At 66.6% G+C, this 52,024-nt stretch carries 58 protein-coding genes and 1 tRNA gene; 43 read left to right on the top strand and 16 right to left on the bottom strand.

Features of this window, described 5'->3' with window-relative positions; all coding sequences use genetic code 11:
* Positions 1 to 121: 121 nt before the first annotated feature.
* From EDC36_RS11865 to EDC36_RS11840, 6 genes are all read left to right on the top strand, one after another.
* Positions 122 to 598, top strand: a complete 477-nt coding sequence (locus tag EDC36_RS11865; RefSeq protein WP_132963475.1) for an ImmA/IrrE family metallo-endopeptidase — start codon at positions 122 to 124, stop codon at positions 596 to 598.
* Positions 595 to 789, top strand: a complete 195-nt coding sequence (locus tag EDC36_RS11860) for a hypothetical protein (RefSeq protein WP_132963474.1) — start codon at positions 595 to 597, stop codon at positions 787 to 789. Before EDC36_RS11865 ends, EDC36_RS11860 begins: the two co-directional genes overlap by 4 nt.
* A 284-nt stretch (positions 790 to 1,073) precedes the next feature.
* Positions 1,074 to 1,352, top strand: a complete 279-nt coding sequence (locus EDC36_RS11855; protein WP_132963473.1) for a hypothetical protein — start codon at positions 1,074 to 1,076, stop codon at positions 1,350 to 1,352.
* Entirely contained in the window at positions 1,349 to 1,684 is a 336-nt protein-coding gene (locus EDC36_RS11850) for a hypothetical protein (RefSeq protein ID WP_132963472.1), read from the top strand. The genes EDC36_RS11855 and EDC36_RS11850 overlap by 4 nt, the downstream gene beginning before the upstream one ends.
* 35 nt (positions 1,685 to 1,719) lie before the next feature.
* The gene (locus tag EDC36_RS11845) at positions 1,720 to 2,061 is read left to right on the top strand and encodes a hypothetical protein (RefSeq protein ID WP_132963471.1); all 342 of its coding nucleotides are present in this window, start codon (positions 1,720 to 1,722) and stop codon (positions 2,059 to 2,061) included.
* Positions 2,058 to 2,780 (top strand): hypothetical protein, encoded by a 723-nt coding sequence (locus tag EDC36_RS11840; protein ID WP_132963470.1) that lies wholly within the window; start codon positions 2,058 to 2,060, stop codon positions 2,778 to 2,780. The genes EDC36_RS11845 and EDC36_RS11840 overlap by 4 nt, the downstream gene beginning before the upstream one ends.
* Here EDC36_RS11840 and EDC36_RS11835 read toward each other — a convergent pair whose 3' ends face one another.
* Positions 2,781 to 3,821, bottom strand: coding sequence for a site-specific integrase (locus tag EDC36_RS11835; RefSeq protein WP_132963469.1), 1,041 nt, complete (start codon positions 3,819 to 3,821; stop codon positions 2,781 to 2,783). It lies immediately after the preceding gene.
* A 99-nt stretch (positions 3,822 to 3,920) separates the two neighbouring features.
* On the opposite strand from EDC36_RS11835, the gene EDC36_RS11830 reads away from it, so the two are divergent.
* Positions 3,921 to 3,996 (top strand) — tRNA-Arg (locus tag EDC36_RS11830).
* A gap of 39 nt (positions 3,997 to 4,035) precedes the next feature.
* On the opposite strand, the gene EDC36_RS11825 is transcribed toward EDC36_RS11830, so the two are convergent.
* Positions 4,036 to 5,709, bottom strand: coding sequence for an ABC transporter permease (locus EDC36_RS11825; RefSeq protein WP_132963468.1), 1,674 nt, complete (start codon positions 5,707 to 5,709; stop codon positions 4,036 to 4,038).
* Between the two features lie 47 nt (positions 5,710 to 5,756).
* Here EDC36_RS11825 and EDC36_RS11820 point away from each other — a divergent pair, with 47 nt between their 5' ends.
* Positions 5,757 to 6,872: an ABC transporter ATP-binding protein gene (locus tag EDC36_RS11820; RefSeq protein ID WP_132963467.1), complete on the top strand. Its 1,116-nt coding sequence runs from the start codon at positions 5,757 to 5,759 to the stop codon at positions 6,870 to 6,872.
* Between the two features lie 20 nt (positions 6,873 to 6,892).
* Here EDC36_RS11820 and EDC36_RS11815 read toward each other — a convergent pair whose 3' ends face one another.
* The 3 genes from EDC36_RS11815 to EDC36_RS11805 form a co-directional block, all read right to left on the bottom strand.
* A complete protein-coding gene (locus tag EDC36_RS11815; RefSeq protein ID WP_132963466.1) occupies positions 6,893 to 7,081 on the bottom strand; it encodes a hypothetical protein in 189 nt (62 codons plus the stop codon).
* Between the two features lie 127 nt (positions 7,082 to 7,208).
* Entirely contained in the window at positions 7,209 to 7,712 is a 504-nt protein-coding gene (locus tag EDC36_RS11810) for a copper chaperone PCu(A)C (RefSeq protein ID WP_132963465.1), read from the bottom strand.
* A gap of 155 nt (positions 7,713 to 7,867) precedes the next feature.
* Positions 7,868 to 8,251 (bottom strand): DUF2946 family protein, encoded by a 384-nt coding sequence (locus EDC36_RS11805; protein WP_165902866.1) that lies wholly within the window; start codon positions 8,249 to 8,251, stop codon positions 7,868 to 7,870.
* Positions 8,252 to 8,377: 126 nt separating this feature from the next.
* Between EDC36_RS11805 and EDC36_RS11800 the strand changes: the two genes are divergently transcribed.
* The gene (locus tag EDC36_RS11800; protein ID WP_132963463.1) at positions 8,378 to 10,675 is read left to right on the top strand and encodes an NADP-dependent malic enzyme; all 2,298 of its coding nucleotides are present in this window, start codon (positions 8,378 to 8,380) and stop codon (positions 10,673 to 10,675) included.
* A 6-nt stretch (positions 10,676 to 10,681) separates the two neighbouring features.
* A complete protein-coding gene (locus EDC36_RS11795; protein ID WP_132963462.1) occupies positions 10,682 to 11,512 on the top strand; it encodes an urease accessory protein UreD in 831 nt (276 codons plus the stop codon).
* Positions 11,513 to 11,521: 9 nt separating this feature from the next.
* On the opposite strand, the gene urtE is transcribed toward EDC36_RS11795, so the two are convergent.
* The 7 genes from urtE to EDC36_RS11760 all read right to left on the bottom strand — a co-directional run bounded on the left by urtE (position 11,522) and on the right by EDC36_RS11760 (position 21,337).
* On the bottom strand, positions 11,522 to 12,226 hold the full coding sequence (urtE, locus tag EDC36_RS11790; protein ID WP_132963461.1) for an urea ABC transporter ATP-binding subunit UrtE: 705 nt from the start codon (positions 12,224 to 12,226) through the stop codon (positions 11,522 to 11,524).
* A gap of 6 nt (positions 12,227 to 12,232) precedes the next feature.
* Complete coding sequence (gene urtD / locus EDC36_RS11785; protein WP_132963460.1) at positions 12,233 to 13,105, bottom strand: urea ABC transporter ATP-binding protein UrtD; 873 nt, start codon at positions 13,103 to 13,105, stop codon at positions 12,233 to 12,235.
* On the bottom strand, positions 13,102 to 14,250 hold the full coding sequence (gene urtC / locus EDC36_RS11780) for an urea ABC transporter permease subunit UrtC (protein ID WP_165902865.1): 1,149 nt from the start codon (positions 14,248 to 14,250) through the stop codon (positions 13,102 to 13,104). Before urtC ends, urtD begins: the two co-directional genes overlap by 4 nt.
* On the bottom strand, positions 14,247 to 15,848 hold the full coding sequence (urtB, locus tag EDC36_RS11775; protein ID WP_132963459.1) for an urea ABC transporter permease subunit UrtB: 1,602 nt from the start codon (positions 15,846 to 15,848) through the stop codon (positions 14,247 to 14,249). Before urtB ends, urtC begins: the two co-directional genes overlap by 4 nt.
* Positions 15,849 to 15,877: 29 nt before the next feature.
* Entirely contained in the window at positions 15,878 to 17,146 is a 1,269-nt protein-coding gene (gene urtA, locus EDC36_RS11770) for an urea ABC transporter substrate-binding protein (protein WP_132963479.1), read from the bottom strand.
* Positions 17,147 to 17,295: 149 nt separating this feature from the next.
* Positions 17,296 to 18,306, bottom strand: a complete 1,011-nt coding sequence (locus EDC36_RS11765; protein ID WP_132963458.1) for a response regulator transcription factor — start codon at positions 18,304 to 18,306, stop codon at positions 17,296 to 17,298.
* Positions 18,281 to 21,337, bottom strand: coding sequence for an ATP-binding protein (locus EDC36_RS11760; protein ID WP_243646581.1), 3,057 nt, complete (start codon positions 21,335 to 21,337; stop codon positions 18,281 to 18,283). The genes EDC36_RS11765 and EDC36_RS11760 overlap by 26 nt, the downstream gene beginning before the upstream one ends.
* A gap of 68 nt (positions 21,338 to 21,405) precedes the next feature.
* Here EDC36_RS11760 and EDC36_RS11755 point away from each other — a divergent pair, with 68 nt between their 5' ends.
* The 10 genes from EDC36_RS11755 to EDC36_RS11715 all read left to right on the top strand — a co-directional run bounded on the left by EDC36_RS11755 (position 21,406) and on the right by EDC36_RS11715 (position 28,100).
* Complete coding sequence (locus tag EDC36_RS11755) at positions 21,406 to 21,708, top strand: urease subunit gamma (protein WP_132963456.1); 303 nt, start codon at positions 21,406 to 21,408, stop codon at positions 21,706 to 21,708.
* Positions 21,709 to 21,778: 70 nt separating this feature from the next.
* On the top strand, positions 21,779 to 22,369 hold the full coding sequence (locus EDC36_RS11750) for a HupE/UreJ family protein (RefSeq protein ID WP_132963455.1): 591 nt from the start codon (positions 21,779 to 21,781) through the stop codon (positions 22,367 to 22,369).
* Positions 22,370 to 22,452: 83 nt separating this feature from the next.
* Positions 22,453 to 22,773 carry an urease subunit beta gene (locus EDC36_RS11745; RefSeq protein ID WP_132963454.1) on the top strand — a complete coding sequence of 107 codons (321 nt, stop codon included), beginning with the start codon at positions 22,453 to 22,455 and terminating at the stop codon, positions 22,771 to 22,773.
* Between the two features lie 7 nt (positions 22,774 to 22,780).
* Positions 22,781 to 24,526, top strand: a complete 1,746-nt coding sequence (gene ureC, locus EDC36_RS11740; RefSeq protein WP_132963453.1) for an urease subunit alpha — start codon at positions 22,781 to 22,783, stop codon at positions 24,524 to 24,526.
* Complete coding sequence (gene ureE / locus EDC36_RS11735; RefSeq protein ID WP_424565385.1) at positions 24,475 to 25,092, top strand: urease accessory protein UreE; 618 nt, start codon at positions 24,475 to 24,477, stop codon at positions 25,090 to 25,092. The genes ureC and ureE overlap by 52 nt, the downstream gene beginning before the upstream one ends.
* Positions 25,079 to 25,798: an urease accessory protein UreF gene (locus tag EDC36_RS11730; RefSeq protein WP_132963451.1), complete on the top strand. Its 720-nt coding sequence runs from the start codon at positions 25,079 to 25,081 to the stop codon at positions 25,796 to 25,798. Before ureE ends, EDC36_RS11730 begins: the two co-directional genes overlap by 14 nt.
* Entirely contained in the window at positions 25,795 to 26,463 is a 669-nt protein-coding gene (gene ureG, locus EDC36_RS11725; RefSeq protein WP_132963450.1) for an urease accessory protein UreG, read from the top strand. The genes EDC36_RS11730 and ureG overlap by 4 nt, the downstream gene beginning before the upstream one ends.
* 289 nt (positions 26,464 to 26,752) lie before the next feature.
* Positions 26,753 to 27,016, top strand: coding sequence for a hypothetical protein (locus EDC36_RS13195; protein ID WP_143946054.1), 264 nt, complete (start codon positions 26,753 to 26,755; stop codon positions 27,014 to 27,016).
* The gene (gene fliS, locus EDC36_RS11720; protein ID WP_132963449.1) at positions 26,956 to 27,759 is read left to right on the top strand and encodes a flagellar export chaperone FliS; all 804 of its coding nucleotides are present in this window, start codon (positions 26,956 to 26,958) and stop codon (positions 27,757 to 27,759) included. Before EDC36_RS13195 ends, fliS begins: the two co-directional genes overlap by 61 nt.
* A gap of 29 nt (positions 27,760 to 27,788) precedes the next feature.
* Positions 27,789 to 28,100 carry a flagellar protein FliT gene (locus EDC36_RS11715; RefSeq protein WP_132963478.1) on the top strand — a complete coding sequence of 104 codons (312 nt, stop codon included), beginning with the start codon at positions 27,789 to 27,791 and terminating at the stop codon, positions 28,098 to 28,100.
* Positions 28,101 to 28,148: 48 nt separating this feature from the next.
* On the opposite strand, the gene fliE is transcribed toward EDC36_RS11715, so the two are convergent.
* Positions 28,149 to 28,535, bottom strand: coding sequence for a flagellar hook-basal body complex protein FliE (gene fliE, locus EDC36_RS11710; RefSeq protein WP_132963448.1), 387 nt, complete (start codon positions 28,533 to 28,535; stop codon positions 28,149 to 28,151).
* 142 nt (positions 28,536 to 28,677) lie between these two features.
* Between fliE and fliF the strand changes: the two genes are divergently transcribed.
* The 13 genes from fliF to fliR all read left to right on the top strand — a co-directional run bounded on the left by fliF (position 28,678) and on the right by fliR (position 39,851).
* Positions 28,678 to 30,423, top strand: coding sequence for a flagellar basal-body MS-ring/collar protein FliF (gene fliF / locus EDC36_RS11705; protein WP_132963447.1), 1,746 nt, complete (start codon positions 28,678 to 28,680; stop codon positions 30,421 to 30,423).
* A gap of 29 nt (positions 30,424 to 30,452) precedes the next feature.
* On the top strand, positions 30,453 to 31,454 hold the full coding sequence (gene fliG, locus EDC36_RS11700; RefSeq protein ID WP_132963446.1) for a flagellar motor switch protein FliG: 1,002 nt from the start codon (positions 30,453 to 30,455) through the stop codon (positions 31,452 to 31,454).
* A complete protein-coding gene (locus EDC36_RS11695; RefSeq protein ID WP_132963445.1) occupies positions 31,441 to 32,181 on the top strand; it encodes a FliH/SctL family protein in 741 nt (246 codons plus the stop codon). The genes fliG and EDC36_RS11695 overlap by 14 nt, the downstream gene beginning before the upstream one ends.
* Positions 32,162 to 33,619 (top strand): flagellar protein export ATPase FliI, encoded by a 1,458-nt coding sequence (gene fliI, locus EDC36_RS11690; RefSeq protein ID WP_132963444.1) that lies wholly within the window; start codon positions 32,162 to 32,164, stop codon positions 33,617 to 33,619. Before EDC36_RS11695 ends, fliI begins: the two co-directional genes overlap by 20 nt.
* The gene (gene fliJ, locus EDC36_RS11685; protein ID WP_132963443.1) at positions 33,616 to 34,068 is read left to right on the top strand and encodes a flagellar export protein FliJ; all 453 of its coding nucleotides are present in this window, start codon (positions 33,616 to 33,618) and stop codon (positions 34,066 to 34,068) included. Before fliI ends, fliJ begins: the two co-directional genes overlap by 4 nt.
* 16 nt (positions 34,069 to 34,084) lie before the next feature.
* Entirely contained in the window at positions 34,085 to 35,398 is a 1,314-nt protein-coding gene (locus EDC36_RS11680; RefSeq protein WP_132963442.1) for a flagellar hook-length control protein FliK, read from the top strand.
* Positions 35,399 to 35,592: 194 nt separating this feature from the next.
* Entirely contained in the window at positions 35,593 to 36,135 is a 543-nt protein-coding gene (locus tag EDC36_RS11675) for a flagellar basal body-associated FliL family protein (RefSeq protein ID WP_132963441.1), read from the top strand.
* Positions 36,136 to 36,179: 44 nt separating this feature from the next.
* Positions 36,180 to 37,187, top strand: coding sequence for a flagellar motor switch protein FliM (gene fliM, locus EDC36_RS11670; RefSeq protein ID WP_132963440.1), 1,008 nt, complete (start codon positions 36,180 to 36,182; stop codon positions 37,185 to 37,187).
* Positions 37,184 to 37,627 (top strand): flagellar motor switch protein FliN, encoded by a 444-nt coding sequence (gene fliN / locus EDC36_RS11665; protein ID WP_132963439.1) that lies wholly within the window; start codon positions 37,184 to 37,186, stop codon positions 37,625 to 37,627. Before fliM ends, fliN begins: the two co-directional genes overlap by 4 nt.
* A gap of 20 nt (positions 37,628 to 37,647) precedes the next feature.
* Positions 37,648 to 37,992, top strand: a complete 345-nt coding sequence (locus EDC36_RS11660; protein WP_132963438.1) for a FliO/MopB family protein — start codon at positions 37,648 to 37,650, stop codon at positions 37,990 to 37,992.
* The gene (fliP, locus tag EDC36_RS11655; protein WP_132963437.1) at positions 37,989 to 38,756 is read left to right on the top strand and encodes a flagellar type III secretion system pore protein FliP; all 768 of its coding nucleotides are present in this window, start codon (positions 37,989 to 37,991) and stop codon (positions 38,754 to 38,756) included. The genes EDC36_RS11660 and fliP overlap by 4 nt, the downstream gene beginning before the upstream one ends.
* A gap of 16 nt (positions 38,757 to 38,772) precedes the next feature.
* Positions 38,773 to 39,042 carry a flagellar biosynthesis protein FliQ gene (fliQ, locus tag EDC36_RS11650; RefSeq protein ID WP_132963436.1) on the top strand — a complete coding sequence of 90 codons (270 nt, stop codon included), beginning with the start codon at positions 38,773 to 38,775 and terminating at the stop codon, positions 39,040 to 39,042.
* A gap of 35 nt (positions 39,043 to 39,077) precedes the next feature.
* Positions 39,078 to 39,851 carry a flagellar biosynthetic protein FliR gene (gene fliR / locus EDC36_RS11645; RefSeq protein WP_243646579.1) on the top strand — a complete coding sequence of 258 codons (774 nt, stop codon included), beginning with the start codon at positions 39,078 to 39,080 and terminating at the stop codon, positions 39,849 to 39,851.
* A 32-nt stretch (positions 39,852 to 39,883) separates the two neighbouring features.
* Here fliR and EDC36_RS11640 read toward each other — a convergent pair whose 3' ends face one another.
* Positions 39,884 to 40,513, bottom strand: a complete 630-nt coding sequence (locus EDC36_RS11640) for a response regulator (protein WP_132963435.1) — start codon at positions 40,511 to 40,513, stop codon at positions 39,884 to 39,886.
* Entirely contained in the window at positions 40,510 to 41,613 is a 1,104-nt protein-coding gene (locus EDC36_RS11635) for an ATP-binding response regulator (RefSeq protein ID WP_132963434.1), read from the bottom strand. The genes EDC36_RS11640 and EDC36_RS11635 overlap by 4 nt, the downstream gene beginning before the upstream one ends.
* 116 nt (positions 41,614 to 41,729) lie before the next feature.
* Between EDC36_RS11635 and EDC36_RS11630 the strand changes: the two genes are divergently transcribed.
* Genes EDC36_RS11630 through EDC36_RS11605 form a run of 6 tightly spaced genes read left to right on the top strand, consistent with a single transcriptional unit; the run spans position 41,730 to position 47,539 of the window.
* Complete coding sequence (locus EDC36_RS11630) at positions 41,730 to 42,248, top strand: hypothetical protein (protein WP_313905141.1); 519 nt, start codon at positions 41,730 to 41,732, stop codon at positions 42,246 to 42,248.
* A 30-nt stretch (positions 42,249 to 42,278) separates the two neighbouring features.
* The gene (locus tag EDC36_RS11625; RefSeq protein WP_132963433.1) at positions 42,279 to 42,641 is read left to right on the top strand and encodes a response regulator; all 363 of its coding nucleotides are present in this window, start codon (positions 42,279 to 42,281) and stop codon (positions 42,639 to 42,641) included.
* Between the two features lie 34 nt (positions 42,642 to 42,675).
* Entirely contained in the window at positions 42,676 to 44,937 is a 2,262-nt protein-coding gene (locus EDC36_RS11620) for a chemotaxis protein CheA (protein ID WP_132963432.1), read from the top strand.
* Positions 44,934 to 45,770, top strand: coding sequence for a CheR family methyltransferase (locus EDC36_RS11615; protein WP_132963431.1), 837 nt, complete (start codon positions 44,934 to 44,936; stop codon positions 45,768 to 45,770). Before EDC36_RS11620 ends, EDC36_RS11615 begins: the two co-directional genes overlap by 4 nt.
* The gene (cheD, locus tag EDC36_RS11610) at positions 45,767 to 46,402 is read left to right on the top strand and encodes a chemoreceptor glutamine deamidase CheD (RefSeq protein WP_132963430.1); all 636 of its coding nucleotides are present in this window, start codon (positions 45,767 to 45,769) and stop codon (positions 46,400 to 46,402) included. Before EDC36_RS11615 ends, cheD begins: the two co-directional genes overlap by 4 nt.
* 15 nt (positions 46,403 to 46,417) lie before the next feature.
* The gene (locus tag EDC36_RS11605; RefSeq protein ID WP_132963429.1) at positions 46,418 to 47,539 is read left to right on the top strand and encodes a protein-glutamate methylesterase/protein-glutamine glutaminase; all 1,122 of its coding nucleotides are present in this window, start codon (positions 46,418 to 46,420) and stop codon (positions 47,537 to 47,539) included.
* Between the two features lie 66 nt (positions 47,540 to 47,605).
* On the opposite strand, the gene EDC36_RS11600 is transcribed toward EDC36_RS11605, so the two are convergent.
* Positions 47,606 to 48,334, bottom strand: a complete 729-nt coding sequence (locus tag EDC36_RS11600) for a hypothetical protein (protein WP_132963428.1) — start codon at positions 48,332 to 48,334, stop codon at positions 47,606 to 47,608.
* Positions 48,335 to 48,523: 189 nt separating this feature from the next.
* On the opposite strand from EDC36_RS11600, the gene EDC36_RS11595 reads away from it, so the two are divergent.
* From EDC36_RS11595 to EDC36_RS11580, 4 genes are all read left to right on the top strand, one after another.
* The gene (locus EDC36_RS11595; protein ID WP_132963427.1) at positions 48,524 to 49,459 is read left to right on the top strand and encodes a branched-chain amino acid transaminase; all 936 of its coding nucleotides are present in this window, start codon (positions 48,524 to 48,526) and stop codon (positions 49,457 to 49,459) included.
* Between the two features lie 30 nt (positions 49,460 to 49,489).
* Positions 49,490 to 49,711 carry a zinc-finger domain-containing protein gene (locus EDC36_RS11590; protein WP_132963426.1) on the top strand — a complete coding sequence of 74 codons (222 nt, stop codon included), beginning with the start codon at positions 49,490 to 49,492 and terminating at the stop codon, positions 49,709 to 49,711.
* Between the two features lie 64 nt (positions 49,712 to 49,775).
* A complete protein-coding gene (locus tag EDC36_RS11585; protein ID WP_243646578.1) occupies positions 49,776 to 50,612 on the top strand; it encodes a glycosyltransferase family 2 protein in 837 nt (278 codons plus the stop codon).
* 17 nt (positions 50,613 to 50,629) lie between these two features.
* Positions 50,630 to 51,631, top strand: a complete 1,002-nt coding sequence (locus tag EDC36_RS11580; RefSeq protein WP_132963424.1) for a glycosyltransferase family protein — start codon at positions 50,630 to 50,632, stop codon at positions 51,629 to 51,631.
* Positions 51,632 to 52,024 lie beyond the last annotated feature (393 nt).

Genomic DNA, 52,024 nt, shown 5'->3' with positions numbered 1-52,024 from the left:
CGGCGCATCAGACATCAGATCTGGGGGAAATTGTACTCGCAAACAGACAATAACACAAGAAAAATCATGATGTTATGAATATTTCAGGGGCGACTGTTTAGGACCTACAGCGAGCATACGCATGATCGAGCGCATGGCGGCGCATGTGCTGGCAAGCCACTGGGATGGCAGATTGCCGGTTGATGTCCATGCCATCGCCTCGCGCATGGGGCTAGAGGCATGCTGCGGCCCCATCGAGGAATCTGGCCGCATCGAGCTCGTCGGAAAGCGGCCGCGCATCACCGTCAACTGCGCTGAGGCGCGTGTGCGGCAGCGCTTCACCGTGGCCCATGAGCTGGGGCACTGGGCGCTGGGGCACCTGGGGCATGGCCAGCGCCTGTTCCGCGACGCGCCGCAAGCCTTCACGCTGGCTGCCGCAGGCCCGGAGCGCGAGGCCAATGCTTTTGCCACTGCGATCCTGATGCCAGCGGATGCGCTGCGCTTCGTGATGCAAGAGGGCTTTGCCGATTCGCTCGAATCGCTCGCCAGGATGTTTGACGTCTCGCAAGCGGCCATGCGCTGGCGCGTGCACAACCTGGGTCTTTTCTCTGGGCTATGACCGACCCCCAGCACATCGACCTGTCGCAAGACGTGGTTGACCTGTCGTGCGAGCGTCCCATCTTCGATGTGCAGGAGCGCCTTTATCGCCGGCGCTATGAGCAGCGACGCTGGCTCTTCTGGGCGGCCATTGCCGCAGTGGATGCAGGTCGCCCAGCGGTCGTGGCGAACACGTTCACCCGCCGCTGGTAGATGGAGCCGTATCTGAAAGCGGCAAAGAAGCGCGGAATTCGCGTCCGCATTGTGGAAGCCACTGGAAAGTGGCAGAACGTTCACGGAGTACCGGAGGATGTCATTGATTACACATGCCAACGGCTGTTGGAACTGGGGTCCACGGCATTATGAATGCGCAGTCGGGCGGATCGAGCGCGACGAAGCCCTGCTGCGGCAGGCGCTGGAGGCTTTAGAACTTCGCTGCGGCACCAATGCGGATGAGCGCAAGGAACTCATTCCTGCCCTACTCAAGAGGCTGGAGAGTGACGATGTGCGATGAGGTGATCTTCCGTGGGCGCTACCTTCACACGATCGAGGACTTGCAGTCCGCCCTGGGTGGCGGCGAGATCGTGCCGAACCGTCAGTGCGGCTACGCCGACGACGACCTGCTGCCGCACTGCTGCCTGTGCCCGGTCGATCTGGCGCAGACGGCGGCGAAGAATGGCATGCGCTTGTGGCCTTCGTCGGAGGGCGAAGGCGTGTGGATCATGTCGGACGATGACAGCCACCCGGAGCGGGGGCTTTTCGGAGACGAGTCATGAAAATCGATGAAGCAGTGAGCATTCTGCGCGCGCACAACGAATGGCGCCGTGCCCCGGCGCATCTGCCTGAAGATGCCATGCCCGCGATGGGCGACCCGCGAAAGATCGGCGTCGCCATCGACACGGTGTGCGATGCGCTGTCGAAGTCCGGTGACTTGGCTCGCGCCCTGCGCCTGGCCGACGACGCGGCCGAGAGCGTCATCTGCACCGAGGGCCACTCCCCTCGCGAGCGTCAATGGGTGCTGTACCCGGAGCAGATCGCAGCCGACCCATACCTGGAGGACTGCATCGCGCATTTGGAGTGGCGGGGGATGGCAAAGGCGGTCAGGTAAGACGGCCGCGTGACCGTGATCTTTGAGGAGCGGCCATGACATTCGACGAGTTTCTCGCAGATGACGAAACGCTTCGTGACGAATGGGTCAATGCGGCCCGCAAGGGGTGGGATGCCGGCAGGCGCAGTGCTTTTGCTGAAGCAGCGTGGATACTGAAGAGGGAGGCTCTGCGGCTTGAGGAAGCAGCGGCTAGGTACGAAAAAAAAGAGCCTGACGAGGCTTCTTCAATCAGGGCGCGAGCGTGGGCGCTGACAGTCTGCGCGCATGATCTTTTGGAAAGGTCCAAACCACAGCCCGAGTTGAAGCCCAATCGCACCGTCACCTACGTCTGCCCGGTGTGTGCGGCATCGCTTGAGGAAAAAGAGCAGCAGCAATGACGCCGCTGATCAGAGAAACCATCGCCTGGACCACCAGGTCCGGCATGGACCCGACCGAGCTGCAGTGGTTCGACATTTCCGGCCTGATGGCTACCCAGACGGCCGTCAGCACCGACGCCCTGATGACCTGCAGGCCGCCGTTCAGACGATGCCTTGTGGTATCGCGTGGCCCAAGCAAGTCGCACGCCTCCTACGACGTCCTGGCCGTGGTGGTCGGCGACGATCCGCACGAAGGCATCCTCATCGACATGTGGAAAGGGCCGACCGGCAAGATGCCGCGCAAAATCCCGACGATGGTCTACACCATCGAAGGCGACCAGATCATGTACGGTCCGACAGAGGAAGATGACCCGGTGTCGGAGGAGGAAGCGCACCTTGTGCTTGGCGTGCTGGCCAGGTGGTATCACTCGATGATGGCCACCAAGACGGCCTACCAGCCGTTTGTGCGGCCGACGTTCACCAACCAGCGCAAGATTGCAGCAGGCAAGAAGCCGTCCTACGACTGGCGCACGGTGGTGATCGATGGCAAGGCCATCAAGTGCGAGCGCAAGGGTGATGGCACGCGCGCCAGCCCCAGGCTGCACGACCGCCGAGGCCACTCGCGCAGGCTGCCAGACGGCAGGATCGTGTGGGTCAAGCCTTGCAAGGTTGGCGACGCCAGCCGGGGCATCGTTTTCAAAGACTACAAGATCAAGGAACCGACATGGCTCGCGCGGTGATCAAGCCGGACCTCGATGCAAATCCTCCGGCCGCAGGTTCGTGTAGCGCTTCAGGTGCTGCCACGACTTGTGGCCGGACACCAGCGCCACCTGCTCGATGCGAAAGCCGCGCTCGAACAGCATGCTGATCGCATGGTGGCGCAGGTCGTGGAAGTGCAGATCCGGAATGCTCAGAGCCCGGCATGTCCACGTGAAGTACTTTGAGAGCGTCGAGTCGCCGATGGGGAAGATGCGCGGATCGACGCGCGGCTGGCGCTGCACCAAAGCCCACATGTCGCCCATCGCCGTGTCGGCCAGCAGCGGCACCCACTGATCGTTGCCGGCCTTCTGGCGCGGGTCTTTGCGATCCCGCACCAGCACCAGCCGCCTGGCGGCGTCCAGGTCGTCCCAGCGGATGCGCACGATCTCGCCACGGCGCATCGCCGTGCCCACCGCAAAGCGCACCGCATCGGCCCACACCTGGCCGTAGGTATCGTGCATGTGCGCGATGATGCGGTCGAGCTCATCATCGGTGGGCCTGCGCTCGCGCCTGCCGCCGCCGCCGATCAGCCCCAGGTGCGCCAGCAGCGGCCGCGCCTGCTGCACCACGTCCGGCAGCGTCATGTGCTTGATGCTGGCCACCATGCGCATGACGGTGCCGAGCTTGGACACCTCCATGTTGACCGTGTACGGTCCAGCGCCCTGGTCTGCTCTCATCTGCGCGTAAGCCACCAGCTCATCAGGCCGTAGCCTGGTGGCGTCAAGATCGCCAAGACACTCGGCCAGGCGGCGCAGGTTGTAGTGCTCTGTGGACGTATCCAGCACTGGCCGCGACTGCTCCCGCAGCTTGCGGTAGTCGTCGATCAGGTCGGCGACCGTGTAGCAGCGCTTTGCTGCTACCGCAGCGGCCCCTGGTAGCACGCCGCGGTCGATGTCTGCCTCGATCTGCCGCGCCCACTTCTCGGCCTGCGCTTTGGTGTCAAAGCTCTTCGTGTAAACTGGAAAGCCCTTGCGCCGCACCTGCGCACGCCAGCGGCCCCTGTGCTGGATGATCGATGCCATCTTGAGTGCTACCGGTAGCAGTTGGTAGCAACAGCATAGCAAAAGATCGCCAAGCATCAGAGGGAAACACGAAGGGAGACAAGCAGCCCTTGCTAGGTGCCCCGCCGTAGTTCAATGGATAGAACGGCCGCCTCCTAAGCGGCAAATCCAGGTTCGATTCCTGGCGGGGGGACCAACCGCGCACGTGGAGCGCCCTGCGCGCAAGGCGGCGCGGCTAGCAGGCGTTGGCTTCGCCCCGGCGCAGCGCGCGGCTGAGCAGCATCACCGGCACCAAGCCCACCGCCACCAACGTCAGCGCCGGCAGGGCCGCTTCGCCCAGGCGCTCGTCGCGCGCCATTTGGTGCGCCATGACAGCCAGCGTGTCCATGTTGAACGGGCGCAGCACCAAGGTGGCGGGCAGCTCTTTCATCACGTCGACGAACACGAGCAGCGCGGCAGCCAGCACCGCCCGGCGCAACAACGGCCAGTGCACGCGCCGCCACAGGGCCAGCCCGTGCACGCCCAGCATGCGCGCAGCGTCGTCGAAGTGGGCGGGCACGCGCGCGTAGCCGCTTTGCACCGACTGCAACGCCACCGCGGTGAAGCGCACCAGGTACGCCCACAGCACCCCCAGCACCGTCGTCGTCACCCATGCGGCCAGCGTCGCTTCGGGCCAGCGCGCCTGCACCCAGCCCAGTGGCAGCAGCAAACCGACAACGATGACCGCACCCGGCACCGCGTAGCCCAAGGCAACGACGCGCACCGCTGCTTGCACCAGCGGCGTGGCCAGCCGCCGCGCGGCGTACCCCAGGGCCAGCGCAGCCGCGGTGGTCAGCATGGCCGCCGCGCCGGCCAGCATGACGCTGTTGCGCGCCCAGCCCAGAAAGGCTTGCCACGGCAGCACGTCCCACCCCTGCACCAACGGGCGCAGCATGAACAGCACGGGCAAACCAAACCCCAGCAGCACGGGCACGCCGCACACCAGCCACGCCACCACCGCGCCACGGCCGCGCAGCCGTACCGGTTGCGCCTCAACCCCGCCGCGCCCGGGCCGCGTCGCGGCGAAGCGCAGGCGGCGCTGCGCCCGCTGCTCGACCCACAGCAACGCGCCGACCGTGGCCAGCAGCATCCAGGCCAATTGCGCGGCGGCCACACGGTCGTCCATCACCAGCCAAGCTTTGTAAATGCCAGCCGTGAACGTCTGCACACCAAAGTAGCTGACCACACCAAAGTCGGCCAGCGTTTCCATCAGCGCCAGCGCCACACCCGCGGCGATGGCCGGGCGCGCCATCGGCAGCGCCACCGCGCGCAGGCGCCGCCCCAACGGCGCCCCCAGCAAGCGCGCGGCTTCCAACAGGTGGGCCGCGCGCTCGGCCAGCGCCGTGCGCGCCAGCAGGTACACGTACGGGTACAGCGTGAACGTGAACACCACCACCGCCCCCCAGGTGGAGCGGATGTCGGGCAGCACGCGGCCCTGCAGCCCCAAGGTGTCGCGCAACCACGTTTGCGCGGGACCGGCGTACTGCAAAAAGTCGGTGTAGGCGTAGGCGGTGACGTACGCCGGCATGGCCAGCGGCAGCAGCAGCACCCACTCGGCCACGCGGCGGCCTGGGAAATCGAACACCGTCACCGCCACCGCGGTGGCGGCCCCCACCACCGCCACCGACACCGCCACCGACACGCACACCACCACGCTGGTGAGCGCGTAGCCCGGCAGCGTGGTGTCGGCCATCGCGCGCAGCACCGCCCACGACTCGGCATTCCAGCCCAGCGCCGCGACCAGCAGCGCCAGCACCGGCGCCGCCAACACCAGCGCCAGCAGCACCACGGCCGCCTGCGCAGCAGCGCCGCGCCCGTGCCGCCACGGCGGGCGCCAGCCAGTGACCAGGGTGGGGTTGAGGTGAGGCATCGTGACGTGCGTGCAAATGCGAATGCACATTATCTACAATGCGGGGCATGTTTCTGGGCCTGCACGATGTCACCTTGCGCTACCCCGGGGCGGCGCACCCGGCGCTGGACGGTGTGACGCTGGCGCTGGGTGTCGGCGATATCGGCGTGTTGATCGGCCCCTCGGGCTGCGGCAAGACGACGCTGCTGCGTGCGGTCGCGGGGCTGGAGCGCATCGACCGCGGCCGCATCACGCTGCAAGGTGACGTGGTGGCGGCGCCGGACGTGCATGTGCCGCCCGAGGTGCGGCGCATTGGCATGGTGTTTCAGGACTATGCCTTGTTTCCGCACCTGACGGTGCAGGGCAACGTGGCGTTTGGCCTGCACGGCCTGGCCGCCGACGCGCAGCGCCACCGCGTGGCCGAGGTGCTGGCCCTGGTGGGCCTGCAAGGTTACGAGGCACGCTACCCGCACGAGCTTTCGGGCGGGCAGCAGCAGCGCGTGGCGCTGGCACGCGCCCTGGCGCCGCGCCCACGGCTGCTGCTGCTGGACGAGCCGTTTTCCAACCTGGACGTGGACCTGCGCGAGCGGCTGGCGCACGAGCTGCGCACGATCCTCAAGGCCGCTGGCACCACCGCGTTGTTCGTCACGCACGACCAGTTGGAAGCGTTTGCGGTGGGTGACGTCATCGGCGTGATGCACGAAGGCCGGCTGCACCAGTGGGACGACGCCTACGCGCTGTACCACCGGCCAGCGACGCGGTTTGTGGCCGAATTCATCGGCCACGGGGTGTTCGCGCCGGCGCGCATCGTGGCCCGGGACGAGCGGCTGGTGGTGCAGACCCCGCTGGGTGAGCTGGAGGACGTGGCGGAGTGCCCGCTGCCCAGCGCCTTCCCGGACGGGTTAGGCGAGGTGCTGCTGCGCGCCGACGATGTGGTGCACGACGACGCCTCGCCGTTCAAAGCCGAGATCGTGCGCAAAGCGTTTCGCGGCGCCGAATTTCTGTACACCCTGCGGCTGCCCGACGGGCAGTTGTTGCAGGCGCATGTGCCTTCGCACCACGACCACGCGATCGGCGAATGGATCGGGATTCGCGCCGCCGTCGATCATGTGGTGATGTTCGAGCGCGGCGCCGGCGCGGCGGCCCCACCGGCGCCTGTGGCGCCCCAGGCGCCGGTGGGTTAAACATCCCGCGGCCGGCGCGCTCAGGCCGCCCAAGCCCACCGGGCCGCCCCATCGCTGGGCGCGCTGCCTCGGGGCAGCAACTGCCCCAGCACCCGGCACACGGTCTCGGGCTTGGCGTCCACCAGTTCGGCCATCACGCGCAGCGCCGGCAGGCGGGCACGCAACGCCTCGGCCTCGCTGCACGTCAGCACATCGGGCTTGGCCAGCATCACGAGCAATGGTCCATCCCTGCCCACGCGATCCAGCCGCACCAAACCTCTGCGCAGCCGCCACGGGCCGCTCGTTTCCCCGACGTCAAACAGTCGAGCCTGGGCAGGCAGCTGGCAACACAGGGCGTCAGTGCTTGTGCCCGCCATGGTCATGCGCTCCGGCGTGCGGCATCGCTGCGCCGCCACCGCCCAGGGCTTGAACCTTGGCTTGGACGTCCTGCGTCAGGCGCTGGCCGGCGGCGTTTTCCAGCACCAGGGTCAGGGGCACGGTCTCCCCGGCACCCAACGGGCGCTTGAGGTCCATCAACATCACGTGGTAGCCGCCCGGCTTGAGCTCGACCGGCTTGCCCGCCGGCAGCGGCAACGACGGGATGGCCCGCATGCGCATGACGTCCTTGTCCATGGCCATTTCGTGGATTTCCACGACACCGGCCACGGGGGATTGCGCGCCCACCAAGCGCATCGGCTCAGGCGCAGTCAGGCGCATGAAAGCGCCGGTGGCGTTTTGCTTGGCCACGGTGCCACGCACCCAGGGGTTGTCCACTTGGACGGTCTGCGCCCAAGCGGCGCTGGTCAGGGCCACCAGGGCGGCGGCGACGGAAGCACGGATACGGCCATGACGGGGGTTCATCGTTCGAAGCTCCTCATGAGTGGGATGACGGGGGCGCACGTGCGCCCAACATTGGCAGCCTGCACCGGAGCCAGCGCGGAGCTGGCCGCCCGTGCAGCACGGTGGCGGTCGGCTTGAAAACGGCACGCAGCCGCTGGAAAAGGCGCGGCTGGACGTCAGGCCCGCGCGACAGGCGGGGCGTGTGGTTGCGGACGCCACCAGAAGCCTGACGACCGCATCGGCGCGGCGTCCTGCACCGCATGGGCGTGGCCGGGCGACGCGGTCACCCAACGCGGCAAGCCGGCCGCCGTGGGCGGCAACCAAGCCCCCCCATGCAGCACACACCAGTCGCAGGCGGCGGCCATCGACGCCGCGCTGACCGGACCCGGCTCAGGGTCCACCACCACCCACGCCATGCCGGTGCTGGTGCAAATCTGCACCGCCTGCCCCGGCGCCGGCGGCACCCACGCGCGCGCCAACGTCGGCGCCAGCGTCGCCCACAGCAGGGCGAGCAGGGCCAGCACCAACGGTGCGCGAGGGTGGCGTCGCAAAGCGTTCACGCCGTGCATTCTAGTGTGCACCGGCTCGGCGTGCAGTCGTTACACTCGAAACTGTGGTACCGGCCGTGCGCCAGCAACATTCGCGCGTGCCGCTGTGCCGTTGGCCAACCCGAATCACCGCTGAGCATGACCCCCACCGAACAAGCCCTGCGCGACGCCGCGCTCGAATACCACCGCACCCCTACCCGAGGCAAGATCAGCGTCACCCCGACCAAGGCGCTGTCCAACCAGCGTGACCTGAGCTTGGCGTACTCGCCGGGTGTGGCCTACCCCTGCCTGGAAATCGCCGCCGACCCGCGCAAGGCCGCCGACTACACCAGCCGCGCCAACCTGGTGGGCGTGATCACCAACGGCACGGCCGTGTTGGGCCTGGGTGACATCGGCCCGCTGGCCGGCAAGCCGGTGATGGAGGGCAAGGGCTGCCTGTTCAAAAAGTTCGCCGGCATCGACGTGTTCGACATCGAGCTGGCCGAAAAGGACCCTGACAAGCTGGTCGAGATCATCGCCGCGCTGGAGCCGACGCTGGGCGGCATCAACCTGGAGGACATCAAAGCGCCGGAGTGCTTCGCGATCGAGCGCAAGCTGCGCGAACGCCTCAACATCCCCGTGTTCCACGACGACCAGCACGGCACCGCCATCATCGCCTCGGCGGCGCTGATCAACGCGCTGGAGCTGGTGGGCAAGCCCATCGATCAGGTGCGCATCGCCGTCAGCGGCGCGGGCGCTGCGGCCATCGCGGTGCTGGACCTGTTCGTGGCGCTGGGGGCCAACCCGGACAACATGCTGGTGTGCGATTCCAAAGGCGTCATCCACACCGAGCGCGAAGACGCGCGTGCCGGCCGGCTGGACGCATCCAAACAGCGCTACTGCCGCCGCACCGACGCGCGCACGCTGGCCGACGCGGTGTGCGGGGCGGACGTGTTTCTGGGCTGCTCCGCCCCCGGCGTGCTCACCGCCGAGATGGTGCAAACCATGGCCGCGCGCCCCATCATCCTGGCGCTGGCCAACCCCGAGCCGGAAATCCGCCCCGAAGTGGCCAAAGCCGCGCGGCCTGACTGCATCATCGCCACCGGCCGCAGCGACTACCCCAACCAGGTCAACAACGTTTTGTGCTTCCCCTACATCTTCCGCGGCGCGCTGGACTGCGGCGCCACCCGCATCACCGAAGCGATGAAGCTGGCCTGCGTGCACGAAATCGCGGCGCTGGCCAAGGCCGAAATCAGCGACGAGGTGGCCGCCGCCTACGCCGGACAGGAGCTGCGCTTTGGCCCCGACTACCTGATCCCCAAGCCGTTTGACACGCGGCTGATCCTGCGCATCGCGCCGGCGGTGGCGCAGGCCGCGGCGGCCTCGGGCGTGGCCACGCGCCCCATCGAAGACCTGGCCGCTTACCGCGACAGCCTGCAGCGCTTCGTGTACCAAACCGGCTTGCTGATGCGGCCAATCTTTCACGTCGCCAAGGGCATGCAGCCGCGCGCGCGTGTGGCCTACGCCGACGGCGAGGACGAGCGCGCGTTGCGTGCGGCCCAGCTGGCGCTGGAAGAAGGCATCGCGCAACCGATCCTGATCGGTCGCCCCGCGGTCATCGAAGCGCGCCTGCGCAAGGCGGGTTTGCACCTGCGGCTGGGCGTGGACGTGGAAAACGTCAACCCCGAAGACGACCCGCGGTTTCGCCAGTACTGGGAGGCCTACCACCAGCGCATGAAGCGCGACGGCGCCACGCCCGAAGTGGCCAAAGCCGCGGTGCGGCGCTCCAACACCATCATCGGCTCGCTGATGGTGCACCTGGGCGATGCCGACGCGCTCATCTGCGGGCTGGTCGGCACCTACACCACGCACCTGGAGCGCATCGACGCGGTGCTGGGGCGGCGCGCCGACGCGTCGCTGTACGCCGCGCTCAACGCCGTCAACACCGACCGTGGCCCCATCTTCATCACCGACACCTACGTCAACGAAGACCCGTCGGCCGAACAACTGGCCGAGATCGCGTGGATGGCCGCGCAGGAAGTGCAGCGCTTTGGCATCGTGCCCAAGGTGGCGTTTTTGTCGCACTCCACCTACGGTTCGTCCAAACGCGCCAGCGCCCGCAAGATGCGCGCCGCGCGTGACCTGTTCGTGGCCGCCCACCCCGAGGTGGAGTGCGACGGCGAGCTGCATGGCGACGCCGCGCTGGACCCCGAGATCCGCGGCCGCTTCCTGGCCGACGCCACGCTCAGCGGCAGCGCCAACCTGCTGGTGTGCCCCAACCTCGACGCGGCCAACATCCTGTACAACGTCATGAAAACCACCACCAGCGGCGGCGTCACCGTGGGGCCTATTCTGATGGGCGTGCGCGCTCCCGCCTACATCCTGACGCCGGCAGCCACCGTGCGCCGCGTGCTCAACATGACGGCGGTCGCTGCGGCGGCGGTGCGGCGGGGGTGAGTGTGCATGGGTTGGCGAGGAACCTTGCAGTTACGCTACGACCAGCTTGAACACGGCACCACGCTGGCGTTTGAACACGACGGCCCGCTGCGCGTGCTGCGCACGTTGTACCCCGAGGGCACTTCGGTGTGCCACACGGTGCTGATCCACCCACCGGGCGGCATTGTGGGCGGCGATACGTTGGAGGTGGCCATCACGGTGGGCCGCGGCGCCCACGCCTTGCTGACCACCCCGGGAGCCACGCGTTTTTACCGCTGCGACGGCCAAGCCGCGGCCCAAACGGTGCGTGCGCGCTTGGCCCCAGGTGCGCGGCTGGAATGGCTGCCGCAAGAAACCATCGCCTACCCCGGTTGCGTGGCCAGCAATTGCTGGCACGCGGATCTCGCGGCTGACGCCGAAGTGTTGGCGTGGGAGGTGTGCGCGCTGGGCCTGCCGCAGGCGAAACAGCCTTTCAGCAGCGGCGTGTTGCACCAGAGCATGGCGGTGGATGACATCTGGTTGGACGAGGGTCGGCTGCACGCAGGTGACGACTGGCTGCTGAACGGAGGGCCGGGTCTTGCTGGGCACCGCGCCCTTGCCACGCTGGTGCTGGCCAGTGGCAGCCCCTGGACCGTGGAGCGGCGCGAGCACCTGCTGGCCACCGTGCGGGCGTTGCTGCCCACCGCGTTGGAGCCGGTGGCAGCCGGCGCCACCTGCCCCCACGAGCGCGTGCTGGTGGTGCGCGGCCTGGCGCCGATGGTCGAGCCGCTGATGGCGCTGTGGCAGCGTTTGTGGGCAGCCCTGCGCACGGCCGCTTGGGGCTTGCCTGCCCCTGCGCTGCGCTTGTGGCGCGTTTGAACGCCCACGCTACAGCGCCACCATGGTGCGCACGCCGTGCACCTCCATCTCCTCACCACTGCCGCTGGCCACCACGGTGCCCCGATCGAGCACCACGTAGCGGTCGGCCAGCTCACGGGCAAAATCGTAATACTGCTCCACCAGCAAAATCGCCATCGGCTGACCGTCCAACCCCTCACGGGCGAGCTGACGCAACACACGCCCAATGGCTTGGATGATGTTGGGCTGGATGCCCTCGGTCGGTTCATCCAGCACCAGCAAGCGTGGACGGGCCGCCAACGCGCGCGCAATGGCCAACTGCTGCTGCTGGCCACCAGACAAATCCCCTCCGCGGCGCTGCTGCATTTCGGCCAGCACCGGGAACAACTCGTACAGCTTGGGCGGCACGGCCACGTTGGCCGGTTGGCTGGCCAACCCCATCAGTAGGTTTTCGCGCACCGTCAAGCGCGCAAAAATTTCGCGCCCCTGGGGCACATACCCGATGCCGCGGCGGGAGCGCTCGTGAACCGGGCGGTGCGTCAAGTCCACCCCTTCCCACACCACCCGCCCACTGCGCACCGGCACCAAGCCCATCAGCGCCTTCAACAGGGTCGTCTTGCCCACCCCGTTGCGCCCCAGGATGACCGTGATCTCACCGGGCCGCGCCTCCAGTGATATGCCGCGCAGGATGTGTGAGCCACCGTAAGCTTGGTGGAGAGCATCGATCTGCAGCATGCTTGTTCAACGCCCCAAATAGACCTCGATGACACGTGGATCACGAGCCACCTGCTCAAATCCACCCTCGGTCAACACGGCGCCGTCACAAAGCACAGTGACTTGGTCGGCGATCGCGCGTACAAACGCCATGTCGTGCTCCACCACCACCAGCGTGTGCTGACCTTTGAGGGTCCGCAGCAATTGCGCGGTGCGCTCGGTTTCATCGTCCGTCATGCCGGCCACCGGCTCGTCCAGCAACAACAACCTTGGCTGCTGGGCCAACAGCATGCCAATTTCCAACCATTGTTTTTGGCCGTGGCTCAACGCCCCGGCCGGACGCTGCGCGTGGGCCTCCAGATGGATCAGTTCCAGCAGTTCGACCAAACGCGCACGCTGCGGCGCCGACAGTCGAAACGTGATGCTCGAGCGCACCCTCTTGTCGGCCGCCAAGGCCAGCTCCAGGTTCTCCCACACGGTCAGGCGCTCAAACACCGTGGGCTTTTGAAATTTGCGCCCCACCCCCATCGCTGCAATTTGCGGCTCTCGCCAGCGCAACAGGTCGATTGTGGTGCCGAGGTACACACTGCCGCGGTCGGGTTTGGTGCGGCCCGTGATGACGTCGAGCATGGTCGTTTTGCCCGCTCCGTTGGGACCGATGACCGCGCGCAGCTCGCCCAGCGCGATGTTCAGACACAGGCCGTTGAGCGCCTTGTAGCCGTCGAAGCTGACATGCACATCGTCCACGTAGAGGATGCACCCATGGCTGGTATCGATGGCACCGGGCGCCACCGGATGGGCCAACGGCGCCGCCCGCCCGCCGCTACCACCATGGACCGCAGCGCGCTGCCGAGCCCGTGCCCAACGCTCGGCTCCGCTTTGCATCAAGTCGGGTGTCATGGCTGCCGCCCCCCCAGCAGCCGCTGAGCCCAGCGACGCGCCAACCCAACCAAACCGTCCGGCATCCACAGCGTGACGGCGACGAAAAGCGCCCCAAGCACATACAGCCACACTTCGGGCGCCAGTACCGTCAGCCAGCTTTTGGCCCCGTTGACGGCAAACGCACCCACAAGCGGCCCGACAAGCGTACCGCGCCCCCCCACCGCCACCCACACCGCGATTTCAATGCTGGCCGCGGGGCTCATTTCCCGGGGATTGATGATGCCGACCTGAGGCACGTACAAAGCCCCGGCCACCGCGCACATGATGGCCGACAGTGTCCACACGGCCAGTTTGTACGACAGTGGATCGTAGCCGCAAAACATCACACGGCTCTCGGCATCGCGAATCGCCTGCAACACGCGCCCGAATTTGCTGCCGACCAACCAACGCGACACAGCATAGCAGCCCACCAGCGCCAGTCCAGTGAGCGCCAACAACGCCACGCGTGTTTCCGACGCGGTGATCGGAAAGCCAACAATGCGCTTAAAATCGGTGAAACCGTTGTTACCACCAAAACCAGTTTCATTACGGTAGAACAACAGCATCGCAGCAAACGTCAACGCCTGCGTGATAATCGAAAAATACACCCCTTGGATGCGTGATCGAAATGCAAAGTAGCCAAACACCCACGCCAACAACCCAGGCACCAAAACGATCAACAGCAGCGTCGCCGCAAAGCTATCCGACAGCGCCCAGTGCCACGGAAGCTCCTTCCAGTCCAAGAAGACCATGAAATCGGGCAGCTCACTGCCGTAGTTACCATCGGTGCCGATCTGGCGCATGAGGTACATCCCCATCACATAGCCACCGAGCGCGAAAAACAACCCGTGGCCCAGACTGAGAATGCCGCTGTAGCCCCAGATCATGTCCAGCGCCAATGCACAGATGGCGTAGCACATGATCTTGCCCAACAGGGTGATCCAGTGGTCGCTGACATGCCACACGCTGTCGGGCGGCACCAGCAGGTTGAGTGCAGCGGCCACCACGGTGGCCACAAGGACAACCCATCCGACCAGCACCGCGTCGCGCCCCCAACGGCGGCCGCCCGGAACACCCAGCGCCGGTCCCGCCATGGTTGCATGGCCGCACGACTCCGCACTCATGCTTGCCGCCCCTTCAAAGCAAACAACCCTTGTGGACGCTTCTGAATAAAGATCACAATGAGCACCAACACAGCGATTTTGGCCAACACGGCGCCCACCCAACCCTCAAGCCATTTATTGAGCAAACCCAACCCGAACGCGGCGGCCACGGTGCCCGTCAACTGTCCTACACCGCCCACCACCACAACCATGAACGAATCGATGATGTACGCTTGGCCGAGATCGGGGCCGACGTTGCCGATTTGGCTCAGCGCTACGCCGGCCAAGCCTGCCACGCCCGAGCCGAAGGCGAACGCATAGGCGTCGACGCGCCCGGTGGGAACGCCCATGCACGCTGCCATGGGCCGGTTCTGCGTGACCGCGCGTACGAACAGCCCCAGCCGCGTGCGCTGCAGCACCCAACCTACGCCGAGCAGCACCGCCACCGCAAACCCGACAATGACCAGACGGTTCCACGGCAGCGCCATGCCCCCCCACAGTTCCACCGCGCCGCTAAGCCATGCGGGGTTTTCCACCGTCACGTTTTGCGCCCCAAACAGACTGCGTACCGCTTGCATCAGAATCAGACTCAGGCCCCAGGTTGCCAGCAGCGTTTCCAGCGGGCGTCCGTACAGGTGACGAATCACCCCCCGCTCAATGGCCGCCCCCACCAAGGCCGCCACCCCAAAGGCAGCGGGAAGGGCTGCTACCAGGTACCAGTCAAACCATTGCGGCGCCCATTGGGCAAACAGCCGCTGCACCACGTAGGTGGTGTACGCACCGACCATGATCAACTCGCCGTGCGCCATGTTGATCACGCCCATCAACCCGTACGTGACCGCCAGCCCAAGGGCGGCGAGGAGCAGGACCGACCCTAAACTGACACCGGCGAACAGGTTGGCACTGACTTCAGCCAACGCCAGCGTCCTTTGCAGACGTTGTTGGGCGGTTTGCAACGCATGGCGCACGCTCGCGTCGGCATCGTCCGCGTGTTGCTGCAGCAACGCCAGCGCCCGCCGCTGTCCACTGGCCCCCAGCACCTCGGCGGCCCAGCGCCGCTGGGCAGGATCAGCGGCACCCAACTGCACAGCCGCCAGCGCTTGTTGAAGCATCGTGGCGGCGCGGCTGTTCAGCGCCGGGTCGCGCTGTGGCGCCAGCGCCGCTTGCAACAGTGGCACCAACTGGGCGTCGGGGTCGTCCAGCATGGCGTCGCGCAAGGTCGCCGCCGCGTTGCGTTGCCGATCCGGATCGTTGGACTGCAACGCCAAACCGGCCTGGGCCAGCGATAGCGCGGCCCGCAACCGGTTGTTCAACAGCGGTGCCTCTGCCTCGGGCGGAGGGGTGTCGGGCTGGCCCGTCTCGGCACGTACGATGGCCCCGTCGGGTTGTTCAATCCATACCTTGCCATCGTGCACCCGCACGCGCTCCTCTTGGAGCGCGCGCAACAGCGCAGCAGCCTGCGCGTCGGGCTGCGCGGCCAGCCGTGTGATGGCCTGCACACGCTCGTCGACCTCGCCTTCCACCACCGCCAGCGCGTCTGCGCCGCTCAGCGCGCGGGCCAGCGCCGGCACGCACAGCAACACACACAACGCCCACCAACGTTTACAGAGGCCTTGCATCGCCAGTTCACCGCGAAGGGTCGACAGCCTCAAGCCTTTTCCGGGACGTCTTTTTTCTTCTCATTGCCCGGGATGAAGGGGCTCCACGGTTGTGCACGGATCGGACCCTTGGTCTTCCAGACCACGTTGAACTGGCCATCCGCACGCACCTCGCCAATAAAGACCGGTTTGTGCAAATGGTGGTTGCGCTCGTCCATTTTGACCTTGAAGCCGCTGGGCGCATCGAAGGTTTGACCAGCCATGGCTTCGATCACGCGGTCCGTGTCGATGCTCTTGGCTTTTTCGACGGCCTGTTTCCACATGTGAATACCGATGTACGTCGCCTCCATCGGGTCGTTGGTCAACGGCTTGTCCTTGTGGCCAGGAATGTTTTTAGCCTTGGCGTACGCCGCCCATTTTTTAATGAAAGCGTCGTTGGTCGGGTTTTTGATCGACATGAAGTAGTTCCACGCCGCCAGATGCCCCACCAGTGGCTTGGTGTCCACGCCGCGCAGCTCTTCCTCGCCGACACTGAACGCGACCACAGGCACATCCGTAGCCTTGAGCCCCTGGTTGCCAAGCTCTTTATAAAACGGCACGTTAGAGTCGCCGTTGATGGTCGAAATCACACAGGTCTTTTTACCGGCGGCGGCAAACTGCTTGATCTTACCGATGATGGTCTGGTAGTCGCTGTGTCCGAACGGTGTGTATTCCTCCATGATGTCGGACTCGGGGATTCCCTTGGACTTGAGGAAGGCGCGCAGGATCTTGTTGGTGGTGCGCGGATACACGTAGTCAGTCCCCAGCAGCACGAAACGCTTGGCCGAGCCGCCGTCTTTACTCATCAGATATTCCACTGCCGGTATGGCCTGTTGGTTGGGCGCGGCACCGGTGTAGAAGACGTTTTTGGACAACTCTTCGCCTTCGTACTGCACCGGGTAAAACAGCAGGCCGTTGAGCTCCTCAAACACCGGCAGCACCGATTTACGACTCACCGATGTCCAGCAGCCAAACACCGCCGCCACTTTATCCTGGGTGAGCAGCTGACGGGCTTTCTCGGCAAACAGGGGCCAGTTCGACGCCGGATCGACCACCACCGGCTCGACCTTGCGGCCCAGCACGCCGCCCGCGGCATTGATTTCATCGATGGTCATCAGGGCGATATCTTTGAGCACCGTTTCCGAAATCGCCATCGTGCCCGACAGCGAGTGGAGAATGCCCACTTTGATCGGACCCGATTGGGCACGCGACGGTAGTGGACCGAAGGTGGCCATAGCGGCCGCCGCCGACAAAATCTTCAGGGTGGAGCGACGTTGCATCATGGTGGTTCTCCGCAGTGGACGACTTTGTGGAACGAACCTAGGCATGGGGTGGCCCGGCTCAGCGGCCACCCACCCCTAGACCACGCGAGTCATGGTAGGTGCAACGTTTCTCCACGTCTGTACGCCAGATGGCGTACGAGGCCTGCTCAGGCCGCCGCGTTGGGACGCAGTTGTGGCACACGTTGCAGCGCCAACGCGGCCGCCGCCGTGCGTGTCTCGACACCCAGCTTGGCGTGAATACGCTCCAAGTGCTTTTTGACGGTGGCGGGGCTGGCGCCGACGATGTCGGCAATGTCGCGGTTGATCTTGCCTTGCACCACCCAATACAACACCTCGGCCTCCCGGGCGGTCAGACCGAATGTCTGCATCAGCGCCTCCAGCACACTGGTGTCCGACGTTTCCTGCATGACAATCAACCAATGCCCTCCCTCGCTGTCGGCGCTGGTGTCGGCTGGATCATCCACCGAGCGATACAACCGCAAGGTCAACCGACGCGTGCCTTGCGTCAACGTCAAACGCGGCGGCTCGACCGGGGACTCTTGGCGGCACAGCTCCGGGCCGTGGCGGCGCAGCCACTGCAGCACCGGCTCTGGCGTCACGGGCGCTTCGGTGCCGCAATAGCGCCACAGCAGCTCGCGTGCCAGTGGCGTCTGCCACAGCAGCCGCCCGTCGCGCATCCGCACGGTGATGGTGGCGAACCCGAAAGCATCGAGCGCGTTGCGCGCCTGCTGCTGCACGATCGAGCCCTGGCGAATTTGCCGCGAGGTGCGCAGGTGCACCCCGATGCGCGCGATCACCTCCTGCGGCTTGACCGGCTTGGTCACGTAATCGACGGCGCCGGCCGCCAGTCCCTCGATCAGGTGCTCCGTCTCCGTCAAGCCGGTCATGAACAAAATCGGGATGGATGCGGTGCGCTCGTCAGCTTTGAGCCGGCGCGCCACCTCGAAGCCGTCCATGCCTGGCATGAGTGCGTCCAGCAAAATCACATCGGGCCGGGCTTGACGGGCGCGCACCAAGGCGGTGGGGCCATCGCTGGCCACCAACACGGTGTAGCCCGTCTCATCCAACATGTCGTGCAGGGCCGCAAGGCTCTCGGGCACATCATCGACGATCAAAACCAAAGGACTGCTCTCAGGTTGCAGCACATGGGGTCGCATCGCACGCCTCCGTCAGCCATCGCTCCAGGGTCTTGAGATCCAGCGCCTGCGCGGCCTGGCGCAATTGCTCGGCCGCAGGCAAACCGGTTGCGTCGTCCAGCACCCGTTGCACCCCGCGCGGATACCCAAGCCGTACGCATTGCAGCAACCGCTCCCGCACCTCGGGCGGCCATAGACGCAACGCAGCCACCGGCGCTGGTGGCGCGCCGGCGCTGACCGGGGCGGGCAGCGCGGCCGGAGGCTGGTCCGACGCCAACGCCGCCACTTCGGGTAAGTACAAACGCAGAACAAACGTCGTGCCCTGCCCCAGCTCGCTGTGCACGCGTAGCTCGCCACCCATGAGCTGAGTCAACATGCGGGCTATCGTCAACCCTAGGCCCGCCCCCGCATGTTGGCTGCCCGCGGCGCCGCGCGCAAAGGGCTCGAACACCCGCTCCAGCTCGGCCGCACTGATGCCTGGACCGGTGTCGATGACCTCCACGGTGGCCACATCACAAACGTAAGCCATCCGCAGCGTGATGTGTCCCGTCTCGGTGTAGCGCACGGCGTTGCCCAGCAAGTTGAGCAACACCTGCCGCAGTCGAGGCCCGTCGCAACGCACGGCGCTTGGCCAGCGGCTGGGGCCTTCCAGGGCCACGCGCAACCCTTTGGCCTGCGCCTGGGGGGTCAGCCACGCCACCACGTCTTGCACCAAGGCCCGCAAGTCGGTTGGACGCACGTCCAACGTGACTCGCCCAGCTTCGATGCGCGCCAAATCCAGCGTGCCTTCGATGAGCGACAGCACGTGCTGACCGCCGCGCTGAATCATGGCCAGCGCATGGGCCTGGCGGGCGCTGAGGCTGGCGTCCCGCTGCAAGGCCTGCACGTACAGCATGATCGCCCCCAACGGTGTGCGCAATTCGTGGCTGATGGCGTACAGGTAGCGTGTCTTGGCATCGTTGGCACGCTCGGCACTGCGACGGGCGGCTTCGGCCGCCTCACGGGCACGCTGCAGCTGCGCATCGGTGCGGCGATGTGCCTCAATCTCACGCAACAGCAGCCGCGTGTAGCGATGGGTTTCTTGTTGCGCCACTTGGCGTGCCCGCTGCGTCAGCACCAGCCACCAGATCAACACCGCCCCGAGTGTGAGCAGCACGACGTAAACCTTGCGGTAGACCTCGGTGACCCACGCCAACGCGACAGGGTCGGACACGGCACGCTGCGCATCCTGACGCGCCAGCAAACCAAGCAGGGCAGCCAGCACCAACGCTGCGACCGACAACGCCACCAGGTAGTGGATCAACCCGGCATCGACGTACGGCTGCAGCCGCCGCGGCAACCATCGCCGCAACCAGGCGCGCAGCTGGGTGCTCAAGCGGGCGTGCGGTTTGCAGGCGTCCCCACAACGCGCGTCGAGTGTGCAGCACAGCGAGCAGATCCAGCCGCCGTAAGCCGGGCAACGGGCCATGTCGGGCCGCTCGTAGCTGCCCTGGCACACCACACAGCGCAACTGCAAGGGCGCACCTTCGGCATCGGCTTTATCCGTGGCCACCACAGCGGCGTCAGCGCGACGCGCCAAGTGATACCGTCCCCGCGTGACGGCCCCCAGCAACAGCGTCAACCCGAATGCCGCCGACATCGCCACCAGCGCCGAAAACGCCTGCGCCCAAGAGCCCAGCCATCCGAAGTGCGCCGCGACCCCCAACAGCGACGCCCCCAGCATCGCCCCCACCCCCACCGGGTTGATGTCCATCAGATGGGCACGACGGAACTCGATCGCCCGGGGCGACCACCCCAGAGGCTTGAGCACCACCAGGTCAGCCACCACCGCCACCAGCCATGCCAACGCCACATGCGCGTACAGCCCGAGCACCGCCCCCAGGGCATGAAAGACGTTAAGCTCCATCAGCAGCCACGCCAGCGCTGTGTTGAACACCACCCACACCACCCGGCCAGGGTGGTGGTGCGTCAAGCGCGAGAAAAAATTGCTCCATGCCAACGAGCCCGCGTAGGCATTGGTGACGTTGATCTTGAGCTGGGACACCACAACAAACAGCGCAGTCGCCGCCACCGCCCAGCCCGCCGGCAACATGTGCCCGTACGCCACGAGGTACATTTGGTTCGGGTCAACTGCCTGCGCCGCCGACACACCGTGCTCCAGCGCCAGGTGCGCCAGCCAAGCCCCCGCCAGCATCTTGAGCACGCCCGGCACCACCCAACCCGGACCGCCCACGGCCACAGCCAGCCACCACCGTGCGCGACGGCCGGGCTGCGGCTGGGGCATGAAGCGCAAATAGTCGGCTTGCTCGCCCATTTGGGTCACCAACGCCAGTGCAACCGTCAGCGCGGCACCAAACAGGTGCCAATCGAACGTCTTGGGTGCCTGGGGCGCACCCTCCTGGTGCAACCAACGGGCCATCGAGCCGGGGTCGTTCAGCCACACCGCAAGCCAGGGAAGAACCATCAACATCAACCAAAGCGGCTGCGTCCAGCGCTGAAATCGGCCAATCAAAGTCACCCCGTGCGTGACCAGCGGAATGACCAGCAGCGCGCTGATCAGGTAGCCCCAAGAGGAAGGTATGCCAAGGGCGAGCTGCAGCGCGTAAGCCATCACTGCCGCTTCCAACGCAAAAAAGATGAACGTAAAGGTGGCGTAGATCAGCGAGGTCAGTGTCGAGCCAAGGTACCCAAAGCCCGCACCACGGGTCAACAAATCCATGTCCACCCCGTGGCGTGCCGCGGCCACGCTGATGGGCCACCCCACCAGCGCAATCAAGACACCCGCCGCCACGATGGCCGCCGCCGCATTGAGCACGCCAAACTGGAGCATCAACGTCGCGCCCAGCGCCTCCAGCACCAGGAACGATGACACCCCAAGCGCCATGTTGGCGACACGACCGGCTGACCAACGCCGAAAGCGCTGCGGCGTGTAACGCAGCGCGTAGTCTTCCAGCGTCTCACTGGCCACCCAGCGGTGGTATGCACGCCGCACCGGTGTGATTGGCGCTTTCGGTGCAGGTCCCGGGTCGGCCTGGTCGGCAGTGTGGTTCATGCCTGTGCAGGCTTGCAGCTTTCGTGCCATCGATGCGCGTTGGCACAACGCTTGCTTTAAGCAACAGCATGGACCTGTCACCACGCGAGAAAGACAAGCTGTTGCTGTTCACCGCGGCCTTGCTGGCCGAGCGTCGGCGCGCACGCGGATTGAAGCTGAATTACCCAGAGGCCGTCGCCCTCATCAGTGCCTATGTGCTGGAAGGAGCCCGTGAAGGCAAAACGGTGGCGCAACTGATGAGTGAGGGCCGCCACGTCCTGACCCGCGACGATGTGATGGACGGTGTGGCCGACATGATTCACGACATTCAGGTCGAGGCCACTTTCCCTGATGGCACCAAATTGGTGACCGTGCACCAACCGATTACGTAGAGAGCCTCGTGCTGATGGCACCAACACGGGGCACGTTGTTTCGCGACCGTTCGACAACCAGGAGTTGACCATGCCTGACCGCCAGCGCCGATTGCTTCGCCTCATCGTTTGTGGACTGACCGCAGCCGTGTGGACACTCCCAGCCATGTCCCACACCGGCACGGACGGGGGTGTACACCACGGATGGCTGGCCGGCCTGCTCCACCCCTTGACGGGCATGGACCACTTGGCCGCCATGCTCGCGGTCGGCATCTGGAGTGCGCTGGTCAGCACGCAGCGTTGGGTGGCGCCGTTGGCGTTCGCCAGCGTGTTGTTGGTGGGCGCGCTGGCGGCCCAAGCGGGGCTGCCGACAGTGGCGGTGGAGCCCATGATCGCGGTCTCGCTGCTGACGCTGGGGCTGCTGATCGCGGCGCGCGTGGCCGTGCCGCAGGCCGTGGCCGCGGGGCTGGTGGCGGCGTTCGCGTGGTTCCACGGCGCCGCACATGGCCATGAACTGGCGGGTCACACGGCGCTGTTGGGCATGGTGCTCAGCACCGCGGTGCTGCACGGGGTGGGGATCGGCCTCGGTGTCGTGCTGCCACGCAGCCATGCGTGGGCACCCCGCATCGCCGGCGCGATGGTTGGCGCCGTGGGCGTGTCCAGCGTCGTGGCGTTGGTTTGACGCTCCGCGCCGTGCCCTTGTAGCGCCGAGCCGCGGTGCCGGATCAATCCGGTGCGCCCTGCCCGAACACAAAGGAGTCGATCGTGATCCCTGGCGAATACCTGTTGGTCAACGATGAGTTGCCGCTCAACCCCGGGCGCGTCACGCGCACGCTGGTGGTGCACAACACCGCGCAACGCCCTATTCAGGTAGGGTCGCACTACCACTTTGCCGAAACCAACGCTGCGCTGCAATTCGATCGCGCCGCAGCGCACGGTATGCGGCTCAATATTGCCAGCGGCACAGCCATACGCTTTGAACCCGGGCAGCAACGCACCGTGGAGCTGGTGGCGCTGGCCGGCAGGCGGCACGTCTGGGGATTTCGTGGCTTGACCAATGGGCCACTGGATCAGCTGGAGGGTTGAACAGGCTATGGTCACGATCTCACGGCGTGCATACGCCGAAATGTTTGGCCCCACGATCGGGGATCGCGTCCGTCTGGCCGACACATCCCTGTGGGCCGAGGTTGAGGACGACTACACGCTGCGTGCTGGCGGCTACGGCGAGGAGGTCAAATTCGGAGGCGGCAAGACCATTCGCGATGGCATGGGCCAAAGCCAGCACCCACGTGCTGCGGGCGCCGTCGATTTGGTCATCACCAACGCTCTGGTCATCGACCACTGGGGTATCGTCAAAGCCGATATCGGCGTGCGCGATGGCCGTATCGTCGCCCTTGGCAAAGCCGGCAATCCCGACACGCAGCCCGGCGTCGATATCGTCATTGGCCCTGGCACCGAAGTGCTGGCGGGCGAGGGCATGATCGTGACCGCGGGCGGCTACGACAGCCACATTCACTTCATCTGCCCACAACAGATCGAAGAAGCGCTGATGTCGGGCATCACCACGATGACCGGCGGCGGCACCGGCCCGGCGACCGGCACCAACGCCACCACGTGCACACCGGGCCCGTGGAACATCGAACGCATGCTGCAGGCGGCTGAAGCCTTCCCGATGAATCTTGGTTTTCTGGGCAAAGGCAACTGCAGCCGCCCCGAAGCCCTGCGTGAACAGATTGAGGCTGGCGCCATCGGACTCAAACTGCATGAAGACTGGGGCTCCACGCCCGCCGCCATTGACGCTTGTCTGTCGGTGGCCGAGGCTACCGACACGCAAGTCGCCATCCACACCGACACCCTGAACGAGAGCGGCTTCGTCGAGGACTCGCTGGCGGCCATGCGCGGCCGCACCATCCACGCTTTCCACTGCGAGGGTGCGGGAGGTGGGCACGCGCCCGACATCTTGCGTATCGTCGGTGCCTCTCACGTGCTGCCCTCGTCCACCAACCCCACGCGCCCTTACACGGTCAACACCCTGGACGAGCATGTGGACATGTTGATGGTGTGCCACCACCTCGATCCCTCGATCGCCGAGGATTTGGCCTTTGCCGAAAGCCGTATCCGCAGGGAAACGATTGCCGCTGAGGATATCCTGCACGACCTGGGCGCCATCAGCATCATGAGCAGCGACAGCCAGGCCATGGGGCGGGTGGGTGAAGTCATCACCCGCACCTGGCAAACGGCCCACAAGATGAAGGTACAACGCGGCTGGCTGGCCCCGCCACCGGACCGTCCACCTGGCGTCGAGCACCATGACCGCAACGATAACTTTCGTATCAAGCGCTACATCGCCAAATACACCATCAACCCTGCCATCGCGCACGGTGTGGCGCACGTGGTCGGCTCGGTCGAAGTGGGCAAATGGGCTGATCTGGTGCTGTGGAAACCCGCCTTTTTCGGCGTCAAGCCTTCGGTCATCGTCAAGGGCGGCATGATCGTTGCGGCCGCGATGGGCGACCCCAACGCATCCATCCCCACGCCGCAGCCCGTCCATGCACGGCCCATGTTCGGCGCCTTCGGAGCGGCGCTGCAACGCAGCGCGCTCACGTTCGTGTCCCAAGCAGCGCTGCAAAGCGGGGTTGGGCAGCGCTACGGCTTGCAAAAACCGCTGGTCGCCGTGCAGGGCTGCCGCCGTATTGGCAAGCGCGACATGGTGCTCAACGACCACACGCCCCACATGGAGATCGATCCACAAACCTATGCGGTGCGCGCCGACGGCGAGTTGTTGGTGTGCGAAGCGGCCAGCGTGCTGCCCATGGCGCAGCGCTATTTTTTATTTTGACGGATGCACTCACCATGCACCATGCAGCCGCCCCCGCTGACCCGCCGTTGCTGGCAAGCCGCCTGATACCGGGTGGCGCGGGGCTCGCCCGGACGCTGTTGGCCCGTGCACCCGTACTGGAACTCGAATGGACGTGGCGCCAGCGCAGCCGCTTCGAAGCGCGTGACAGCCAAGGACGCCGCATTGCGGTGTTGCTGCCCCGCGGCAGCGTCATGCGCGACGGCGATGTGTTGGTGTTGACCGATGGCGGCCTGCTGTGTGTACGCGCCGCGGTCGAACCGCTGCTCAAGGTCACGACTTGCGCGGAGCACGGCACACCCTTGGACCTGCTGCGCGCCGCGTACCACCTAGGCAACCGCCATGTCGCGCTGCAATTGCACGCCGACCATCTCAAGCTGGAGCGCGACCATGTGCTGGCCGACCTGTTACGCCAGATGCACCTGACGGTTACGGAAGTCGAAGAACCCTTTGAGCCCGAGTTCGGTGCTTACGGCGGACCTGCGCATCACCGCCACGATGGACACGTTCACCCCACCGACGATCACCCACACCATGGCCAACCCTGATGGTGAGCGTGATCCACAGGCCCTGCTCGGGTTGTTGTGGCTCGCTTCGCCTGCTGTGCCGCTGGGTGGTTTTTCATACTCCGAAGGGCTGGAAAGTGCCGTCGAGGCCGGGCGGGTGCACGACGAGGCCAGCGCGGCCCAGTGGCTACTGGCTCAGCTCCACCTGACCCAGGCCCGGGCTGATCTGTCCGTGGTGGCGCAGGCACTGCCCGCGTGGCGCGCGCGTGACTGGACAACATTGCTGACGTTGAACGCGTGGACACGCCGCACCCGGGAAAGCGCTGAGCTGCGTTTGCAAAGCGAACAAATGGGGCATGCGGTGCTGCACTGGTTGCAAGGCTTAAGGCCGCACACGTTGCCCAATCCGGGGTTGGACGAGGTGCCGGCCGCACTGCAACCGCCCACCTACCCCGTGGCGTACGCGTGGGCGCTGGCGACCCTGACACCCAACACCCTCCCCACAGCCCATGCCCTGTTGGCTGCGGGCTTCGCCTGGTGTGAGGCGGCCTGCCAGGCCGCGGTCAAAGCCGTACCCCTGGGACAAAACGCCGGCCAGCGGCTGCTGGCCCAGTTGCGTGCGGCGCTGCCCGCGGCCGTGCACGTGGCCCTTTCGCAGCCACCGGGGCAACGCCAATGCTTCGCCCCAATGCTGGCCATCCTGTCAGCACGCCATGAAACCCAATACAGCCGCTTGTTTCGCTCATGAACACCGCACCCTCGGTTCTTCACGCCATTCCTGGACGCACCAAGCCTCTGCCACCGCTGAGGGTAGGCATCGGCGGACCGGTTGGTTCGGGCAAAACGACGCTGCTGGAGATGCTGTGCAAAACCATGCGCCAGCGCTACGACTTGGTGGCCATCACCAACGACATTTACACGAAAGAGGACCAGCGCTTGCTCACCATCAGCGGCGCATTGCCTCCCGAGCGCATCCTTGGGGTGGAAACAGGCGGCTGTCCCCACACGGCCATCCGGGAAGACTGCTCCATCAACCTCGAGGCCATCGACCGCATGTTGCGGCAGTTTCCAGACGCGGACATTGTCTTTGTCGAAAGCGGCGGTGATAACCTGGCCGCCACGTTCAGCCCCGAGCTGTCCGACCTGACCATCTACGTCATTGATGTCGCGGCCGGTGAAAAAATCCCCCGCAAAGGCGGGCCAGGCATCACCAAAAGCGATCTGTTGGTCATCAACAAGATCGACCTCGCTCCCCATGTCGGCGCCAGCCTCGAAGTGATGGCCGCAGACACCGCGCGCATGAGGCCCGACCCCGATCGTCGCCCTTGGGTCATGACCAACCTCAAAACCCAACAGGGATTGGCTGACGTCGTATCGTTTATTGAGCGTCACGGGCTGTTGATCACAAGCTGAGGCGACCGTGCGCCTGGCGGTGACAGCGTCGCCGCTGGCTTTGCCAAGTCGCGCCTTCAGCCAACAAAAACGACGAGAACACGGCGTATCGCCACCACGCATCAGCTCCCCCGCGCCAGTTGCACGCACCAACACCCAACCACCCCACGATCATGAACCTCCCTGCCCATCCCGCCGCCCGGGCGACCACCCGCAGCGACACGGTGGTTGACAGCGCACCCGCCAGCCAACCAGTGGCTCGTTCGGCGTTCGCCGCCCACGGGATCTGGACGCCTGGCGTGCGGGAGCGATGCAGGGTCTGGGCGGGGGCGTGTTGCGCTCGCAGAGCCTGCCGCGCGCCGTGGCCGAAAGCTTTGTCCAACACGATGCGATCGTCGCCTACCACATCGACAGTGCCACGACGGGGCTGGCCAAAACCGTGCGCGAACGCCCCGAGCTTCAGGATCGACTGGGCTGGGAACCGGTGCGCGAGGCGGTGCTGACGTTCGGCGCATGGAAGACGACATCGTGCATGCCGAGCAACTCGAGGCACAACGCGCCGCCGCGTACGTAGCCGTGGGCAACGACGCGCTGCAGCGGCTCAACGCCGTCGCCACGCCGCGCGCGACCTTGCCAACGCCAGGGTTCCTCGCAGCCCCCATCGCAGATGTCGCGCGGGATTTCGAGGCCGACGAGCTGCTTGTGCGGGGTGTGGGCATGGCTCAAACCACCAAGATGGGCGTACATTACAGCCCAGCCCAGCGGAAATCATGCCGTGCGTGCCGCTCAACGTCGAAGTCGTCCGATAAGACGTGCGTGGGCCGGGCTGTTCATCTCGTCACCCTCACGTCCGTCGCTCAAGTAGGTGCTGCCATGACCGATAACAAGGACAAAGAGCAACCCAACGTCAGGAGTGACACGATGTACACCCCTCCCCATGCCCGCACGGTTCATGCATACACCCAGCATGCCGCGGCCAGCCGCGTGGCGGCCGCCAGCCCGCATGAGCTGATCGCCATGCTGTTTGACGCGATCGAGGCCCAGATTGCCCTGGCCCTGGCGGCCATGGAAGCGCACCAGACCGAGCAGCGTGGCAAGGCGGTCAACAAGGCTATCCAACTCATCCAGGAGGGACTGCGCGAGGGTCTGGACCTCGACAAAGGCGGCGAGCTGGCGCAACGGCTGGATGCCTTGTACGAGTACTGCGCCGTGCGTCTGGCCGAAGCGCATGCCAAGCGTGACCGTGGTATGTTCGAGGAAGTTCGCCAGCACCTGCGCGGTGTGGCCGACGCCTGGAACCAAATCCGCCCGCAGTGAGCACCCCACCGACGATGCGCGAGGCCAACATGGACAAGCCCGAACTGGATGTGCTGCAGTGCTACCACGCGCTGGAGGAACTGAGCGCACGCATGCTGCAGGCGGCTGAGACCGACGACTGGGATCGTGTGGCGGAGCTGGAAGGCGCCTGCGCGGTGTTGATCGAGCAGCTGCGCGCCCAAGCCAAGGACGTCGAACTGACGCCGCAGCAGCGCGCCGAAAAACACCGCGTGATGCTGGCGATCCTGCGCCACGACGCCCAGATCCGCGCGCTGGCCGAGCCGTGGCTGGACGCGTGGGAAAACACCCCGCCCGGCAGCCGCTCGCTGTCGCTGCACTGATGGCGCCGCGCGCGGGGCGCGCCCCGAACGTGGGCGCGTCCGCCGCGCTCACACCTGCATGTTCATCACGTCGGTGTACGCCTGCATCATGCGGTTGCGCACGTGCAGCGCGGCTTGAAAGCCGATTTGCGCTTTTTGCATGGCCACCATGGTCTGCTCCAGGCTGGCGCTGCGGTCGCCCATTTGCACGCGGTTTTGCAGCTCGGTGGCCTGTTGTTGCGCCGCGCTGACCTCACGCAGGGCGCTGCGCAGCGCGTCGCCAAAGCCGGGTTGAGGGGTGGCGCGCACCGCCGTCGGGTTGGTGGCCGCGGGGTTGGCCACAGGCGTCGCCCCGGCGGCGGCCTTGGCCGCCAGCGCCTTTTGGGCCGCGCGCAGTGCGGCGGCCTGGGCGGGGCTGAGGGCAGCGCCGGCCGAGGGCAGCAGTCGCAGGTCCATGGGCAATTCTCCTTGTGGGGCTGGGCAACGCGTGGGGGCATCGTAACGGCAGGCCCCGCCACCGCATAAGCGCAAACAGCGGCCGCACCGCCGGTCTGTTTGCGCTTTAGGCGCGCGCCGCGCCGGGCGAATAATGGCGCCCATGGCTACCACCACCCCTGCCCTGAGCACTGGCACCGAACTGGACGCCGCCGAGCTGGCCCCCGCCGCCGCGCCCACGCCGCTGGTGGCGGGCTGGCAGCGCTTGCCCACCCCGCGCAAGGCGCTGCTCGTGGCCGGCGCGCTGGCGGCGGTGGCGCTGCTGGCGGCGGCGTTTTACATGCTGAACCGGCCCGACTACCGCGTGCTCTACGCCAACCTGTCGGACAAGGACGGTGGCGCGATCCTGGCGCAACTGTCGCAGATGAACGTGCCGTACAAGCACGCTGACGGGGGCAACGCGATCCTGGTGCCGGCGGATCGCGTCAACGACGTGCGCATGAAGCTGGCCAGCCTAGGGCTGCCCAAGGGCACGGTGACGGGCTTTGAGCTGATGGACCAAACCAAGCTGGGCATGACGCAGTTCCAGGAGCGCGTCAACTTCCAGCGCAGCCTGGAAGGCGAGTTGACGCGCACCATTTTGTCGCTGCAGTCGGTGGCCGATGCGCGCGTGCACTTGGCGCTGCCCAACCAGAATGGGTTTTTCCGCGAGCAGCAAAAGCCTTCGGCCAGCGTGGTGGTGACGCTGCACCCGGGCCGCAGCCTGGACCGCACGCAGGTGGCGGGCATCGTGCACCTGGTGGCCAGCTCGGTGCCGGAGCTCGACCCCAAGGCCGTCAGTGTCATCGACCAAAACGGCACGCTGCTGTCACAGCGGCCCGAAGGCGACGGCGGCATCGACTCGCGCCAGTTGGAGTACGTGCGCACGCTGGAGCGCACCTACCAGCAACGCATTCTGGATCTGCTCGAACCCGTGGTCGGGCGCGACAACGTGCGTGCCACCGTCACGGCCGATGTGGACTTTTCGCTGACCGAATCGACCACCGAGCAGCACCGCCCCAACCAGGGCAACGAGCCCGCGGCGGTGCGCAGCTCCCAAACCATCGAAGAAAGCGCGGGCACCCCCACCCAACCCGCCGGTGTGCCGGGTGCGGCCACCAACGTGGCGCCGGGGGCCACCGCCGCCCCGATCAACGGCCCCGGCGCCCCGGTGGGGGTGGTGGGCCAAGGCGGCGCGGCCGGCGCCGACGCGCGCAGCCGCCGCGAGCAGGTGGTCAACTACGAGGTTGACAAGACCGTCTCGGTCACGCGCAACGCCAGCGGCACCGTGCGGCGCCTGAGCGCCGCGGTGGTGATCAACCACACCCAGGTCACCGACAAAAAAGGCAACACCAACACCGCCCCGCTGCCGCCCGAGCAGCTGCAGCAAATCCAGGCGCTGGTGCGCGAAGCCATCGGTTTCAACGGCGAGCGCGGCGACTCCGTCAACGTGGTCAACGCGCCGTTCAACCAGCCCAAGGTGGAGCCGGTGGAGCTGCCCTGGTACCGCAACCCGGATGTGTTGGACACCGCGCGCAGCCTGGGGGCGCCGCTGGGGTTGGTGCTGGCCGGGCTGTTGGCGTGGCTGCTGATGGTGCGCCCGACGCTGAAGATGATGCAGCCCCCGCCCGCGCCCGAGGCCGCCGGCGCCGCACCGGGCCAGGCTGGCGCCCTGCCCGCCCCTGGCGGCCAGTTGGAAGCGCTGGTGGCCGAGGAGGTGGAGCGCCCAGGCCTGCCGCAACCGGTGCACAATGAGCCCACCCCCGAGGAACGCCACCTGGAAGACGCGCGCCGGTTGGCCAAGGAGAACCCGGCGGCGGTGGCCAATATCATCAAGGGCTGGATCAGCGGCGAGGGGGTGCCCGCTTGAGGCGGCCCACAGGCAACGGATGAGCACCCATGGCTGACAGCGACGACGGACTGCAGGACGCCGCCATCTTCCTCATGTCGCTCGGCGAGGAAGAGGCGGCCGAGGTGTTCAAGCATTTCTCGCCCAAGGAGGTGCAGCGCCTGGGCGAGGCGATCGCGCGCATGCGCGCGGTGCCGAAAGAAAAAGTCAACGGCGTCATCGAGCGCTTCGTGCGCGAGGCGCAATCGCAAAGCCTGCTGGTGTCGGACACCGACAACTACGTGCGCTCGGTGCTCAAGCGCGCGCTGGGCGAGGACAAGGCGTCGCTGCTGATCGACCGCATCTTGCAAGGCGGCGATGTGTCGGGCATCGAAAGCCTGAAGTGGATGGACCCGCTGTCGGTGGCCGAGCTGCTGCGCAACGAACACCCTCAGATCCTGGCGGCGATCCTGGTGCACCTGGACCAGGACCACGCGGCCAACATCCTCAAGCATTTCACCGAGCGCACGCGCAACGAGGTGATGCTGCGCATCGCGACGCTCGAGGGCATCCAGCCCGTGGCGCTCAAAGACCTCAACGAAGCGCTGTACCAAGTGCTGGCCGGCGGCGACAAGATCCGCAAGAGCTCGCTGGGGGGGGTCAAGACGGCGGCGGAGATCATCAACCTGCTGGGCGCGAGTCTGGAGGCCAGCGTCATCGAGGCCATCCGCGAGCAGGACCCGGACCTGGCCCAGAAGATCATGGACAAGATGTTCACCTTCGAGGACCTGCTCAAGCTCGACAACAAGTCGCTGCAGATGGTGCTCAAGGAGGTGTCGTCGGACCAACTGGTGGTGGCGCTCAAGGGCGCGTCGCAGGAGCTGCGCGAAAAAATCCTGTCCAACATGTCCAGCCGCGCGGCCGAAGCGCTCAAAGAAGACCTGGAGTCGCGCGGACCCGTGCGGCTGTCGGAAGTGGAGGCGCAGCAAAAGGAAATTCTCAAGGTCGTGCGCCGTTTGGCCGACGAAGGCCAGATCGTGCTGGGTGGAGGTGGCGACGATGCCTTCGTCTAACCGCGGCGCGCACCCCTACCAACGCTTCATCCCGCGCGAGGAGGTGCAGCAGGTGCAAAGCTGGACCTTCGCGCCGGTGGACGAGGCCACCCTGGCGGCCCAGCGTGCCGAAGCCGAGGCGCGCCAGCGCGCAGCGCTGGCCGCCACCGAGGAGCAATTGCGGCAGGCCCACGCGCGCGGCTACACCGAAGGTTTCGAACAAGGCCGCCAGGCCGGCGCCCAGGAAACCCGCGACGCCTTGCTGGCCAACCTCCAGGCCCAGGCCGCCGAGCAGGCGCGCCGCGTGGAGGCGCTGGTCGCCAGCCTGCAAGCCGAGCTCGAGGCGCTGCGCACGCAGCTGGCCGAGCAGGTGCTGGCGCTGGCGTGCGACGTGGCGCGCCAGGTGGTGCGCCGCGAGCTCGCCCAACCCTTGGCGCCGGTACGCGCGGTGGTGCAGGAGGCCCTGGAGCAACTCACCGACGACGCGCAACCCGCCACCCTGCGGCTGCACCCGCACGACCTGGACATGCTGCAACCCGCGCTGGGCGAGCTGCTGGCCGGCCGCCGGGTGCAGGCGGTGGCGGACCCGCGCGTGCAACCCGGCGGTTGCGTGGTGGAATCGGCCTCGGGGGTGGTGGACGCCACGCTGGCGCGGCGCTGGGCACGTGCGCTGGCCGCGCTGGGCCGTGACGACGAGCCGTGGGAGGCCCCGACGACGGAGCGCAGCGATGAGCGGACCGACGCCTGACCCCGCAGCCCGCTGGCAAGCCTTCATGCAAGCGGCGCGCACGCTGGCGCAGCGCCCGCTGCCGCTGGACAGCGGCGGGCGCCTGACGCGCATGGCCGGCCTGGTGCTGGAAGCGCGTGGCATCCACGTGCCGGTGGGCAGCCAGTGCGCGATCACCGCCCACAGCGACCCGCTGGCCCCCGGTGACGGCGAGCCGGTGCTGGCCGAGGTGGTGGGGTTTGCCGGCGACCGCGCCTTTTTGATGCCGGCCAGCGCCACCACAGGGCTGGCGCCGGGCGCCATCGTGCGGCCGCTGCCGCCATTTCGCCCGCGGCTGCGCTGGGGGGCCGAGGCCGCCGCCCTGACCGCCCCGCTCGATGAGCGCGGTGTGCTGCGCCTGCCACTGGGGCCGGGGCTGCTGGGCCGCGTGGTGGACGCCTACGGCGTGCCGTTGGACGGCGCCGGCCCGCTGGACGCCGTCCACGCCGAGCCGATGGAGCGCCCGCCCATCAACGCGATGCAGCGTGCCCCCATCCGCCAGCCGCTGGACACGGGGGTGCGCGCCATCAACGCGCTGCTGACCGTGGGCCGCGGGCAGCGGCTGGGGCTGTTCGCCGGCTCCGGCGTCGGCAAAAGCGTGCTGCTGGGCATGATGGCGCGCTTCACCGAGGCCGAGGTGATTGTCGTTGGCCTCATCGGCGAGCGCGGCCGCGAGGTCAAGGAGTTCATCGAAGACATCCTGGCCGCGCGTGACCGGCAGCGCGCCGTGGTCGTGGCCGCGCCGGCCGACGCGCCACCGCTGGTGCGGCTGCAAGGCGCGCACTACGCCACCGCGATCGCCGAGCACTTCCGCGACCAGGGCCGCCACGTGCTGCTGCTGATGGATTCGCTGACCCGCTACGCGATGGCGCAGCGCGAAATCGCCCTGGCCATCGGTGAGCCGCCCGCCACCAAGGGCTACCCCCCGAGCGCTTTTGCACGCCTGCCGCAGTTGGTCGAGCGCTCCGGCAACGGGCCCGAGGGCGGCGGCTCGATCACGGCGTTTTACACCGTGCTGTCCGAGGGCGACGACCAGCAAGACCCGATCGCCGACGCGGCGCGCGCGATCCTGGACGGCCACATCGTGCTGTCGCGCGCGCTGGCCGAGGCCGGCCAGTACCCCGCGATCGACATCGAAGCCTCGGCGTCGCGCGTCATGCACAACGTCGTCACGCCCGAGCACTGGGCGCTGGCGCGGCGCTTTCGGCAACTGTGGTCGCGCTACCAAAAAAGCCGCGACCTGATCCAGTTGGGCGCCTACGTGCCTGGCAGCGACCCCGACACCGACCTGGCCATCCAGCTGCACCCGAGCATGGTGGAGCTGCTGCAGCAGGACATGCGCGAAGGCGCGCCGTTCGACGCCAGCGTGCAGCGCTTGCAACAGGTGCTGGCCGCCACCGCCCGCGGAGGACGCGCATGAAAAAGCCCGCCGACCTCAGCGTCTTGGTGCAGCTGCGCGAGCGCCAACGCGACGACGCGCTGACCGCGCTGGCGCAAGCCCGCCGCGAGCGTGCGTTGGCCGAACAACAACTGGCCGCGCTGCAGGGCTACGCGCGCGAGGCCGAGCAGCGCTGGACCGAACGCGCGCGCGCCGGCGTCAGCCCGACCCTGCTGGCCACCCAGCGCCACTTCATGGAGCGGCTGCAGCACGCCAGCCACCTCCAAAGCGACGTGTTGCAACAACTCGACCAACGCATCGCGCACTGCGAGGCCCAGTGGCACAAGGCCGAACGCGCGCTGGCCACGCTGCGCCGCTTGCAGCAGCGCCGCGCCCAGCAGTGGCAACAGCACCTGCAGCGGCAGGAACAAAAGTTCAACGACGACATGGCGTTGCAGCAGCACCGTCGGCGCCATGCCCCCCGTCCCTGACGCGCGAGGACACACCATGACCACCGCCGCAGCCACCACCGCCCCCACCCCCGCGACGCCCGCGGCAGCCCGCCCCGCGGCGCACGGCAAGGCTGACCCCGCCGCGCCCGCGGACCTGTTCGCCCAGTTGCTGGCCGACCTTCGGGCGGCGCCCGACGATGCCCAGGCTGACACGGACCCCACCAGCGCGCCGGGCCCGGACACCCTGGCGGACAGCGCCGGCCAGCCGGATCAGGACGCGCTTGCGGATGACCCCAAGGTCCCGCCGGGCGACGCGATCGCGGCCCTGTGGGGCACGTGGCCCCCGCTGCCCGGCACGCCAGCGGTTGCCCAGGCGGGCGCCAACGCGCCCATCGTCAACGGGCCGGGCACCGAACCACCTGGGCTGCTGGGTGCGGCGACCGCCGAACGGCTTGCCCAAGCCGTCGGGCTGCACACCGAGGAACGGCCAACACCGCAAGCGGCTGCGGTGCAGGGGCGCCACGGCACCGAGCCTGGCCAGACGTCGCCCGGCGACGCACCGGCCGGGGTCGCCGGGGGGCCGCCGGGCCGTGCACGCGCCAAGACCGCCCCGCGCGCGGGCGCCGGCCAGGGCCCCGCGCCCGACGCGGGTGCCGCACGGTCGGACGCCGCGCTGACCGCCTTGCGCGAGGCGGCCGGGCACGCCGGCGTGGCGCATGGTTTGCGTGCGCTGGTCGGTGACGGCACCCCAAGCCCGGTCGGTCCCGCGGCGGGCGAGACCGCGACGGCGGGCGCCGCCACCCCCACGCCGTCGGCAGAGGGCAGTCAGCCGCGCGCCGGCGACCACGCCCTGCCTGGGCATGCCGCGCCGCACGGCGCGCCCCACGGGCCGGGTGGCAACACCGGCGGCAGTGGCGCCGCCGTCGAGATCACGTTTGGCCAGCGGCTGGAGGCGGCCCTGCAACAGACCGTCGATGCCCTGGGGGCCGAACTGGCCCTGTGGTCCGCCGGCGACCAACAGCGGGCGAGCCTGACCTTCGACGACGAGACGTGGGACACCCCGCTGGCGGTGGACGTGCAGTTGGACGCGGGGCTGGCGCACCTGACGTTTCGCAGCGACGACGCCGCCACCCGGCAGTTGATCCAGGCCCAGGCCCCGCAGGTGCTGGCCGACGCGCTGGCGCGCGCGGGGTTGACGCTGGGCCAGTTGGACGTCGGCACGCGGCAGGGACAGGGCCAAGGCGAGGCGGCGGCCGGCGCGCCGCGCGCCGCCCGCATCGGTGCCGCCATGGCATCCGCGGCGGTGGCCGCGCACGCGCAGGGGCCGCGCCCGGCAACACCGCGCGGTGCACTTGACGTGTACGCGTAAGGCCATGGTCGCGGGGGCGTGAGCGCCCGAACAACGCCGACGCAGCCGGGCTTATCGCGCTCATGAGCGACACCACGCCCCCGCACAATACGCCGCAAGGGTCGAGCCGGCGCCGTGCCACAATAGGCAGCGTCCCGCAGGCGCCCAAGCGGCACCGGCGGTGAATGGTTCAACCCAACGACGAGTCTGTGACCATGGCCAAAGCCGAAGCCCCAGCCGCGGCCGCCGGTGAGGCGGCGCCCCCCAAGAGCAAAAAGCTGCTCATCATCATCGTTGCCCTGGTCGTGCTGCTGGCCGGTGGCGGTGCGGCGGCGTTCTTCCTGCTCCGAGGCGCCAGCCACGACGAGGAAGGGGCCGATGAAGCCCCCGCCAAAGCTGAAAAGGCCAAGCCCAAAAAGAAAAAGGAAGCCGAAGCCCCGCCCACCTTCATGCCGCTGGACGCGGTGGTGGTCAACCTGGCCGACCCAGGCTCGACGCGCTACGCGCAAGTCGGCATCACGCTGCAGGTGGAAGACGCACACACGGCCGAGGAGGTCAAGAAATACATGCCCGCCATCCGCAACGGCATCCTGATGCAGATCTCGCGCCGCACCGCCGACGAGCTGCTCAGCGCTGAGGGCAAGGAAAAACTGGCGGCCGACATCTTGAAATTGATCCAGGAAACCACGGGCATGGAGCCCTACAAGGGCTACAGCCCCGTGGAGGCGGTGCTGTTTTCCAGCATCATCGTGCAGTGATGCGCCGCGCACCCTGCTGAACCTCAACCGACGGACGTGACACCATGAGCGACGCGTTTCTCTCCCAGGACGAGATCGACGCCCTGCTCGAGGGCGTCACCGGCGAAAGCCAAAAACTGGCCAAGGAAGAGGTCCAGACCGGCGGCATCCAAACGTACGACCTGTCGCGGCAGGAGCGCATCGTGCGTGGGCGCATGCCCACGATGGAGGTCATCAACGAGCGCTTCGCCCGCAACCTGCGCGTCGGGCTGTTCAACTTCATCCGCCGCAGCCCCGAAATCTCGGTGGGCCCCGTGCAGGTGCAAAAGTACAGCATGTTCCTGCGTGACCTGGTCGTGCCGACCAACTTCAACATCATGGCGGTGCGGCCGTTGCGCGGCAGCGGGTTGGTGGTGTGCGAGCCCACGCTGCTGTTTGGCGTCATCGACAGCCTCTTTGGCGGCACCGGCAAATTCCACACCCGCATCGAGGGGCGCGACTTCTCACCGACCGAGCAACGCGTCATCAACCGCATGGTCGACGTGGTGGCCGAAGAGTACAAAAAGGCGTGGAAAGGCGTTTACCCGCTGGAGCTCGTGTACCAGCGCTCCGAAATGCAGCCGCAATTCGCCAACATCGCCACACCCAGTGAAATCGTCGTCAGCACCAGCTTCACGCTGGAAATCGGCGACATCAGCGGCGCACTGCACATTTGCATCCCGTATTCCACGCTGGAGCCGATTCGCGACCTGTTGTACTCCAACACGCAGGGCGACTCGATGGAGGTGGACCGCCGCTGGGTCAAGCTGCTGAGCCAGGAAATCCAGGCCGCCGAGGTCGAACTGGTGGCCGAACTGGCCACCGCCGACGCCACCGTCGAGCAGTTGCTGGCGATGAAGCCGGGCGACTTCATCGAACTGGAGCGCCAGCGCATCATCCAGGCCAAGGTGGACGGCGTGCCGGTGCTGGAGTGTGAATACGGCACCCACAACGGCAAATACGCGCTCAAGGTGGTGCGCACCTTGCGCAGCTCCGACGCCACGTGGCACGCGCACGGAAGGACCGACCTATGACGACCGACCAGCAAGACAACCCGCCCAGCGCCCCGGTGGACGAGCAGGCGCTGGCCGACGAATGGGCGCAAGCGCTGCAGGAGCAGTCCAGCAGCACCGCCTCGGCGGGCCGCGCCGATGACCCCTTCGCCGGTGCGCCCGCGTTCGACGGCGCCCCACCCGCGCCTGCGGCCAACAACGACATCAGCATGGTGCTGGACATCCCGGTCACCTTGTCGGTCGAGCTGGGCCGCACCAAAGTGCCGATCAAATACATCCTGCAACTGGCCCAGGGCTCCATCGTCGAGCTCGACGCGCTGGCGGGCGAGCCGATGGACGTGCTGGTCAACGGCTACCTGATCGCCCAAGGCGAGGTGGTGGTGGTCAACGAAAAGTTCGGCATACGCCTGACCGACATCGTCACGCCCTCGGAGCGCCTGCGGCGCCTGAGCAAGCACTGAACCCCGCGAGCGAGCCGAGCATGAACAGCGCCTGGACCGCGTGGCTGCCTGCGCTGGGCCTGTTGGCCCTGCTGGCGTTGCTGGCGTGGGGTGTGCAGTGGCTGCGCCGCCGCCAGCAAGCCATGGGCGACGGTGGCGCGGCGCTGCGTGTGGTGGCCCAATTGATGGTGGGACCGCAGCAGCGTGTGGTGGTGGTGGAGCTGCAGGGGCCGGGCGCCCCGGTGCAACTGACCCTGGGCGTGACGCCGCAACACGTGCGCACGCTGCACGTGCAGCCGCTGGGCGCGCGCGCGCCCACCCCGCGCTACGCCGACGTGGCGCGCACGCTGGCTGCCGACGACGCGCGACGGGAGCCCGCCGCATGAGGCGCAGCGCGGCGGGACACCTGCTGGCGGGGCTGGTGCTGGTCGGCGCGGCCAGCGCCGCGTGGGCGCAGACGACCACCCCTCCAGGGCAACTGCCGCTGGTCGTGGCCCAGGGGCCGCAGGGCACCAGCTACTCGGTGCCGATCCAGACGCTGCTGTTTTTCACCGCGCTGTCGTTTCTGCCTGCGGTGCTGCTGATGATGACCGCGTTTACGCGCGTGGTCATCGTGCTGTCGTTGCTGCGCCAGGCGCTGGGCACGCAAGCCTCGCCGCCCAACCAGGTCATCATCGGCTTGTCGCTGTTTCTGACGCTGTTCATCATGGGCCCGACGCTGGACCGGGTGTACCAGGAAGCCTACCTGCCCTACAGCGAGGGGCGGGCCAGTTTCGAGCAAGCCGTGGCCGCGGCCGAGGCGCCGATGCGCTCGTTCATGAAAGCGCAAACGCGCCAGGCCGACTTCCAGCTCTTCGTCAACCTGGCCAAGCTGCCACCCACCACCACGGTGGACGAAGCGCCACTGCGCGTGCTGGTGCCCGCGTTTGTCATCAGCGAGCTCAAAACCGCGTTCCAAATCGGCTTCATGGTGTTCATCCCGTTTCTGGTCATCGACATGATCGTGGCCAGCGTGCTGATGTCGCTGGGGATGATGATGCTGTCGCCGGTGTTGGTGGCGCTGCCCTTCAAGCTGATGCTGTTCGTGCTGGCCGACGGCTGGAACTTGCTGATCGGCTCGCTGGCGGCGTCGTTCGCCCCACCCTCTTGATGCGCTCAAGCCCCCGATGGACCCTCAAGCCGTTTTGACCCTGGGCCAGCAGGCCATGTTCACGCTGCTGGCGGTGGCCGCCCCGGTGCTGGGCGCGGTGCTGGTGGTTGGGCTGGTCGTGAGCCTGTTTCAGGCGTTGACACAAATCAACGAGGCCACGCTGTCGTTCGTGCCCAAGCTGCTGGCGGCGGTGGCGGTGCTCGTCGTTGTCGGCCCCTGGATGCTGACCACGCTGGTGGAATACCTCCGCCGTGTGCTGCTGGCGCTGCCCAGCTACGCGGTGTAGCGCGACGCGGTTCGGGCTGCGCCCCACGCCCCGCCATGCCGAGCCTGACCTTCACCGAAGCGCAGCTGATGGGGTGGCTGGCCCCCGTGTGGTGGCCGTTTCTGCGCATCCTGGCGGTGCTGAGCACAGCCCCGTTGTTTTCGGCGCGCTCGGTGCCGCTGCGCACGCGCATCGGTCTGGCGTTGGTGCTGGCGGTGTGCCTGCAGCCGGCGCTGCCCCCCACGCCGCTGCCGGCGCTCAGCAGCCTGACGGCGCTGGCCGCGGTGGTGCAGCAACTGGCCATTGGGGTGGCCATTGGGCTGGCGGCCCGCATCGTGATGGCCGCGGTCGAGATGGCGGGCGAAATCGTCGGGCTGCAAATGGGGCTGAACTTCGCAGGTTTTTTTGATCCCGCCACTGGGGGCCAATCCAGCACCGTGGGGCGCTTTTACGGCAACGCCATGGTGTTGCTGTTCATCGTGCTCAACGGCCACCTGATGTTGATTGAAGCGGTGGCGGCCAGCTTCGTGGCCCTGCCGGTGGGGGATGGCACCACGGCGGCGCTGCAACGCATGCCGCTGCACGAGCTGGGCGGGCTGATTTTCGGCTACGGGCTGTGGATCGCGCTGCCGCTGGTGGTGCTGCTGCTGTTCGTCAACGTGGTGCTGGGCATCATTTCGCGCATCGCGCCGCAGATGAACGTGTTTGCCATCGGCTTTCCGCTGACGCTGGCGGTGGGGCTGGTGGGGGTGGCCGCGGCGCTGCCGCTGCTGGCCGAGCCGGCGCGCCAGCTGCTGCAGCGCCTGGCGGCGCTGTACGGAGTGGGCTGAAACGCCACCCCGCACCTGGCGCGGCCCTGGTGTCACACCAGCTTGTTGCGGATGGCGTAGACGGTCAACTCGGCGTTGTTGCTCAGGCCGAGTTTTTCGAGCACACGCGCGCGGTACACGCTCACGGTTTTGGGGCTGATCATCAGCGCCTCGGCGATCTGCGACAGCTTTTTGCCCGACGCAATCATCTTGAGCGTTTGCAGCTCGCGCTCCGACAGCGCGTCGTGCAGCTCGCCCCCCTCGGGCGCCTGCAGGTGGTTGGCCAGCAGCTCCGCGATTTCGGGCGTGATGTATTTGCGCCCCTGCGCCACGGCACGCACGGCGGCCACGAGCGCCTGCGGGTCGCCCCCTTTGTTCAGGTAACCCATCGCACCGGCCTTGAGGCAACGGATCGCGTACTGGTCCTCCGGGTACATGCTGACCATGATGGTGCGCACGGGGCTGGCCTCCTCGTGCAGCACGGCCAGGATTTCCAGCCCACTGCGCCCGGGCAGGTCCACATCGAGCAACAGCACGTCCGGGGTTTCGCGGCGCAACGCCTCGCGCAGCTCGGGGTAGCTGCCCGCTTCGGCCACCACGCGGATGTCGGTGGCCTCTTGCAGGGTGTCGCGGATGCCCCGGCGCACGACCGCGTGGTCGTCGCACAACATCACACGGATCATAGGCTTGCATCCTCCTCGGCGGCACGGCGCGCCGCCTCGCTCAATGGTACCGAAAGGATCAGCGTCATGCCTTCCCCCGGTGCCGTGACGACATCCAGCCAGCCGCCCACCGCCTGCGCGCGCTCGCGCAGGCCCAGCAGGCCAAACGAGCGCTCCTTGCGCAACGCCTCGGGCGCCGCGCCGCGGCCGTCGTCGGCCACTTCGATGGTCAGGTGATCCTCCAGGTCGCTGACCTCGACGCGCACGCGGCGCGCCTGGGCGTGCTTGAGCACGTTGGTCAGCGCTTCCTGCACGGTGCGGTACGCGGCCATCTCGACCCGCGGTGGCAGCGCGGCGCGCGCCAGTCTGCCGTGCAGCGTGACGTCCAACCCCGTGCGCTCGGCGAACGTGCGCGTCAGCCACTGCAGCGCGGCCATCAAACCCTGATCCAGCACCGCAGGGCGCAGGTTGCGCATGATGCGCTGGCTGGCCCCCAGGGCCTGCTCGGCCATCGTCAACGCCGAGCGCACGTGCGCCAGCGCTTCGGGGTCGGTCAGGCGACGCTGCAACCACGCCAAGTCCAGCCGCACCGCCGCCAGCGCCCCGCCGATGTCGTCGTGGATCTCGCGCGCGATGTCGGCGCGCTCGCGGTCGATGCTGGTTTGCAGGTGTTCGGTCAGCTCCAGCAGGCGCTGACGCGACTCGGCCAGCGCGGCCGCGGCCTCGGCCTGGCGGCGGCGCGTGGCGTGCAGCTCCAGCGCCCGCTGCAGCACGTGCGGCAGGCGGGTCAGGTGCTGCTTGTCGACGTAGTCGCTCACGCCCCGCACCATGGCGTCGGCCACGGTGGCCTCGCCAATCGCGCCGGAGACCAGGATGAACGGCAACTCGATGCCCTGCTGCTGCATCCAGGCCCAGGCCTCCATGCCCGAAAACCCCGCCAGGTGGTAGTCGGCCAGCACCGCGTCCACCCCCGGCGTGGCCAGCGCCTGCTGGAACGCCGCCAGCGTGTCCACCAACGTCACCTCGGCATCCAGCTCGGCGCGGCGCAACGCACGCACCAGCAACCCATGGTCCACGGGGTTGTCTTCCAGGTGCAGCAGGTGCAGCGGCGGGGGGTTCATGGTCGGTGCGGTGACGAAACGGCGACTTTACGGGTTGATGCCGGTGCCCACGGGCACACAAAGCCAGTATATTTGTGAACTACGCAGTTGCACGGGCCACGCAGGCCCCACCGACCATGACCGACCCGGATGGCACCCCGACCCCGCAACGACGCCGCTGGCCGCGCGAAGAGGTCACGGTGGTCGAGCCGCGTCCGCCCGAGCCGCAGGAGGACGAGCCCACCGTGGCGGTGCGCCTGAGCGCCGTGGCGGATCTGCAGGACTCGCTGCTGGTGGCGATGAACGACCTCAAACGCCTCGAAGGGCTGCTGGACCACGCCACCGCCAATTTGCTCGACCGCCTCAACCGCGCGGTGGCCGCAGCCGAGACGCTGCCCCCTGAAGCCGCCCCGGGCACCGTGGCGGAGCTGCGCGAGTCGGTCCAGATGGCCCTGCTGGAGTTGCAATTTCACGACATGTCCACCCAGCTGCTGGTGCACGTGGGCAAGGTGCTGCGCGGCTGCGCCTACATGCTGGCCGAGCAGGTGATGGAACCGGAAGAAGACGAGGTCGGCATGGTGGTGACGCACCTGCCGCAAAACCCCAACCCCGTGACCCAAAGCGAGATGGACGCCGGTTCCATCGAGCTGTTTTGAACCCTACGTTGAGCGCACAAGGTTAGCCCCATGCACACGATTTTGGCCGTTGACGATTCCGCATCGATGCGCAAGATGGTCTCGTTCACCCTGGTGGGCGCCGGTTTTCAAGTGGTCGAGGCCGTCGACGGCGTCGACGCCTTCGAAAAAGCACAAAAACAAAAATTCGACCTTGTGCTGACCGACCAAAACATGCCGCGGCTGGACGGCATTGGCCTGGTGCGCAAGCTGCGTGAGCAGCCCGCCTACGCCACCACGCCGATCCTGATCCTGACCACCGAGTCCAGCGACCAAATGAAACAGGCTGGCCGTGCCGCGGGGGCGACCGGCTGGCTGGTCAAACCGTTTGACCCCAACCGGCTCATCGAAGTCATCCGCAAGGTGATCCGCTGACCCCCACAACCCCTCACGCCCGGGCTGCAAGACCATGGCTGACACCGCGACCGACGGCTTCGACCTGACCCAGTTCTACCAGATCTTTTTCGAGGAGGCAGGCGAAAACCTCGAGCAGATGGAGCAGCTGCTGCTCAACCTCGACCTCGACACGGTCGACGACGAGACGCTCAACGCCATCTTCCGCTGCGCGCATTCGATCAAAGGCGGTGCGGCCACATTCGGCTTTGAAGACGTGGCGGAACTGACCCACCAGATGGAGTCGTTGCTGGACAAACTGCGCCGCCACGAGCTGGCGCCCACGGCGGCCATGGTGGACGTGCTGCTCGAGTCGAGCGACGCGCTCAAGGGCCTGCTGGCCCGGCATCAAGGCCTGGCCAACGACGCGCCCGAGACGGCCAGCCTCGTGGCACGCATCCGGGCGCTGGCCAGCGGCCAGGCGGCCGCCCCCGTGCCACCGCCCCCTCCCCCACCACCGGCGCCCAGCCCGGCCCCGCTTGGCGCGGGGGGCATGCCGGCGGCCAGCCCGCCTGGCGCACCACGGCGGCTGCGCGCTGTCATCGGCCCGCTGGACCGGCTGGAGCTGGCCGACCCGATCAAGGACCTGTTCCGCGACATTGCGGGCTTGGGGACCATCACGGCCGAGCGCACCGAAGGCGCGCAGCGCATCTATGAGATCGACACCACCAGCAGCGACGACGAGCTGCTGGACCTGTTTTCGTTTCACGTCGCGCGCGAGCACATCCGCCTGGAGCCACTGGACGCCCCCGCCTCCGCGCCCTCGGCGGCCCCCGCTGCGCCCGCCAGCGCGGACGCCGGCCTGGAACACAGCCGCGACGTCATCGAAGAGGGCTACGGCCTGTTCGCAGGCGCGCCTGGCAGCCCTGTGGCGGGCACACGCCCCGACGCCAGCGGCGCGCCCGCGCCCGCCCCGGACGAGGTGCACGGCTACGGCCTGTTCCCCGGGGCGCCGGGCAACCCTGTGACGCCGGACGACCACGCGGCGCAGCTGCGCGCCGAGATCGCCGCCGTGCAGGCCAACGCCGCCGGGGGCGGGGCAGCGGCGCAGGCCGACGCACGTGCACGCGACGCCGCCAAGGCGGCGCGCAACGCCGCCAGTGCGCAACTGGAAACGACCACGCTGCGCGTGTCGGTCAGCAAAATCGATCAGCTGATCAACCAGGTGGGCGAGCTGGTCATCACCCAGGCCATGCTGGCGCAGTACAGCCGCGACCTTGATGCCACCGTCCACCAGCAGCTGCTGGCGGGCCTGGCCGACCTGGAGCGCAACACGCGCGACTTGCAGGAATCGGTGATGTCGATCCGCATGATCCCGATGTCGGTCGTCTTCAACCGTTTCCCGCGCATGCTGCGCGACCTGGCCACCAAGCTGGGCAAAAAGGTCGAGTTGGTCACCCACGGTGAAGCCACCGAACTGGACAAGGGCCTGATCGAGAAGATCACCGACCCGCTGACGCACCTGGTGCGCAACAGCTGCGACCACGGCATCGAGCTGCCGGCCGAGCGCATCGCCAAAGGCAAGCCCGAAGTGGGCACGATCACGCTGTCGGCGGCGCACCAGGGCGGCTCCATCCTCATCGAGGTGCGGGACGATGGCCGCGGCCTGTCGCGCGACAAGCTGCTGCGCAAAGCGCGCGAAAAAGGCATCCCGTGCTCCGACGACATGAGCGACCAGGAGGTCTGGCAGCTGATCTTTGCGCCGGGCTTTTCCACCGCCGAAGTGGTCACCGACGTGTCGGGCCGCGGTGTTGGCATGGATGTGGTCAAAAAGAACATCCACGCGCTGGGCGGCACTGTGGAGATCGATTCGGCCGAAGGCTACGGCATGAGTGTCAAGGTGCGCCTGCCGCTGACGCTGGCCATCATGGACGGCATGACGGTGCGGGTCGGCGACGAGGTGTACATCCTGCCGCTGTCGTCGGTGGTGGAGTCCTTCCAGGTCGAGTCCAGCAGCATCAACACGGTGGCGCAAAGCGCGCAACTGGTCAAGGTGCGCGACGAGTACATGCCGGTGGTGGCGCTGGACGCGCTGTTTCAGGTGCCGCGCAAGGACAGCGATGCGGGCGCCAACAGCATCATGGTGGTCATCGAGTCCGACGGTGCGCGGGTGGCGCTGATGGTGGACGAACTGCTGGGCCAGCAGCAGGTGGTGATCAAAAACCTGGAGGCCAACTACCGCAAAGTGCCCAACGTGTCTGGCGCCACCATCCTGGGCGACGGCAGCGTGTCGTTGATCCTGGACACCTCCGCGCTGGTGCGGCGCGCCCGGCCATGAAGCCCGACGCCGCAGCCCAACTGCAAACGCGCGAGTTTGCGTGGACGGCGGCGGATTTCGAGCGTATCCGCCAACTGATTTACCGCCACGCCGGCATCAGCTTGCACGAAGGCAAGCAGGCCATGGTGTACAGCCGCGTGTCGCGCCGGCTGCGGGAAACGGGGCACGACAGTTTTCGCGCGTACCTCGACTGGCTGGAAAGCAGCCACGACCCGGACGAGTGGCAGGAGTTCGTCAACGCCCTGACCACCAACCTGACGTCGTTTTTTCGCGAGCAGCACCATTTCGTGGAGCTGGCCCGGCTGGCCCGCGAACAGCCCACGCACGACTGGAAAATCTGGTGCAGCGCCGCCTCCACCGGGGAGGAGCCGTACTCCATCGCGATCACGATGGGCGATGCGCTGGGCCCGGGCGGGCGCTTTCGCGTCTGGGCCAGCGACATCGACACGCGCGTACTGCAAACCGCGCAACGCGGCGTCTACAAACTGGAGCAACTGCGCCCGCTGTCGCAGGAGCAACTGCGCAAATACTTTTTGCGCGGCAAAGGGGCCAATGAGGGGTTGGCGCGCGTCAAGCCCGAGTTGCAGCGGCACCTGGAGTTTTTCACGCTGAACCTGATCGACGAACACTGGCCATTGCGCGAAACGTTCGATGTCGTCTTTTGCCGCAACGTCATGATCTACTTTGATCACGACACCCAGCGCAAGGTGCTGGCACGCATCCACCGCGTGCTCAAGCCCCACGGCACGTTGTTTGTCGGCCACGCCGAAAATTTCTCCGACGCGCGTGACCTGTTTCGGCTGCGCGGCAAAACCATTTACGAACGGGTATGACGTCGTCCGTGCACTCCCCTGCCCACGTGCAGGTCCTCCAGTCCCGCCCGCGCAAACCGGGCGAGGCGTCGTTCTTTTTCTTCGACCAGCATTTCAAGTACGCTGCGGTCAAGGTGCTGCCGGGCGAATATTTCGTCGCCGACGAAGATATCCTGATCATGACCGTGCTGGGGTCGTGCATCGCCGCCTGCATCTGGGATTCGCGCCTGCGCATCGGCGGCATGAACCACTTCATGCTGCCCGAAGGCGGCGCCGACGCCGGTGGGCGCTACGGCTCGTACGCAATGGAATTGCTGATCAACGAATTGGTCAAACGCGGCTCGACGCGCGAGTACATGCAGGCCAAGGTGTTTGGCGGCGGCGCGGTGATCGCCGGCATGACCAGCATGAACGTCGGTGAGCGCAACACCCAGTTCGTGCTGGACTACCTGGCCACCGAACGCATTCCGGTGGTGTCCAAAGATGTGATGGACATCTACCCGCGCAAGGTGGTGTTTTTCCCGGTCACCGGCAAAGCCATGGTCAAGCGCCTGGCCCACGCCCACCCCGATCTGCTCGAGCAGCAGGAGCGCCAAGGCACGGCCACCCGGCTGGCCCAGGCGCGCGCCGGCGGCACCGTCGACCTGTTCTGAGCTATCCTTACCCCCATGGCGAAAATCAAGGTGGTCGTCGTCGACGACTCGGCGCTGGTGCGCAGCCTGCTGTCCGAGATCATCAACCGTCAGCCCGACATGGAGTGCGTCGGCACGGCCGCCGACCCGCTGCAGGCACGCGAGATCATCCGCGAGCGCAACCCCGACGTCATCACACTGGACGTCGAAATGCCCAAAATGGACGGGCTCGAATTCCTGGCGCGCCTGATGCGCCTGCGCCCGACACCCGTCGTGATGGTGTCGACGCTGACCGAGCAGGGCGCCGAAACGACGCTGCGCGCGCTGGAGCTGGGCGCGGTCGATTTTGTGGCCAAGCCGCGCATCGGCGTGGCCAGCGGGCTGCAACAACTCGCCGACGATATCGTCGACAAAATCCGTATCGCGGCCAAGGCCCACGTGCGGCGGCTGCCCGCCGTCAACACGGCCACGGCGGGAACCGCGTCCACCCCCAGCGGCGCCTCGGTCCGCAGCGTCGTCTCGGGGGCCCCGGCGTCCTCCAGCCCCGCCGCCCCGATTCGGCTCTCGACCGAGAAGGTCATTTGCATCGGCGCGTCCACCGGCGGCACCGAGGCCATCAAAGAAATCCTGATGCAGCTGCCGGCCGACGCCCCGGCCGTCGTCATCACCCAGCACATGCCACCGGGCTTCACCGCCAGCTTCGCGGCGCGGCTCGACAGCCTGTGCCGCATCCGGGTGAGCGAGGCCCACGACGGCGAGCGCATCTTGCCCGGCCACGCGTACATCGCGCCAGGCGGCAAACAATTTTCTCTTGCGCGCAGCGGCGCCAACTACGTCGCGGTGGTGGACGACTCCCCGCCCGTCAACCGCCACAAACCATCGGTCGAGGTGCTGTTTCGCTCCTGCGCGCGCGTGCTGGGGCCCAACGCGATCGGCGTCATGCTCACCGGCATGGGGGCTGACGGGGCCGAGGCGATGAAGGAAATGCGCGACGCCGGCGCCTACAACATCGCGCAGGACGAAGCCAGTTGCGTCGTGTTTGGTATGCCGAAAATGGCCATCCAGGCGGGCGCTGTGCACGCGGTGCTGCCACTCAAGGACATCGCCCGCGCCATCATGGAGCGGGTGGCCGCGGCCGAGGTGCGTCACCGCATCTGAGCGCGCCGGCGCACCCCAGGCGTGCGCCGTCGGCGGGTCTGCCAACCGGCCAACGGGACGGCAGCCTTACACCAACCGGTCAACCCGCCGCCCTGCCTGGGGGTTGGAGCCGCCTTGGTCTGCCGCGGCGCCGTAGGTTTGCTGCGGCTCGCCCGGGGGCAGGTTGGCCAACGGCGGTGCGTTGAGACGCGTGTGCAGCTCCTCCAGCGCCTTGGCACGCTGCTGCGCCGCTTCGCGCGCCTCATCGCCAATGACCATGTCCACCGCCGCACGGCTGGCCTTCCAGAGGTTGGGCAACAGCTCCTTGATTTGGGTGTCCAACGCTTCCAGCGCGGGGTTCTTGACCGGGGGAAAGCCTTGATCATCGCCGGTTTGGGCCTGCTGCGCATCCTTGGCCTGCGCCTGCTCGGTACGGCGCTGCTCGGCTTGTTGCTGCTGGTCGCGCTCCACACGCGCGCGCTCGGCCCGGCGCTGCTCGTCTTGAACCGCCTGGGCCTGCGCACGCTGCCGCGGCCCGCCTTCGGGTCCGGCGACCGGCAAACCGGTGCGCTCCGGCGCGCTGGGGTTGGTTTGCGCCTCGGCCCGCTGAGCTTCCTGCGCAGGGGACACAGGCGCCAGCGGCGGGGTGGCCGCCACCTGCGCGCGCGCCGCTTCACCCTGCGGCGCCACCTGGTCGGCACCCACCGCCTCACGCGCGACCGCGTTGCCCGGCCGCGCGGGCGTCAACGGCTGCGCGCGCACGGTCGGCGTCACTTGCGGTGAAGGCCCTACAGCAATGGACGAGATGGTCAACATGGCGCAATCCTCGGCTCGACGACCCAACCCAACGGGCACACGCCCCGGGCTCACCGTTGTTATCGGCCACCTTGAGCGCGACTTTAGGGCGTCGTGCGCCGTTTTTCAAGCCACCGCCCACCTTACAATCGTGTTACCGGCAGCGCGCGGCGTGCGCCGCGCCCAACGACGACCCAACAAGGACGACCCATGGCAACCCCGCTCCCACTGCACGACCGCGACGGCAAAATCTGGATGGACGGTGAACTGATCGACTGGCGCGACGCCAAGGTGCACGTCCTGACCCACACCCTGCACTACGGCTGCGGCGCCTTCGAGGGGGTGCGGGCGTATCTGACCGAACGCGGCACGGCGATTTTTCGGCTGCAGGAGCACACCGAGCGCCTGTTCAACAGCGCCAAGATCCTGCGCATGAACATCCCGTTCAGCATGGACGAGGTCAACGAAGCGCAGCGCGCCGTCGTGCGCGCCAACGGCCTGCAGAGCTGTTACATCCGCCCCCTGACCTGGATCGGCTCCGAAAAGCTGGGCGTCAGCCCCAAAGGCAACCGCGTGCACCTGATGGTGGCGGCTTGGGCGTGGGGCGCCTACCTGGGCGAAGAGGGCATGAAACGCGGCATCCGCGTCAAGACCTCCAGCTACACGCGCCACCACGTCAACATCACGATGACCCAGGCCAAGACGGTGTCCAACTACACCAACTCGATCCTGGCCAACATGGAAGCCACCGACGACGGCTACGACGAAGCGCTGCTGCTGGACCCGAGCGGTTTCGTCTCTGAAGGCGCCGGCGAAAACCTTTTTATCGTCAAAGGTGGCGTGATTTACACCCCCGACCTGTCGGCCGGCGCGCTCAACGGCATCACGCGCAACACGGTGCTGCACATCGCGCGCGACCTGGGTCTGGAGGTGGTGCAAAAGCGCATCACCCGCGACGAGGTCTACATCGCCGACGAGGCGTTCTTCACCGGCACCGCCGCCGAAGTCACCCCCATCCGTGAGCTGGACCGCGTGACCATCGGCGCCGGTGAGCGCGGCCCCATCACCGAAAAGATCCAAAGCGCCTTCTTTGACATCGTCAACGGCCGCAACCCCAAGTACGCGCACTGGCTGACGCTGGTCTGACCCACTTGCCTGCCCAACACGAGCAACGCCATGACCGCCACCACCCAAGCTCCCGCCGTGGTCGAGCTCGCCGCCACCGACCTCAACGCGCACGGCGGCATCCACTGCCCCCACCCCAAGGCTGGCATGGAACTGTGGAACAGCCACCCGCGGGTCTTCCTGGACGTCGCCTCCACAGGTGAGGCGCAATGTCCGTACTGCGGAACGGTGTACCGGTTGCGCGGGGACAAGCTCGGCGCACGAGGCCACTGATGGCGAACCGGTTCCGTCGTGCGAACGCCTGCCGCTGACGGGACGCCCTGCCATGTTGGACCGTGTGACCGTCGTGGTGGTCACCCACCACAGCGCGCATTGCCTGGACACGCTGGACCCACTGCTGCGACACTGTCCCCACGTCATCATTGTCGACAACGCCAGCGAAGACGGCACCGTCACGTTGGCACAAAAACGCTGGCCGCACGCCAGCATCTTGGCCTTGTCCCGCAACGTGGGTTTCGGTGCGGCCAACAACATGGCCCTTGCCCGCTGCCAGACGGACTTTGCGTTGCTGCTCAACCCTGATTGCGAAGCAACCCCGGCCGACCTTCACACCCTCGTCACCGCTGCGGACACGTTCGTCGATGCGGCCGTGGTTGCACCGCAGCTCTGCGATGCCGACGGTCACCCCGAAGTGAACTACCGTTGGCCTTGGCTGGACTGGAAAAGCACCGGACCCGCCGCGGAAGGCCCCCTGTGCGTCGGTTTCGTGTGTGGCGCAGCCATGCTGGTGCGTGTCGCGAAACTTCCGCAACCCGCCTTTGATGAAAGGTTTTTCCTCTATTACGAGGATGATGATTTGTGTCTGCGCCTGCTGAGATCCAAGCAGTCGATGATCATCATCCCCTCCTGCCGTATTCGTCACCGGTCCCGCGGATCCGTACGTTCACCACGACGGTTGAGCGCCGAATATTGGCGTGGGTACCACCACGCGCAATCTAAATTAACCTTCATAGTCAAATATATCGACACGACACCAACACACCAACAACGTTTACGACTGATTGCACTAACCATCATCACATTACCTCTACACATCGTCTTCTGGTCACCCAAAATGCTGGCAAGAAAGATCGGAAGACTTGTGGGCGCGATAAAATTTAAAACCATCCACTGACACACTCCCAGAATACTATGAGCGGTCGTCGTCTGCTCTTCTTCTGCCCCACAAAACGTCGCCCCGTAGGCGGGATAAAAGTTTTATACAGACAGGCAGAGTTAGCCAACAAACTTCTAGGCACGACACCCCACTCGGCCGCAATTGTTCACCCTAATCGCCCATTTTACAAAGCGTCATGGTTCAGCGCCAACCCCCCAATATTACCACTATTACTGAAGCCTCATATTGTCAACGGAAAACTTAAACTAACAAACATCCAGAAGCGCCTGGACCCGGCCCGCGACCGGGTCATATTACCTGAACTTTGGGCGCACAAATACGGCCCCCAACTGATTCGAGAGCAAATACCATACGCAATATATGTGCAAGGCGGATATTTAATTAACACCAAGCCTCAACAAGACACCGAGCTGGCCTACCATGGCGCAAGAGCAATATTCACCATATCAGACAACACCACCGAATGCGTCGCTCGCGCCTATCCATTCACCCAGCAAAAATTATTTCGCGTCCATTACTCCGTTAATCATTCCATATTCCACCTGCAACAGCAAAAGCAAAACATTATCACCTATATGCCGCGCAAGCTTGCACGACACGCCGACCTTCTTAAGCTTTTCATCACGCCACACCTCCCCAAAACGTGGAAACTTATTCCAATTGACAACGCAACTGAAATAGAAGTCGCCCGACAGATGCAAACATCAAAAATATTTCTGTCGCACATTGAGCTCGAGGGATTACCCATCCCACCCCTGGAGGCAGCCCTTACCGGCAACATGGTAATCGGATATACAGGGCAAGGCGGCACCGAATACTGGCACGAACCTATTTTTAAAAAAATTGAACACGGCGCCCTACTGGACTTCGCCAAAGAAATAATAAACGCCACAACAACTGACTTCGACCGCTTTATAGAACAATCCCAATCACAACGCATGGCGCTCAAGAATCTTTACAGCGAAGCCACAGAACTCAAAGATGTCGAGAATATAATATCAATTATGCTTAATTAACGTATGCCATCGCCGCCGATTACTTGACATCCTCGTACCACGGCGTCTACTGGTGCACAGTGAACCGCAATATCGGGAACACTTGGCTTACACCGGGCGTTCAGCACGTTCAGGGAGACGGCAACGATGATGACACGATTGTGGCGGACTCGCCCACACCAAGCCGGCTCATTCATGACGATCTTAACAACAGCCGCGTGCCATGCACGGTGCTGCTCTTATGCGTTGCGGCATTGAGCCGGTTAAGCAATCAAATGGCACCGTTGTAACGGCTTTTTAGGGGACGGGTAACTGCAACTAGTCGCCCCTGAAATATTCATAACATCATGATTTTTCTTGTGTTATTGTCTGTTTGCGAGTACAATTTCCCCCAGATCTGATGTCTGATGCGCC

Source organism: Tepidimonas ignava, assembly GCF_004342625.1.
In the GTDB taxonomy this organism is placed as follows: Bacteria; Pseudomonadota; Gammaproteobacteria; order Burkholderiales; family Burkholderiaceae_C; genus Tepidimonas; species Tepidimonas ignava.
The sequence above is the reverse complement of the archived record's forward strand: the minus strand, read 5'-3'. Positions and strand labels throughout refer to the sequence as shown.

What these genes read in the sequence shown, in the direction of transcription:
- EDC36_RS11815 (WP_132963466.1), bottom strand. Translation starts at nt 7,081, where the DNA reads ATGCTGGCCAAGCCCGATGTGCTGACGTGCAGCGAGGCCGAGGCGTTG.
- EDC36_RS11580 (WP_132963424.1), top strand. Translation starts at nt 50,630, where the DNA reads ATGAGCGGTCGTCGTCTGCTCTTCTTCTGCCCCACAAAACGTCGCCCC.
- EDC36_RS11840 (WP_132963470.1), top strand. Translation starts at nt 2,058, where the DNA reads ATGACGCCGCTGATCAGAGAAACCATCGCCTGGACCACCAGGTCCGGC.
- EDC36_RS13195 (WP_143946054.1), top strand. Translation starts at nt 26,753, where the DNA reads ATGCAGGGTCTGGGCGGGGGCGTGTTGCGCTCGCAGAGCCTGCCGCGC.
- EDC36_RS11795 (WP_132963462.1), top strand. Translation starts at nt 10,682, where the DNA reads ATGGGTTGGCGAGGAACCTTGCAGTTACGCTACGACCAGCTTGAACAC.
- urtE (WP_132963461.1), bottom strand. Translation starts at nt 12,226, where the DNA reads ATGCTGCAGATCGATGCTCTCCACCAAGCTTACGGTGGCTCACACATC.
- fliI (WP_132963444.1), top strand. Translation starts at nt 32,162, where the DNA reads ATGAGCGGACCGACGCCTGACCCCGCAGCCCGCTGGCAAGCCTTCATG.
- urtD (WP_132963460.1), bottom strand. Translation starts at nt 13,105, where the DNA reads ATGACACCCGACTTGATGCAAAGCGGAGCCGAGCGTTGGGCACGGGCT.
- urtA (WP_132963479.1), bottom strand. Translation starts at nt 17,146, where the DNA reads ATGCAACGTCGCTCCACCCTGAAGATTTTGTCGGCGGCGGCCGCTATG.
- EDC36_RS11590 (WP_132963426.1), top strand. Translation starts at nt 49,490, where the DNA reads ATGACCGCCACCACCCAAGCTCCCGCCGTGGTCGAGCTCGCCGCCACC.
- EDC36_RS11835 (WP_132963469.1), bottom strand. Translation starts at nt 3,821, where the DNA reads ATGGCATCGATCATCCAGCACAGGGGCCGCTGGCGTGCGCAGGTGCGG.
- fliE (WP_132963448.1), bottom strand. Translation starts at nt 28,535, where the DNA reads ATGGACCTGCGACTGCTGCCCTCGGCCGGCGCTGCCCTCAGCCCCGCC.
- EDC36_RS11750 (WP_132963455.1), top strand. Translation starts at nt 21,779, where the DNA reads ATGCCTGACCGCCAGCGCCGATTGCTTCGCCTCATCGTTTGTGGACTG.
- fliG (WP_132963446.1), top strand. Translation starts at nt 30,453, where the DNA reads ATGGCTGACAGCGACGACGGACTGCAGGACGCCGCCATCTTCCTCATG.
- fliN (WP_132963439.1), top strand. Translation starts at nt 37,184, where the DNA reads ATGACGACCGACCAGCAAGACAACCCGCCCAGCGCCCCGGTGGACGAG.
- ureG (WP_132963450.1), top strand. Translation starts at nt 25,795, where the DNA reads ATGAACACCGCACCCTCGGTTCTTCACGCCATTCCTGGACGCACCAAG.
- EDC36_RS11765 (WP_132963458.1), bottom strand. Translation starts at nt 18,306, where the DNA reads ATGCGACCCCATGTGCTGCAACCTGAGAGCAGTCCTTTGGTTTTGATC.
- EDC36_RS11865 (WP_132963475.1), top strand. Translation starts at nt 122, where the DNA reads ATGATCGAGCGCATGGCGGCGCATGTGCTGGCAAGCCACTGGGATGGC.
- EDC36_RS11715 (WP_132963478.1), top strand. Translation starts at nt 27,789, where the DNA reads ATGGACAAGCCCGAACTGGATGTGCTGCAGTGCTACCACGCGCTGGAG.
- fliJ (WP_132963443.1), top strand. Translation starts at nt 33,616, where the DNA reads ATGAAAAAGCCCGCCGACCTCAGCGTCTTGGTGCAGCTGCGCGAGCGC.
- EDC36_RS11640 (WP_132963435.1), bottom strand. Translation starts at nt 40,513, where the DNA reads ATGATCCGTGTGATGTTGTGCGACGACCACGCGGTCGTGCGCCGGGGC.
- EDC36_RS11595 (WP_132963427.1), top strand. Translation starts at nt 48,524, where the DNA reads ATGGCAACCCCGCTCCCACTGCACGACCGCGACGGCAAAATCTGGATG.
- EDC36_RS11630 (WP_313905141.1), top strand. Translation starts at nt 41,730, where the DNA reads ATGACCGACCCGGATGGCACCCCGACCCCGCAACGACGCCGCTGGCCG.
- urtB (WP_132963459.1), bottom strand. Translation starts at nt 15,848, where the DNA reads ATGCAAGGCCTCTGTAAACGTTGGTGGGCGTTGTGTGTGTTGCTGTGC.
- EDC36_RS11730 (WP_132963451.1), top strand. Translation starts at nt 25,079, where the DNA reads ATGGCCAACCCTGATGGTGAGCGTGATCCACAGGCCCTGCTCGGGTTG.
- EDC36_RS11820 (WP_132963467.1), top strand. Translation starts at nt 5,757, where the DNA reads ATGTTTCTGGGCCTGCACGATGTCACCTTGCGCTACCCCGGGGCGGCG.
- EDC36_RS11695 (WP_132963445.1), top strand. Translation starts at nt 31,441, where the DNA reads ATGCCTTCGTCTAACCGCGGCGCGCACCCCTACCAACGCTTCATCCCG.
- fliS (WP_132963449.1), top strand. Translation starts at nt 26,956, where the DNA reads ATGGAAGACGACATCGTGCATGCCGAGCAACTCGAGGCACAACGCGCC.
- urtC (WP_165902865.1), bottom strand. Translation starts at nt 14,250, where the DNA reads ATGAGTGCGGAGTCGTGCGGCCATGCAACCATGGCGGGACCGGCGCTG.
- EDC36_RS11825 (WP_132963468.1), bottom strand. Translation starts at nt 5,709, where the DNA reads ATGCCTCACCTCAACCCCACCCTGGTCACTGGCTGGCGCCCGCCGTGG.
- ureC (WP_132963453.1), top strand. Translation starts at nt 22,781, where the DNA reads ATGGTCACGATCTCACGGCGTGCATACGCCGAAATGTTTGGCCCCACG.
- EDC36_RS11620 (WP_132963432.1), top strand. Translation starts at nt 42,676, where the DNA reads ATGGCTGACACCGCGACCGACGGCTTCGACCTGACCCAGTTCTACCAG.
- EDC36_RS11635 (WP_132963434.1), bottom strand. Translation starts at nt 41,613, where the DNA reads ATGAACCCCCCGCCGCTGCACCTGCTGCACCTGGAAGACAACCCCGTG.
- EDC36_RS11760 (WP_243646581.1), bottom strand. Translation starts at nt 21,337, where the DNA reads ATGAACCACACTGCCGACCAGGCCGACCCGGGACCTGCACCGAAAGCG.
- EDC36_RS11625 (WP_132963433.1), top strand. Translation starts at nt 42,279, where the DNA reads ATGCACACGATTTTGGCCGTTGACGATTCCGCATCGATGCGCAAGATG.
- EDC36_RS11860 (WP_132963474.1), top strand. Translation starts at nt 595, where the DNA reads ATGACCGACCCCCAGCACATCGACCTGTCGCAAGACGTGGTTGACCTG.
- EDC36_RS11675 (WP_132963441.1), top strand. Translation starts at nt 35,593, where the DNA reads ATGGCCAAAGCCGAAGCCCCAGCCGCGGCCGCCGGTGAGGCGGCGCCC.
- EDC36_RS11755 (WP_132963456.1), top strand. Translation starts at nt 21,406, where the DNA reads ATGGACCTGTCACCACGCGAGAAAGACAAGCTGTTGCTGTTCACCGCG.
- cheD (WP_132963430.1), top strand. Translation starts at nt 45,767, where the DNA reads ATGACGTCGTCCGTGCACTCCCCTGCCCACGTGCAGGTCCTCCAGTCC.
- EDC36_RS11600 (WP_132963428.1), bottom strand. Translation starts at nt 48,334, where the DNA reads ATGTTGACCATCTCGTCCATTGCTGTAGGGCCTTCACCGCAAGTGACG.
- EDC36_RS11800 (WP_132963463.1), top strand. Translation starts at nt 8,378, where the DNA reads ATGACCCCCACCGAACAAGCCCTGCGCGACGCCGCGCTCGAATACCAC.
- fliP (WP_132963437.1), top strand. Translation starts at nt 37,989, where the DNA reads ATGAGGCGCAGCGCGGCGGGACACCTGCTGGCGGGGCTGGTGCTGGTC.
- fliM (WP_132963440.1), top strand. Translation starts at nt 36,180, where the DNA reads ATGAGCGACGCGTTTCTCTCCCAGGACGAGATCGACGCCCTGCTCGAG.
- EDC36_RS11810 (WP_132963465.1), bottom strand. Translation starts at nt 7,712, where the DNA reads ATGAACCCCCGTCATGGCCGTATCCGTGCTTCCGTCGCCGCCGCCCTG.
- EDC36_RS11680 (WP_132963442.1), top strand. Translation starts at nt 34,085, where the DNA reads ATGACCACCGCCGCAGCCACCACCGCCCCCACCCCCGCGACGCCCGCG.
- EDC36_RS11845 (WP_132963471.1), top strand. Translation starts at nt 1,720, where the DNA reads ATGACATTCGACGAGTTTCTCGCAGATGACGAAACGCTTCGTGACGAA.
- EDC36_RS11615 (WP_132963431.1), top strand. Translation starts at nt 44,934, where the DNA reads ATGAAGCCCGACGCCGCAGCCCAACTGCAAACGCGCGAGTTTGCGTGG.
- fliF (WP_132963447.1), top strand. Translation starts at nt 28,678, where the DNA reads ATGGCTACCACCACCCCTGCCCTGAGCACTGGCACCGAACTGGACGCC.
- fliR (WP_243646579.1), top strand. Translation starts at nt 39,078, where the DNA reads ATGCCGAGCCTGACCTTCACCGAAGCGCAGCTGATGGGGTGGCTGGCC.
- EDC36_RS11850 (WP_132963472.1), top strand. Translation starts at nt 1,349, where the DNA reads ATGAAAATCGATGAAGCAGTGAGCATTCTGCGCGCGCACAACGAATGG.
- EDC36_RS11605 (WP_132963429.1), top strand. Translation starts at nt 46,418, where the DNA reads ATGGCGAAAATCAAGGTGGTCGTCGTCGACGACTCGGCGCTGGTGCGC.
- EDC36_RS11660 (WP_132963438.1), top strand. Translation starts at nt 37,648, where the DNA reads ATGAACAGCGCCTGGACCGCGTGGCTGCCTGCGCTGGGCCTGTTGGCC.
- fliQ (WP_132963436.1), top strand. Translation starts at nt 38,773, where the DNA reads ATGGACCCTCAAGCCGTTTTGACCCTGGGCCAGCAGGCCATGTTCACG.